The organism is Pseudomonas sp. Cab53 (genome assembly GCF_018325965.1).
In the GTDB taxonomy this organism is placed as follows: Bacteria; Pseudomonadota; Gammaproteobacteria; order Pseudomonadales; family Pseudomonadaceae; genus Aquipseudomonas; species Aquipseudomonas chlororaphis_E.
Genome location: NZ_AP021902.1, coordinates 4,333,135 through 4,390,606, shown reverse-complemented (window position 1 = coordinate 4,390,606; position 57,472 = coordinate 4,333,135). Strand labels below are relative to the sequence as shown.

Sequence of the window (57,472 nt, the reverse complement as noted above, 5' to 3'; positions counted from 1 at the left end):
GATGTTCGGCAAGATCAACAGCAGCGTCGTGGCAAAGAGAATGAGCCCGGCTTGACGAACTTTCGAATGTTTGAACATGGCTGACCCGCCTTTATTGTTATTTCCTGAGGCCAGCCTGCATCTCCATGACGGCTGGCGTTGCACTTCCTGTTTGACAAGTGCCTCGGCAAAACCCGACGACTTTCTTGTACAAGGATTACATTAGGGGCCGCAGCCGGCTTGGCTTAGATCCAATTCGTATCAATGGCTGTATTTTCTCTATTAAAACGGCATGAGGCCTATTGCCACCTTCTTGAAGGCCCTTTGGCTAGACAGCTCGCTCTCCTGAAACGGTTAACCCGATAGCTCGCTACCGTTCGTCTGAGCGTGGCCGTCAACGTCATTGAGCGCTGCGGTCATTGAATCCGACGCCGTTGGGCTTATGGTGAAGACCTCGCATTACGCCCCGAGGACGTCATGACCCAAGCTTTGATTTTCGATGCCGTGCGCACGCCCCGTGGCAAGGGCAAGGCCGACGGTGCCTTGCACAGCGTCAAGCCGGTGAACCTGATGGGCGGCTTGCTCGGCGCCTTGCAGCAACGCATGGACCTGGACACCAGCCAGGTCGACGACATCGTGCTCGGATGCGTGACGCCGGTGGGCGAACAGGGCGCCGACATCGCCAAGACCGCCGCGCTGGTGGCCGACTGGGATGTCAGCGTTGCGGGTGTACAGCTCAACCGGTTCTGCGCCTCCGGCCTGGAAGCGGTGAACCTGGCGGCCATGAAGGTGCGCTCCGGGTTCGAGGACCTGGTGGTGGCGGGCGGCGTCGAATCGATGTCCCGGGTGCCCATGGGCAGCGATGGCGGCGCGTGGGCATTGGACCCGCAATCCAACCTGCACGGTCATTTCATTCCCCAGGGGATTGGCGCCGACCTGATCGCCACGCTCGAAGGTTTCAGCCGCGAGGCAGTCGATGCCTATGCGCTGCATTCCCAGCAAAAGGCGGCGCGAGCCCGGGCTGAGGGAGCGTTCGATAAGTCCCTGGTGGCGGTACGGGACCAGAATGGCATTGTGCTGCTGGACCATGATGAATTCATTCGTGCCGACTCCACGCTCGAAGGCCTGGGCCAGCTCAAGCCGAGTTTCGAAGCCATGGGCCAGATGGGGTTCGACGGCACCGCGCTGCGGGTCTACAGCCATGTCGAGTGCATCCACCATGTGCACACGCCGGGCAACAGTTCCGGCATCGTCGACGGTGCGGCGGCGATGTTGATCGGCTCCGAAGCCAAGGGGCGGGCAATGGGCCTGCAACCGCGGGCGCGCATCGTCGCCACGGCCGTCACCAGCACCGACCCGACCATCATGCTCACCGGCCCGGCCCCGGCCACTCGCAAGGCCTTGGTCAAGGCCGGGTTGCGGGTGGAGGACATCGACCTGTTCGAAGTCAACGAAGCCTTCGCCTCGGTGGTGCTCAAGTTCATCAAGGACATGGCCATTGACCCCGCCAAGGTCAACGTCAATGGCGGCTCCATTGCCTTGGGGCATCCGTTGGGCGCCACCGGGTGCGCGATCCTCGGCACCTTGCTCGATGAATTGGAGGCACGGCGCCTGCGTTATGGCCTGGCGACCCTGTGTGTCGGCGGCGGGATGGGCATTGCCACCGTCATCGAACGCCTCTGAGCCCGACTTCAAGGAACACTTTTCATGACCGAAGCCATCCGTTACGAAACCGGCGCCGACCGGATCGTCGTCCTGACCCTCGACCTGCCGGGCCAGAGCGCCAACACCATGAATGCGGCGTACCGGGAGGCCATGGCGGCCTGCCTGTCCCGTCTGATCGCCGAGAAGGCGTCAATTGCCGGCGTGATCATCACCTCGGCCAAGAAAACCTTTTTTGCTGGCGGCGACCTCAACGAGCTGGTCAAGGTCGGCAAGCCCGAGGCCCAGGCGTTCTACGCCGGCGTCCTGGATCTCAAGGCGCAATTGCGCACCCTGGAAACCCTCGGCAAACCGGTAGTGGCGGCGATCAACGGCGCGGCGCTGGGGGGTGGTTGGGAGATCTGCCTAGCTTGCCATCATCGGGTGGTGCTGGATCATCCGTCGGTGCAGATCGGCCTGCCGGAAGTCACCCTCGGCCTGTTGCCGGGCGGCGGCGGGGTGGTGCGCATGGTCCGCCTGCTCGGCCTGGAGCAGGCGTTGCCGTATCTGCTGGAAGGTAAGAAGGTTCGTCCGCAACAGGCGTTGCAGGCAGGATTGATCGACGCCCTGGCGGCAGACCGTGACGAGCTGTTGGCCAAGGCCCGGGCCTGGATCCTGGCCAACCCCGGCGTGGCCCAGCCATGGGACGTGAAGGGCTACCGGATCCCAGGTGGCACGCCGACCGAGCCAAAAATGGCGCAGATGCTGGCGATCATGCCTTCGATCCTGCGCAACAAGACCCAAGGCTGCCTGCCCGCGCCGGAGAAGATCCTCTGCGCGGCTGTGGAGGGGGCCCAGGTGGATTTCAACACCGCTCACCTGATCGAAACCCGCTATTTCACTGAATTGGTCACCGGCCAGGTGGCCAAGAACCTGATTGGGACCTTCTGGTTCCAGCTCAACGAGATCAAGGCTGGCGGCTCTCGCCCACACGGTTTTGCGCAGTCTCTGACGAAGAAAGTTGGCGTCCTGGGGGCCGGCATGATGGGCGCCGGCATTGCCTACGTCAGCGCCGTGGCCGGTATCGACGTGGTGCTCAAGGATGTCGACCTGGCCGCAGCGCAAAAGGGCAAGGCCCGTTCGGCGGCGCTGCTGGACAAGAAGATCGCCCGCGGCCAGCTCACTGTCGAGCAGCGCGACGCTACGCTGGCGCGGATCCACGCCACCGGCAGCGACGCGGACCTGGCCGGTTGCGACCTGATCATCGAGGCGGTGTTCGAGGACCGCGCCTTGAAGGCTCAGGTGTCGGCGGCCGCCCAGGCCGTGGCGGGGCCTGAGGCGGTGATCGCTTCCAACACCTCGACCTTGCCCATCACCGGCCTGGCCACGGCGGTGCCTGACCCGAGCCGGTTCATCGGCCTGCATTTCTTCAGCCCGGTGGAGAAAATGCCCTTGGTGGAGATCATCAAGGGGGCACGCACCGGCGATGAAACCTTGGCGCAGGCCTTCGACTTTGTCCTGCAGATCAACAAGACGCCGATCGTGGTCAACGACAGCCGCGGCTTCTTTACCTCCCGGGTGTTCGGCACCTATACCAGCGAGGGCATCGCCATGCTCGGCGAAGGTGTGAGCGCGCCGATGATCGAGACCGAGGCGCGCAAGGCCGGGATGCCGGTCGGTCCCCTGGCGGTCTCTGACGAAGTGTCCCTCAGCCTGATGAGCCATATCCGCGTGCAAACCGCCAAGGACCTGCAGGCCGAAGGGACAGCACCGAGCGAACACCCGGCCTTCGCCGTGATCGACGTGCTGCTCAACGAATACAAGCGACCGGGCAAGGCCGCGGGCGGTGGTTTCTATGATTACCCGACCACCGGGTCGAAGCATCTCTGGCCGGGTCTCAAGAGCCGCTTCGAGCAAGCCGACGGGCAGATTTCACCGCAGGATGTCCGCGATCGCCTGCTGTTTATCCAAGCCTTGGAAACCGTGCGTTGCGTGGAGGAAGGTGTGCTCACGTCGACCGCCGATGCCAACGTCGGCTCGATCTTCGGCATCGGCTTTGCGGCCTGGACCGGTGGCGCCTTGCAGTTCATCAATCAGTACGGCTTGCCGGATTTCGTCGCTCGCGCCCAATACCTCGCCGAGCAGTACGGTGAACGCTTCTCGCCGCCGGCCCTGCTGTTGGAAAAAGTCGCTCGCCAGGAACTGTTCTGAGACGCCGTGAGGGGCTTGCCTTGGGACCGTGTTTCAGGGCAGGCTCTGGGGTGTGCAATATTCCCATCACGTGTCAGGTATTTTTTATGTCGTTACGCATCTGCATTCTGGAAACCGATATCCTGCGTCCGGAACTTGTCGACCAATATCAGGGGTACGGGCAGATGTTCCAGCGGCTGTTTTCACAGCAGCCCATCGCGGCGCAATTTATCGTGTACAACGTGATGGAGGGGCATTACCCCGACGATAGCGAACAGTTCGACGCTTATTTGGTGACCGGCAGCAAGGCCGACTCCTTTGGCACCGACCCTTGGATTCAAACCCTCAAGACCTACCTGCTGGACCGCTACCAGCGGGGCGACAAGCTGCTCGGCGTGTGCTTTGGTCATCAATTGCTGGCCTTGCTGCTGGGCGGCAAGACCGAGCGCGCCACCCAGGGCTGGGGTGTCGGCACCCATCGCTACAAACTCGCCGCCAAGGCGCCGTGGATGAGCCCGGTGAAAGAAGAACTGACGCTGCTGATCAGCCACCAGGACCAGGTCACCGAATTGCCCGAAAACGCCACGGTGATCGCTTCGAGCGATTTCTGCCCGTACGCCGCCTACCACATCAACGACCAGGTGCTGTGCTTCCAGGGGCATCCGGAATTCATCCACGATTACTCCCGCGCCTTGCTGGAGCTTCGGCAGCAGCACCTGGGCGAGCAGGTCTACAGCCAGGGCGTGGCCAGCCTCGACCAGGAGCACCATGGCACGACCGTGGCGGAGTGGATGATGCGCTTCGTTGCCCACAAGCCCGAGGCCGCGACCCAGGGTTGATGCCATTGGGCTGACCCAAGTGCCACAGTGACCCCCAGTCACTGTGGCAGTGAGCCTGCTCGCGAAGAGGTCGGCCCAATCCCCGCGCCGCGGGCTGAACCGCTACAGCCAACCCGAGCGCTTGAAGCTGGCCCACAATGCCGTGCACCCAATGGTAATCACCCCCAGCACCGTGAAGTAGCCGTAGTGCCAGCTCAACTCCGGCATGTCCTGGAAATTCATCCCGTAGATCCCGGCCACCGCCGTCGGAAACGCCAGGATCGCCGCCCACGCCGCGAACTTGCGCTGGACCACGCTCTGGCGTGAGGCCTCGAGCAGTACACCGACTTCGATGGTCTGGCTGGCGATGTCCGCCAGGGTCGTCAGGTCCTCCATCTGCCGCGTGACGTGAATCTGCACGTCGCGGAAGTATGGGCGCATGTTCTTGTCGATGAACGGGAAGTTGAGCTTCTGCAACTCTTCGCTGATCTCCACCATCGGCGCCGCATAACGACGCAGGCGCAACACGTCACGGCGCAGGCTGTGCAGATTCTGGATGTCCCGCTCGTTCAAGGCGCTGCACAGCACGTGGTGCTCCAGTTCATCGATCTCGGCATGAATGGCTTCGCCCATCGGCTGGTAGTTTTCAATCACGAAATCGAGGATGGCGTAGAGCACGAAATCTTCCCCGTGCTCCAGCAGAAGTGGACGCGCCTCACAGCGTTGTCGGACGTGGGCGTAGGATGCCGAGTGGCCGTTGCGGGCGGTGATGATGTAGCCCTTGCCGGCAAAGATATGCGTCTCGATGAACTGCAACTTGCCGTCCTTGCGAATCGGCGAATAGGTCACGATGAACAGGGCATCGCCGAAGGTTTCCAGCTTGGGGCGGCTGTGCTTTTCCATCGCATCTTCAATGGCCAGTTCGTGCAGGTTGAACTGGCGTTGCAAGTTGTTCAGCTCCTGGGCGCTGGGTTCTTCCAGACCGATCCAGACAAAATGGCCAGGTTTCGCAGCCCAGGCGCTGCCTTCGTCGAGGGTGATATTGGTGACTTTCTTACCGGCGCTGTATACCGCAGCAGCAACGACTCTACCCATGGTGATGGTTCACTTCTTGGAAAATGGCAGTGGCACGCAACGTCCAGCTTAGCGTGCGCTGTCATTTGAGAGTCAGCAAAATCTGCCGAGTTTCCGCGGGCAAAAGAAAACCCGCCATCAGGCGGGTTTGCACTCAAGCGGTTTGCGCTTGCCGGTCCAGCGAGGCGATGCACTCGCGCATCTGTTCACGGCACTGGGCGATGAGCTGAGGCATGTCATCCATGCTCAGCCCGGCTGTAGGAATTGCCGGTAATGAGCGTATGAAGATATCACCGCTGCGCCACCGATTGAGGTGCATGTGCTTGACGTAGTTGCTCACGCACACCGGGATAATCGGCACCCCGGCCGCGATGGCCATCTGAAAGGCGCCTTTCTTGAACGGCAGCAGGTCGGCCCCGAGGTTGCGTGTGCCTTCCGGGAACACCCAGATCGAGGTGTCCTCATGTTGCAGCGTATGGGTGGTGGTCAGCATCGCCCGGCGTGCCCTGATGGCATTGCCACGGTCGATCAACACGTTGCCGGCCAACCAGAACAACTGCCCGAACAGCGGCACCCACTTCAGGCTCTTCTTGCCAATGCACACGGTACGGTACGGCACCACGTTGCCGAACACGAACAGGTCATAGTTGGATTGATGATTGGCTATGATCACGCAGCTCGGGGGTTTATCCATCAACGAGGTGACGTCGGCCCTGACCCGCAGGCGCAGGATCCACATCGCCGGCAGCGCGTACAGCCGGGCGCACAGACGGCTGTTGTCCGGGTTGAACGGCCGGCAGATACCAAGGATCAACCCCAGCACACCTGCCAGGACAAAATGCAGTCCCATCAACAACATACGCAGTAAAAACAGCATCTACAGGCCCTGTTGGGACAAAAGTGGGCGCAGTGTACGGTTGTGCACTGTTTTCGGCAATTGTCCCTATAGAGGTAGGAGATGGACGACGTTCACGGGGAACGCTCCCCGAAGGCATGGCGGAAACAGGCTAAGCCGGTCGCTGATTTTTAAACAGGGCAGGTGGGAAAAGTCGACAGAGGACCGTGGCGAAGGCGCATGATCCTTCGCCAAGGGGTTGATCCAGCCATGTTGGCTGGTGGAAGGGGTTAACCCAAGTGTTCCTGATCCTGCAGGATCGCACTGTCCAGTGTCTCCAACAGCGCCTTGCGCACCTTCAACTTGGTGTTCTTGTGGGCGGTCATGTTGAGTTTCTTCAACTGACGCGCCGCCTCCAGCGCGGCTTCTTGCAGTTCCTGCGCCGACACCACCTTGTCGAGGAAGCCCGCACCCACCGCGTCCTGCGGGTTGAACATCTCGGCGTTGATCACCGAGCGGTGAAAGGCCGACTTGCGCAAGCGGTCACGGGCCAGCTCGATACCGGCGTGGTGCATGGTCATGCCGATCTGCACTTCATTCAGGCCGATGCTGAACGGTCCGTCCACGCCAATGCGGTAGTCCGCCGACAACAGCAGGAACGCGCCCTTGGCCACGGCATGCCCCGGGCACGCGACGACGACAGGGAAGGGGTGCGACAACAGGCGACGGGCCAGCGTCGAGCCGGCCGTGACCAGGCTCACCGCTTGCTGGGGGCCGGCCGTCATGACCTTCAGGTCATAGCCACCGGACAGGATCCCCGGTTGCCCGGTGATGATCACCACCGCCCGATCCGCCGTCGCCTGGTCCAGCGCAGCGTTGAGCGCGACAATCACATCGGGCGAGATGGCATTCACCTTGCCGTTGTTCAAGGTCAGGGTCGCGATACCGTCTTCGAGATGGTAGCCAATCAGGTCGCTCATCACGCTATTCCTTGTAAGAGAAGTGAGGCAGACGTTACCCACCGCCGCAGGCCAGGTAAAGCGCCGTGACTGACTCACCGGTCAGCCCTGGCATCGACAAACTCTCTGGCTTGCCCATCCGGCCTTACCTTCATCCCTGGTCTCATCCCCACGCACACCCGGAGATTGGCCGGTTTGCCATGTTCCGACGCGTTTGAAATGCCCGAACACCTTAACCGCATGAAAATTCTGAAAAAAACCTTTGCCATCGGAAAGCCTTTCGACTACATTAGCGCGCCTCGACAGACTGAACAGTTTGCCGAGACACGGTGAAGTGTCCGAGTGGCTTAAGGAGCACGCCTGGAAAGTGTGTATACAGGAAACTGTATCGAGAGTTCGAATCTCTCCTTCACCGCCAAATTCTACAAACACAAACCCCCGATTTTCCTAGAGAAAGTCGGGGGTTTGTGGTTTTTGGCGTCTGGAAAAGGGCGATATGGGGAAATATGAGGGTGTTTTCGTCCCTAGGAGTGCCGAAGCGTGTGCGCTAGCTTCACTTTTTGGAGAGATAGTCCGATCTGGATGAGGGCGTTTGACTTTGGGGAGAAGCGGTAGACCTCGGCCAACAAGTGCAATCGACTCTCATGCGGTCGTGTCAGCACCCGCAGGCGTTTCGTCGAGGCTTTGGTGATTATTAGCAAATAAAGGGTCCCACCTATACTCAGGGTGAGGCCTTTCCTATTTCTGACAAGCCGCCTCGATTGCTGGGCCAAATGGGCTTCGTATTGCGGTAAGACCACATGCGGCAGCCTACGACAACAAAACGCTGGGAGTAGAAAAAAGACGCGGTAGGCGTCTTTTTTCGTTTTCGGAAAGCAGGTTCGGGCACCGCTCGCGAATCGCCTTGCGCGGTTACGGTTTTCGCCGCAGGGAAGCGCTCAACCTCATCTGGTCAGTCTCTTCGATAGGGTCGATGTCGGAAAAATTTTCACGTTCGTCGACTGATCCCCTCGAGTCCGCCTAGAAATTAGGCCATGAGATAAACGATCTCAAGCTGGGTTGTATATTCGGCATTAGTCTAATTTTTATTGTTCGGGTTTGTTTTTGTCCTCGATTTCCTTGGAGAGTTCCTCGGCTTTCGCCTTAATGGCGTCGTTAACAATAGCGAGAGCTTTATCTGTAGGAACCTTGTCAGGTCCTTCGATTACTGTAACGCTCACGACGTTAACAGTCGCGCTTTTGCTGCCTTCAACCAATGAAAACCGAGATGCAAAATCGCTCCCTTTATACATAAACCCGGCAGGAAATCCATCTAGGGGAGAAATGGATTTAACATCTGCAAACGCTACTTCTACGCTGAGATCGCGTTTGGCCCGTTGAAATACCCCTTTGTGCAATGAGTGTGGGTACCACAAAAAGGTAGGAGTAACTTTATACAAGTATTTGGAGGAGGAAGGATCAGATCCCGTCACTACGTAGGCTTTCATTTCTACCATAAATACCGGATTGCCTATTAGGCTGTCGACAGGGTTTTCTGAGTTTACTCCGGCCATCTCATACTCTTTGAGGTCTTCTATAAAAACGTTGTCTCGTTCATCAATTTTATTTTGGATTTGGATTTTTTTAAAGGTCTGTATTGTCTTGTTTTTGTCATCTGATGTAGGGGTCGTTTTGAATGTTCCATATATTGCAAGCATGCATAATTTTGGCGAAGGAGTCGGTGCTGGCGCAGGGGTCATATTTGCGTTGCTTAAAAGCGATTTTCCGGATATTTTGACGTCGCCTTGTAGGTATTTTATCGCGATATCAACTTGCTCTTTTCCGTAAGCCGCAATTTGTTTTATGGCTGAACCAAGGACTACCGCCCCCAAGGGAAGGACTGTCTCTTTGCCTAGGGTTTCTGTAGCGCATTTTTCCCCGATCTTGGTAAAAACCCTAAGTTCTTCTATTGATTCATTACGATGTATATCGGAGATATCGTAACTTTTAGTGCTCACGGTTTTAGGGCCCCAGCTGCAGGAAGCCAGCAGAGCTGAGGAAAGTATCAGTAAGCCATTTTTCATTTTAGCATCCCCGCGAAAATGTCAGTAGTTACTGCTAGGTTTACGGTATGGTTGGTACAACTACCACCAAGCTCGACGCCAGAGTGCACGCCAACAAGCTTGGGATAATCCGCGCTTATGGAGTAAACAGGTGATCCAGAAAAGCCAGTCAGCGTGCTGCATGTGTAGGCTATGCATCCATGTTTTACTTCATAGGGAATGCAAGCGTTTTTAATTTTGCTCCACATCACAACCTGTGACACTCCTTGAAGGTTGTTGCCCGGAATTTTTGTTCCTATTTCTATGCCCGGTATGAATAAAGGTGTTTCTTCTGATACTGAGCTTAAATCACCAATGATGGGGGCAGGAGGGGTTTCAGAAAGTTTGCTCCCAATCGCTTCTACTGTTGCTATGTCACAATTAAGTGGGCCGCAGTTGGTGACTTTGATGGAGTAGGCTTTGTCTAGAAGGATTTTGTAGTTTTCATAGGGCTCTGTTTTGCCGGAAAAACAATGTCCTGCAGTAACCCATTTTCCATTTCCAGCATAGGAGGCCATGCAGAAATGGCTGTTGTCAAAGGTGATTGATGTAATCCCATCTTTGAGTTTGTTGTATATTATTGTTGTTTTTTTATCCTCGCCATTATTTTTTTGAAAACAGCTTAGCACTGCGTGTGGCTTGTTCGTTTGCGTTGAAAGTCCATCTCCTCCTCTGCATCCCAATTGTGTAGCCTCTGCAATTATCTGAGTGTATTTTTGAGGGTCGAATTTGGTGGAGGCTGAAGGGTTGTATTCGTTGGTGAATGTATGGCCGAACAAAACCGGCAGGTTGTTTTTTCCCATTGTTTTATAAGGTACATAAGCGATTTTCATAATCGCTAGTGTTGATCCAGTAAAGGCAAGCAAGAGGCAGGCTGTATAAACCGATTGTTTTCTCATTTAACACCTCTCTGGTTGAGATTGATTAAAGCTGGAATCAGAGAAGTGTCAAATTATTGATGGGAAATAATGTAATGTTTTTTATTTTATGTAAGTTATTGAAATTTATGAAAAATTAAAATTTGACTGCCGTGGTCTGACTAAAAGTCCGCTACGCATCTGCTGCAGACCAAATATTTTTGATACGTCAATTCCTCATCAGCTCCCGCCCAACCCACTCCGCAACCTGCGTAAAACGGCGTTTCCGGCACTGAAAACCTCTTCAAGGTTGGCCGCATCCAGTCCGATGCAAACCCCATCATTTCAGACGCTCGTTGCCGCTCAACTATCTGATCCCACCCGTTCGGGTGAGCGACGAAAGTGGTACAGCCCTAAGCGATTTGGTATCCGGCCTTGTTTGCCAATAGAGTATTGGCAGCCCAGGCGTCCGCGGGGCATGGCCATCGTCTCGAGCGAGACGCTGGAGGTATTGCGTCCACTGGCGCGGCGTCAGCTAGGAACTCGAAGAAGGCATGCGTCGATAACCGGCGACCAGGAATATTCGACGACGTTGCAGGGGGACTCCGAAATATTGAGCATTAAGCACTCGGCAAAATCCCACATGCCCCAGTCCGCAAGGGCCCGAATGACTGTCTCAAAGTCTTCGCTATCGTCGACAGCGAGCAAGTTAACGACGTTTTCAAGGACCACCCAGCCAGGTTGTATCTCTTTGAGGATTCCCAAAACAGGCCGCTGCGTAGCCCTCGGGTGGCCTGATTGCTTCCCTTCATCCGGCGATGCTGATGTGCTGGCAGGAGAAACCGGCGGTGAGGATATCCACCGGGGTGAGGTTATGGGTGCCGCATTGACGCATGTCTTCGAACTGGCGTGCATGGGTAAATCGATCGGCAAGCACAGCCCGGGCTGTGACCACCTTCAACTACTCGCCCGAGGTTAAAACCCGCTTGGTGTTGAAGGCCTACGAGGTGATCCATAAGGGAAGGCTGGAGTTCGATGCCGGCTGGAACGACATGGCCCAGTCGCTCATGGCAATCCGCAAGACCATTACCCAGGCGGCCGCCAGTTCACCTACTTCCACGCATTGCAGAACGAACCGCTCGAAGGGCAGACCGCTGCCAATACCGTTGAGACTTAAACGGTTATTTCTGCTCTCAAGGCTTTCTGGATGTTCATAAAAACACGAGTGAGTTACTAAAGTTACCCACTGCCGACGCTGCTCCCCAAAAACGCAATAGTCTGCTTACGCGACCGTGCCCCTTGGTGCCGAACAGATTCCATGGGACTGCCATGGGAATACTTGCGCGCAAACTATCGCCCTGAAACCCTTATAAATCGGGGGGCGACATCGCGAAAATCCCAATCGGGTGCTTTCAACTCTCTCCTTCACCGCCAAATTCTATAAACACAACCCCCGATTTTCCTAGAGAAAGTCGGGGGTTTGTGGTTTTTGGCGTCTGAAAAAAGCGATCCGGAACCGAGCGACCCTGTTCGCGCCAAGCCGAGGCGGTCCATATCCGTGCTTTCCCCTCGGAACTAAAGGCGCCAGCGGGCCTTACACAATGTCTCCATCATCCTGGGCGGCGGGGCGTGTGGGCGCTGAGGACGTTGCTGGGGTCTGCGCAGCGGTGAGCGGCTGCAGGAGTATGTTCTGACCTTGAACGGCTGGGCCTTGGGAGGAGGCCACCGTGCGTTGCCTCAGCGCTCCAATGCTTTTGTCCCAAGCCGATTGGGAGGTGGAGCCAATGACGCCAGCGGCGCTGATGACTCCATCCCCTGCCGCTTGAACTGCACTTTTGGTGTGGCTGGCCCCTGAAACAGCGACCTCTTTGGCAAACTTGGCGCCGCTGAGCGATGTCTTGAGTGCAAGCTCACCGCCTTTGACGGCCACTCTGCCCACGGCATCTGCGCTCCCTTCTACTGCTTTGGGTACATGGGCATCGACAGCCTCGGTGGCTTTTTTCGGTAATGAGCCACCTAGCGAGGCGCCGGCTGCCCACAGCCCGAAAGCCAGAGTACCCAATACGTTTTTTACCCCCTCCGAGGCAGCGGTAGCGGCCATTGCTCCCAGTTGCCTGGACTTGGCCAAGTTGGCCGTGGCGGTTGTAGCCGCGCCCATCGCAGAAAATCCCCCAGTCAGGAGGCCATTTCCCAGGACACTGACCGGGTCCAGGATCTCTTTCAGGGCATCGCCGCTGATGATCGCATTCAGAGCTGTAGCCGAGCCTTCACCAAGCCGCGCGGAGACCATCTTGACCAGGGCAGTGGCATCGAGATCCTTTAAAGTCTCGAAGTCATCCAGCCATTCGGTCTCTTGATCAAGAGGCTTATGAGGCTGCCCCTGCGGTACAGCATCTCGCCGACCATAAAGCATTGCTGGCTCGGCCAAGTGGTTCGTGCGATCGCGGCTCACAGCGTAATGCTCAATTGCGATGCCCACGAGGATAGCCGTGACGGGGCGTAGGGCGGGCTGCAGGATGGCATCCAGCTCCTCTCGGCCGGCAGCCGTCATGGCCAGCGTCGATGCGTACATCGCAGTATTACGGACGGCAAACCCGACAAGCCACTTATTGGCTTCGTCGAAGGCGTTGCGCAATGGGCCTTTGTCCAAGGCCAGCAGCTTTTGCGCCACTGACGCTTGAAGCGCCGGGTGCAGTGCTTGGCTATCGGGCTTAAGGTAGTAACCCGGCTTGAGGCCTGCAATCATCTTGTTGCCGGCAGCATCAGCCATACCGGCATACAAGCATGACATAGCGTTCTCTATCGCCGCTTGGCGTACGGTATTGGCATGCTGGCCCCCTACCTGAAGGATGGACGGACTGAAATTACCTGCCTCGGTAAGCGCTGCAAAGGGCGTCCCCCCCATCCCCGACTTTATTGATGCAAACAGTCTGTCGGCTCTGGCCGCGTTTTTTTCCACCTTCTCCATGTCATGGACGTTATAGCCCTTCGCCTCTAACCGTTGGGCACGGTCATCGCGAATCGCGTTCAGCTCCCTGTTGTGGGGGCTTGCGGTCGCGGCAAGGGGGTGGCCGGAGTCGGCATCTCTCTCCAGGTGAGCCTCGAAATGGTCTTGAAGCCGGCTGCTCATCGCCAGCCCGGTAGGGCCGAGGTTGGGAGAGTGGGAGACCTGTGGCGCTGCATCGGGCTGTAGCTCATCAGGTACACGCGTCATCTCGCGGTTTGCACTCACATTAATCGTATCCATGGCATTACCCTCTGGTGATCGGCAGATAGAAGCATGCAAATGAATTCGGTGGCCTACGCGCCCACCCGCCATCATTTCCCCCGCCCCGACACATCTCGATCTGGACGCTATGAGCGGCGATATCCTTGCCCTGAGTGGCGATGACGGAAGAAACGTTCCAAAGGAGAGCGGTTTTATTCCACTTGAACGGTTTGGCTGAGAAACCCCTTGCGGGCTTGGATGAATCGGCGATAGCTGGCTTTAGGTCGGCAACGTTGTGTCCGGTTTCCAATCGCGCCAGCACTCCTCTCCAGGCAGCATCAGGCAAATACGCAACAGTATCGAGCTACAGGGGCCCGGCGCATGCCGTTAAGGTTTTCCTGCGACTTCCTATCAACGGCATTGTTGGGAGAACAACATGACCACTCGGATGAGTTCGGCTTTGCGCCCTCTAGCTATCGCACTATCGCTGGCTCTTTCAATGAGCTCAGCCTGGGCGTCGGAAAACGCCAATGCAGATCGACTGCGCCAGGCATTCACGAACTGGCAGCAAGGCAAAGGCACCGTGTTCGATCTATTGGCGCCCAATGCCACATGGACGGTCGCCGGATCCAGTCCTGTGTCGGGCGTGTACAAGAGCAAGGCCGATTTAATGGAACAAGCCGTACGGCCGATCAGTGCTCGGTTGGCGACGCCTATTTCGCCCACCGTTCAAAGCATTGTTGCCGAAGACGACGTTGTGGTCGTGCTGTGGAGCGGCCAGGCAACCGCACTGGATCGTAAACCCTATAACAACACGTACCTATGGCACATGACATTCACGCAGGGGCAGATCACCGAGGTAAAGGCTTTTCTCGACACGTATGCGCTGAACGATCTTATGCGTCGCGTGGAACCTGCACAGCAATAAGCCAGTGTCAGGTGTCCGGCACTCCAGGCACGTCCATGTTGATCTTGCGCCAGGCGGCTTCGGAAAAGCTGTAGACCGAAAAAGCGATCAAGCCCAAGGCCATCACCATCAGGGCTACACCGCCGGCCGGCAGGTTCTGAAGCGCATTGAGGGCCTCTTTCATCCCCGGTGGGTCCATGGCCTTGTAGGCCGAGCCGCTGACCATCAACAACAGGGCGATCTCGATGAAGACCACGCCACGCGCGACCAGGCCGAAGCGCGACACGGGGCGCACATAACGCATGACGTCTTCGTCAACTTCAAAGTACTTTTCGAACGATGCTTTCCAGCCCTTGATGATGTGCGCGATGCCTACACCCAGCGGCACCAGGGCGATCAGGTAAATCAGCAGGTTCGAGTGGTCCCAGGACAGCAGGCGGGCGAGCAGGTCGGGGGTGTGATCACCGCCGGAGCCGCTCGACCGCCTGAGGCCGCTGATGAGCAGGCTCAATGCGAAGAATGCCAGCGCACCGTTGACCAGGCCTCCTGCGAACAAGCCTGCACGAATGACCCAGCCCTTGAGATCGTGGCCGTGGTGGTCGACATCGCGGGTGGCTTGCAACACGCGCCAGCCGGCGAAAGCGAGCAACCCTGCCACCACCAGTCCCACCAGCGCGTGGCCGAAAGGTTGGCTCAGCAACGCTTCCAGGCTCTTGTGACTGTCTTTCGGGTTGCTTGAGTCTTTGGCGGCGAGCAGGGCGAACAGGCCGATGATCAGGTAGATGACGCCACGAGCGGCATAGCCACCGCGGGCCAGCAAAACCAGGCTCTGGTGTGGGGACATGGGTTGCGATTCCGTAGACGTGATACAGGAGCAGACCCATGGTGTTGCGAGGGGTTCGATTGGCGTTGCGGGCGAAACCCCAGCGCCGCTCACCCGGGTCGATGGCGCCCGCTCCCGCAGGGTTGCCCTGGGCTCCAGCGCCGGGTGCCTCAGGCGCTACCCGGCGCTGTTTTCCCCGACGTTCGGCCTGGCCTCACAGATGATCGGCATCGATCACGGCCTTGGCGAAGGCCTGCGGGTCTTCCTGCGGCAGGTTGTGGCCGATGCCGCCGTTGATCAACCGGAACTCGTATTTGCCGGTGAAGCGCTTGGCATAGTCCTCGGGCGCCGGGTGCGGTGCGCCGTTGGCATCGCCCTCCAGGGTGATGGTCGGCACGCTAATGGCCGGCGCCGTGGCCAGTTTCTGCTCCAGTGCCTCGTAGCGGGCTTCACCCTTGACCAGCCCGAGGCGCCAGCGGTAGTTGAAGACGGTGATGTCGACATGGTCGGGGTTTTCCAAGGCCTTGGCGCTGCGGTCGAACGTGGCGTCGTCGAACGTCCACTTCGGCGAAGCGGTTTGCCAGATCAACTTGGCGAAATCGTGGGTGTTCTTCGCATACCCGGCGCGGCCGCGATCGGTGGCGAAATAGAACTGATACCACCATTGCAACTCGGCCTTGGGCGGCAGCGGGTTCTGGCCGGCCGCCTGGTTGCCGATCAGGTAGCCGCTGACCGACACCAGGGCCTTGACCCGTTCCGGCCACAGCGCCGAAACGATGTCCGCCGAGCGTGCGCCCCAATCGTAGCCGCCCAGCACGGCGTGCGGGATCTTCAGTGCATCCATGAAATCGATGACGTCGCTGGCCAGCGCGGCCGGCTGGCCGTTGCGCAGCGTGGTGGCGGACAGGAAATGTGTATCGCCATAGCCTCGGGCATACGGCATCAACACCCGATAGCCCTTGGCGGCCAGCAGGGGAGCGACCTGGTCATAACTGTGGATATCGTAGGGCCAGCCGTGCAGGAGGATCACCACCGGCCCATCCGCCGGACCTGTCTCGGCATACGCCACGTTCAGCAAGCCGGCCTTTAAATGCTTCAGCGGGCCGAAGGGCGAGGGCGTTGCCTGGGGAGCGCTCGCTTCGGTCGAGGCGGGCTGCGCCGCGGTTACCGATTGCGCGTTGGCTGCGCCGAAAGCGCCGAACAGGGCGAGCGCCAGAATCGATGAGCCGAGCAGGTGACGCTGGGGTGTGCTGTGCTGCAATGCCTTGTTCATGGTGATGCCTCCGTCGCGTGTCGTGGCCAGGGGTGCTGGTCGAACCCCTTCAAACCGTGGAGACATTTGAACGCGACGAGGTATCCGGGCTGTGTCGGGCCAGGGGGCTGGGTGAAAGGTTATGTACCGGGAAGCCTGCCTGATACAAAGCGATACATGCACGCAGCCCGCTCGCCGCGTATCAGGTGTTCAACGGCAACTGAGGCGTGTCCGGATTCAACTGCTGTTTCCTGAACTGTCCCGGCGGCTGCCCGTGGATCTGGCGAAAGCGCCGGGAGAAATAGGCCTCATCGGCAAACCCGCACAGGCGCGCCACCTCGCCCACCGGGCGCGTTCCGTTGAGCAGGTAATTGCGGGCGGCGTGCATCCGTCGCTCAAGCACCAGCTCAGTGAACGTCTTGCCGATTTCCTTGCGCAGCCAGTGGGTCAGGTACGTGGGGGACAGGTAGGTCGCGGCGGCCACCTTGATCAGGTTGAGGTCCGGATCGGCGATGTTCTTGCGCAGGTATTCGGACATGCGGCCCAACGCATCGCGGCGGCTGACTTCAGCGGCATTTTCCTCGGCCAAGCGCTTGAGCGGTTCGGCGTACAGCGCACAGACGCTGCCGATCAGTTGCAACAGCAAACCCTTGAGCATTTCGCGGGTGCCGAACTGGCGGTGTTCATCGAGCACGCGCATCTGCTCGATCAGGCCGCAGACCCGGGCGAAATCCTCGTCGGCCAGGATGAAGTCCAAGTGCTCCTGAAAGCGGAACGGCGACAGCTCCGGTGCCAGGAGGATCGAGACTTCCTCCAGGTCCATCGGGTCGCACTGCAGGTGCGGCAACAGGAAGGTCTGGGAAAAATTGATCACCATGAAGTTGCTGTTGGCCGGATGCGGGATCACATGCACGCGGTGGGGCAGGATGAAGGCCAGGGTGTTGCGCGGGAACGGACGCTCGACGTTGCCGATGTGCTGCACCGTATCGCCGCCCAGGTTGATCTGGATCTGGAAATACTCGTGCCGATGGGGGCTTGTTTCAGCGCGCCGGCCTTTCTTGTCACGTATGTAGAAGTCCGTCAGTTCGCTGCGTTGCTGCATGACATAAGTGGGGACTCGGCTCGGTGCTGGCATCTCCTGGGAATCCTCTGCGGGGCATGGCGATGACGGTGATTGTGACGGTGCATCTGGCGAGTTTTCAAGAAGTTATACGATGAGATGCGCAGGGCGGTGATTTTCTGCCCTGCTTGGACGCAAGGCGAGTGTCCAAAACCAGAAAGGCCAGTCTCTTAATATTTTTCTTTATAAAACAGTTGGTTAACTTTGATCGTAAAAGATCATGGAAAAACCGGCGGTTTTGCATTTTCTTGGACAGGGCCCATCGTCAGGGCTTTCTTCGAAAAAAACGATCTAACGCCTCGGTTGATTTTGCAAGGTTGTACGACCACTGTAGGTGCCACGCAACCCGACCTTTATCCAAAAACAATCCAGAGGTGCGCTCATCATGACGTGGTTCCCATCGTTGGCAGATTCTCCTGCCGTTTCCCCCGGCAACCCCTGGCGCCAGGCATCTTCGCCCGCCTGACACAGGCTGTTCGCATTTCCTTATTCCAGTAGCGATTGTGCTGCCCCGACATCGAGGGCAATGGCTTCGGCTGCTCGTAGATATTTCGACGCTTCTAACAATAACGAGGTCCACCCATGTCGAATTCCCACACCTCCCAGACCGCCTCGGCGCCGGTGATCGCCGCCGCCCGGGACGCCGCAGTGCCTGGGCGACTGCCGTCACGGCGACGCTGGTTCATGTTGTCGTTGCTGTTGATCGCGACCATTATCAACTACATCGACCGGGTCAACATCTCGATTGCCGCGCCTTTCCTGGCCAAGGACCTGGGCCTGGACAAGATCGAGATGGGCCTGATTTTTTCCGCCTTCGCCTGGACCTATGCGCTCGCCCTGGTTCCCGCCGGGTTCATTGCCGATCGCTTCGGCTCACGGTTCACCTACGGGGTGTCGTTGATCAGTTGGTCGACGGTCACCGTGTGCCAGGGCTTTGCCACCGGGTTCGCCTCGTTGTTCGGCTTGCGCCTGGCGGTCGGTGCGATGGAGGCGCCAGCGTTTCCAGCCAACAGCCGGGCCGTCACGGTGTGGTTCCCGGCGCGGGAGCGGGGCATGGCCAGCAGCATCTATGTCTGTGGCCAATACCTGGGCACGGCGTTGTTCACCGGTGCGCTGCTGTGGCTGGCCACCACCTACGACTGGCGGCATGTGTTCTACAGCACCGGCGCCCTCGGTATCGTCTTCGGGGTGGCCTGGTTGTACCTCTATCGCGACCCGATGAACTGCAAGAAAGTCAGCCCGCAGGAACTCAAGTACATCGAAGCCGGCGGTGGGCTGGTCAAGAGCAGCCAGGAACGCACCCGTTTCAACTGGCGGCAGATTGCCGAGCTGTTCAGCTATCGGCAGGTCTGGGCAATTTGCATTGGCAAGTTCGCCAGCACCTCGGCGCTGTACTTCTTCCTTACCTGGTTCCCGACGTACCTGATCGAAGAACGCCAACTGACCATGATCAAGGCCGGAATCTTCGCCGTGCTGCCGTTCGTGGGCGCGACCGTCGGCATCCTGCTGGCCGGGATCATCTCCGACCTGTTGATCCGTCGCGGCTATTCGCTGTCCTTTGCACGCAAGTTGCCGCTGGTGGTCGGGTCGATGCTGGGCATGTCCATCGTGCTGGTCAATTTCACCGATTCGAACGTGATCTGCATTGCCATCCTGACCGTCGCCTTCTTCGCCCAGGGCATTGCCTCGTCCTCGTGGGCGGCGGTGTCGGAGGTGGCGCCCAAGGAACTGATCGGGCTGACCGGAGGCATCACCAGCCTGGCGGCGAACATCGGCGGCATCGTCACGCCCATCGTGATCGGCGCGATCGTCCACAGCACCGGCTCGTTTGCCCTGGCGTTCTGGTTCATTGGCGGCGTGGCACTGATGGGCACGTTGTCCTATTCGCTGCTGCTCGGCCGCTTGTACCGCATCGAACTGCGGACGCGCTGAGCCAAGAAAACCGTTTTTCTCCAAGACAAGGCGGCATTCCTCCAACTTCGCCACGGATTGCCGCCGTACGCTGACGCAACCAAGAGGACTTTTATCAGGATGAACATGCCCGAGTACGTCTTTACCCCGGACTTGCCAGTGACCTTGCCGGTGGTCGGCACTGCGCAACGCTTTCCCGTCGGCCGGGTGTTTTGTGTCGGTCGCAACTACCCGTGGCCCGACACCCAGGGCCAGAACCGCCAGCCACCGGTGTTCTTCATGAAGCCGGCCAGCAGTGTGGTGGATGCGGTCGGTGAAGTGCCGTACCCGCCGGTGACGGAGGAATTCGTTCACGAAATCGAACTGGTCGTGGCCATCGGCGAAGGTGGCGCGAATATTCCCGAGGACCAGGCGCTGGCCTATGTCTGGGGCTACGCCGTCGGGCTCGACCTGACCCGGCGTGATGTCCAGCGCCGGGCCAAGCGCAACGGCCTGCCCTGGGAAGGCGCCAAGGTATTCGAGGCCGCAGCGCCGATGACCGCCATCGTGCCGGTCTCGCGGGCGGGGCACCCCGAAGGTGAATTGTGGCTCAGCGTGAACGGCCAGGAGCGCCAGCGCGACAGCCTCGACAGCCAGATCTGGTCGGTCAGTGAAGTGATCAGCCGGATCTCGCAGTCGGTGGCGCTGCGGGCCGGCGACCTGATCATGACCGGGAGCCCGGCAGGCGTGGACCTGTTGGAGCCGGGCGATGTCATCAACGCCGGCATCGATGGCCTCGGCCAACTGGAAATGCGCGTCGGCCAGCGGCCTTGAGCCCTGCGCGCGTCAACTGATTCGAGAAAGGAAGGAACACTATGTCCCACCCATTGAAAGTGGCTTTGGTCACCGGTGCCGGTAGCGGAATTGGTCGTGCGGTGGCCCTGGGGCTGTTGGCTGACGGCTACACCCTGGTACTGGCCGGTCGGCGGCCGGAGCCTTTGCAGGCGCTGGTCGAATCGGCGGCGAGCGAGGGGCACCAGGCCCTGGCCGTGCCCACCGACGTGCGTGACCCGGCCAGTGTCGATGCACTGTTCGCCACCATCGCCGAGGTCTACGGACGCCTGGACGTCGTCTTCAACAATGCCGGGGTCAACGCGCCGGCGGTGCCACTGGATGAATTGACGTTCGAGCAATGGCGCAACGTGATCGACACCAACCTCAACGGGGTTTTCCTCTGCGCCCGTGGCGCCTTCGGCCTGATGCGCCGGCAACAGCCCCAGGGCGGGCGGATCATCAACAACGGCTCGATTTCGGCCCACACCCCGCGGCCGTTCAGCAGTGCCTACACCGCCAGCAAGCATGCGGTGCTGGGCTTGACCAAATCCCTGGCGCTGGACGGGCGCGAGTACAACATCGCTTGCAGTCAGATCGACATCGGCAACGCCCTCACCGAGATGTCGGTGCGCATGACCAAGGGCGTGCGCCAGGCCAACGGCACCATCGCGGTCGAGCCGATGGTGGACGTCAAGCACGTGGCCGACGCAGTGCGCTACATCGCCGGCCTGCCGTTGTCGGCCAACGTCCTGAACATGACCGTCATGGCCACGGCCATGCCGTTTGCCGGTCGCGGTTGAGCCGTAACGCTGCTCATGAATGGCATCCAGCACGCCGTACGCGAGCAGCAAGGTGCTCGATCGATTTTTTTATTTAGCGACACGAGGTCCACATGAAGCCAGAAGTCTTGCAGCTCAGCCCGATCCTGATCCCTGAAATCAACACCCGGCTCAGCGAGCTGTTCACGGTGCGGCGCTATTTCGAACAGGCCGATAAACCGGCGTATCTGCAGGCGCATGGCGCCAACATCCGCGGGGTCATCACCGGCGGGCACACCGGCATCAGCCGGGCTGTCATGGAGCAACTGCCCAAGTTGGAAGTGGTGGCCGTCAACGGCGTGGGCACCGACGCGGTAGACCTGGCCTACGCCAGGGATCGCGGCATCCGCGTGACCGCCACCATCGGCGCGTTGACCGAGGACGTCGCCGACCTGGCCATGGGCCTGTTGATCGGCGTGTGCCGTGGCCTGTGCACCGGTGACCGCTACGTGCGCTCGGGTCAATGGCCGCAGAGCCCGACGCCCTTGGCCCCGTTGCCACTGGCGCGCCAGGTCTCCGGCATGCGCATCGGCATCGTCGGCATGGGGCGGGTCGGTCGCGCCGTGGCGAGCCGGGCAGCGGCGTTCGGGTGCCCGATCAGCTACACCGATCTACAGCCGATGAGCGACGTGCCCTATACCTTCGTTGCCGATCTCAAGGCTTTGGCGGCCGACAGCGACGCGTTGATCCTGGCGGCCGCCGCCGACAACGCCCACGCCATCATTGACGCACGCGTGCTGCAAGCGTTGGGCAAGGGCGGCTACCTGATCAACGTGGCCCGGGGCAAACTGGTCAACGAGGCCGACCTGGTGGCGGCGCTGGCTGCCGGTGACATCGCCGGTGCCGGGCTGGATGTGTTCGTCGATGAGCCCAACGTGCCCGAGGCGTTGTTCGCCCATGAAAACGTGGTGCTGCAGCCTCATCGGGCCAGCGCGACGCTGCAAACGCGCACGCGCATGGGCGAAATGGTGGTGGCCAGCCTGGTGGACAGTTTTGCCGGGAAGGTGCCGCAGGGCTGTGTGACGGGCTGAATGTCGGGCGACCTCAGGGAGCACAGGCTTCCCGAGGTCGTCACGCACGCTATTGGAACTGATCCACCAGCCACGCCTTCAAGCGTTTGCACGCCGGATCATCCACCTTGTCTTCGTTGATCATCAGGTACTGGATCGACTCCCTGAGCGCCAGCTCTTGCGGGACGGGTCGGACCAGGCGGCCCTGTTGCACCAGGTGCCGGACCAAATGGTCCCAGCCCAGCGCGACGCCCTGGTCATCCAGGGCCATTTGCACCAGCAGGCTGTAGTCGTTGCTGCTGAACGATTGCGGGCTGTCCGACACCGACAGTTGCAGGTCGTGGGATTGGTAGGCGAACCACACGTTCCAGTCGATCAGCTCCGAGAGTTGCGAACGGCCATGGGGGTTGAGGTCCAGCAACGTGTTGCTGCGCAGGCCGGCAAGTGTTCCCAGTTCCGGGTGGGCCTGGAGATAGCGTGGGGTGCACACCGGATAGACGACTTCGTGCAGCAACGGCACCCGCAGGTAGCCGGGGCAGTGGTCGTTGAACTTGGCGATGAACAGGTCCGGGTTGATGCCCGACTCCATGGCCAGGAAATGTTGGGTGGTGATGACCTTCAGGTCGATGTCGGGGTTGGCGCTGAAAAAGTCCTTCAGCCGGTGGGCCAGCCAAAGCGTCGACAATGCGGGGGTACAGCACAGGGTCAGGACGTGCTTGTCGCTTTTCTCCCGGCGGATCCGTTCCGTGGCCTGGAAGATATTGAGCAGCGATAACTGCGCTGCATCGAAGAGCGCGGCGCCCGACGGCGTCAGCTTGAGTTCTCTGCCGTTGCGGATGAGCAACTCGGTGCCCAGGTAGGTTTCCAGGTCACGGATCTGTCGGCTGATGGCCGCCTGGGTGACGCACAACGCCTCGGCCGCACGGGTGAAGTTGCGGTACCGGGCGGCCGCCACGAAGGATCTCATGGCCTTGAACGAAGGCATTTTCATCAGCGCCTGGTCTGGCGGATCGTTTCTGGCCATAACAAAAACTACCTGCTTTCTCGGAAAAAAAGTTGGTTCTGCCGGTCGGTCCCGCATGCCTACACTCTACCTCACGATGCTCAGGGCAACGCCAGTGGCCTGTGTCCGAACGAACCCCGCACGAGGAAACCAGATGCCGTACCGCAGTGGCGCACACGCCTTCATGCAAGGGGCCCGGGCGCTCCTTCCGTTGACGCCGGGCGTCATTCCGTTCGGGTTGGTGACCGGGGTCATGGCGATCGAAATGGGCCTGTCGCCGGGCATGGCCATGGGCATGACGATACTGTTCTACTCCGGCTCTGCCCAGATGGTCGCGCTGCAGTTGCTGCACAACGGCGTGCTGCCCGTGGCGATCGTGGTCACGGCCCTGATCATCAACCTGCGTTTCATCATGTACAGCGCGTCCCTGGCGCCTCACCTGCACCATTTGCCCCGACGCTGGACGTGGCCGCTGTCCTACCTGCTTTCCGATCAGTCCTACGCCCTCTGTACTTTGAAGCTGTCGTCCGGGGAGCTGGGGCCCTTTGCTCATTATTTCTATGCCGGTACCGCGGTGACCATGTGGCTGGTCTGGCAAGTTTCGGTCCTGGCCGGGGTGTACCTGGGCGCGAGCATTCCCCAGGACTGGTCATTGAGCTTTGCCATACCGCTCTCGTTCCTGGCGTTGCTGATTCCCGGCCTGCAAAGCCGCGCCAGTTGGTGCGCGGCGGCGGTGGGCGGGACGCTTGCCGTGCTGGCGATCAAGCTGCCCTATAACCTTGGCCTGGTCACCGCCTCCCTCGGGGGCGTGCTGGCCGGGCTGGTGGTGGAGCGTCTTCAGGCCTCGTCAAACAGCGCGAGTGTCGAGGGCGCCGAAGGAGAAGCCCAATGAGCGACCTGGCCCTGTGGGGGTTGTGCCTGGCGGCCGGCCTGGGCACCTTCGCCATGCGCTTGTCTTTTGTCGAGCTCTATGGCCGCTGGCGCATCCCGCCGCTGATGCGCCGGGCATTGATGTACGTACCGGCCAGCGTCTTGGCGGCCCTGGTGCTGCCTGCCGTGGTGTACCCGACCGGGCAGGCTGAATGGGTGCTTAACAATCCCCAGGTACCGGCGGCGATGGTTGCTGCGTGGGTGGCCTGGCGCTGGCGCAATACGCTGTTGACCCTGGCGGTGGGGATGGCGGCGTTGTGGGGGTTCAAGTTCCTGGTCGCGTGAATATCACTGCCCGACCGGCTGTGTGTAGCGCTGCTTGATACGCGCCAGCTCACCAGATTGGCGCAACTGTTCCAAGGCGGCGGCCCAGGCAGCGACGACCTTGTCCTCGGAGTCGGGGCTGAAGGCGATGTACAGCGATGAGCGGTAGATCTCGACGGGGATCTGTCGCAGCAGGCCGGGAGCGATGGCCAACTGGCGGCTGTAGTAGGCCACCCCGGCATCGGTGTCGCCGACGATGATGGTCGTGCGTCCGGCGAGCAGCATGCGGTAGAGCTGCAGGCTCGACGTCGCACTTTTGTCGAGGTTGCCGAAGCCCATCGATTGCAGCCTGGCGGGCACCGAGCCGGCGTGCCGCGTGGTGATCTGCGGGACGTGCCGCAGTTGTTCGAGGCTGTTCACCGGCGGCGTGCTGCTCAACTGGTAGGGGTGGATGGACTCTTCCACGATCGGCCCGACCCACTTGTACAACGCCTCGCGTTCCGGGGTGCGGAACAGCGAGTACATGATGGTCTTGTCCCGGGTGTTCAGCGCCTGGGTGGCGCGCATGCTGGGCACCATCGACACCTCGAAAGCGTCTCCGGTGCGCGCCATGATGGCCCGGACAATTTCCGTGGTCATGCCGGTAAGCTGGTCGTTTTCCCGATAGTTGTAGGGTGCCCACTCTTCGGTCACGACCTGGTACTGCTCGGCCCGGGCCTGCGTGCCGAGCAACAGACAAAGCAGCACTGCAGTCGGTGCCGAATGTTTCACGTATTCACCTGGGGGCCTTTCGCCGTTGAGGGCGGTTTTGAGAAGGGGGCCAAGATAAGCATAGACGCAAAAAACCGTTCAATGCCGGTTGGCACTGAGTGGGGTAGTCCGTCCTAGGCTATGTACGAAATAGCCTAAGCCACCGCCTTCAACTTCGAATACACCCACGCCGCCGTCGCCGCCACTGCCAGCACGGCCAGGACGCCTTCGCGCTTGAGCAGGTGCCAGGGCAACCGTCCGATTTTCAACTTGATGGCTCGCGTTGCCCGATCCCAGATCGAGACCCGACCGCCGCTCAGGGCCAATTGGGTGAAATACAACGTGCCGAAGAACACCACCGCCGGGCTGACCCAGCGTAGCCACGGCGCACCGTCGGACCAGGCGCAGGCCAGGGCCGCGGGCACCGCAGCAGGGACAACGTGACGCAACACCAGCAGGCCGGCGCCTTGCCGGTACCAGCGGCGGGGGACCAGCCTTTGGCTCAGCCACACATCGAACTGTGCGGCGGCCACGGCCACGTAGGTCCAGACGTGGTAGAGCTTGACGCCCAGCCACAGCAATATCGGCATCAGGAACGGCATCAGCAGCACCGCCAGCGGTTCATCCCGGTTGACCGGCACGGTGAACAACGTTGCCACGAGTAACGCGGACAACGCGAACCAGAGAAACAGGCTGACCCCTCGATAGCTGGTGGCCGGCAGCCAGTCCCGCCAGTTGTCCAAGGGTTGCAGTTCCAGGCGTTCGGGAACCTCGGGGTACTGGTACTCGATGGTTTCAGCGAGCTGGGTGAAGCGTTGCCAGTCGAGGCCGGTAAAGTGGTCGGCCATTGCACGACGGCGGGCGTCGCTCATGGGTTTGAGCAGCAGGGCGGCGGCCTGTCCATGGAGTTTATCGGCGTCGAAACGGTCGAGGTCACTGCGCAGGGTTTCCTCGAAGGCTTGTACTTCGCAGTGCCGGATCAGTCGATCCCAACGCCAGTAGGCGCAGGGCAGGTTGCCCTGGTCTTCGTTCCAGCCCATGGCCTGGCACACGCCCTCGAAGAAGGCCGGCGACCAACTCGGGGCGGACTCGAACCAGTCCAGCACGCATTGCTCGAACTGCTGGCGGTGCTCGAACGGCACCAGCCACTCACTGCTCAGCCAGTGACGCAGGGCCTCCATGAGCTGGCGCTCCTTGCCTTCGACCAACCATTGCGCCATCTGCCCCAATGATGGCTCCGGAGGGCTGACAACCGTGGGGATTTCGATCCGCTCCACGTGCATGTCCCGCACGGGTATCTCCACTTCCTCGGGGGCGGGCGGCAGGGGCTCGGCCAACGGTGTCTCAAGGGTTTCTTCATCGGCCTGCGCGCGCCAGCGGGCCTCGGCCAGCGACGTTTCATAGGCTTCACGCAGGCGCTGGAATGCGTCGGGGTTTTCGTCCGGGCGGTGGACCTTGAGCAGCCGCGCATAAGCGCGCTTGATGCTGCGCTCGTCCGCGTCCGGGGTCAGGCTAAGCAGCTGCCAGTGGCTCATGGCTCAAATCTCCCGCTCGAAGTGCACAAGGCGCTGGGTAATGTCGCTGCGGGCTTCGCGTATCTGGTGTTCATCCTGGGTGTCGAGCATTTGCTGGAAATGGTTCGCCAGGCTGGCGATGTACTCGCGGCCCTCCCCGAGGCTTTCCTGGTACAGCCGGTCGAGCCGGGCGAGCAGCAGGGTGTTGATCTGCTGGTCGCGTGGGTGCACTTTCAGCGCTTCGAGGGCGGCCAGCCGCTGGGCGATTTCTTCGGGGGCCAGCACCCCGGGTTGTTCTCGATCACCAGTCGCCGGGTTTCGCCATTGATCGGCAGGTGGACCTGGGCTTCGAGCAAGCCGTTGTTGTCGTAGGTGAAGCGCACATCCAGGGTCACTTCACCGGCCTTGCGCGGCGGTACGGGGATCTCCAGCTCACCCAGGAAAATGTTGTTGCTCACCAGGCGGCTTTCGCCCTGGTAGATGCCCAGCCGCACCACTTTCTGGTTATCGCTGAGGGTGGACACGTTGCGGGAACGGCTTACCGGCACCACGGTGTTGCGCTCGATGATCGGCAGGTAATGGCCGCTCTGGAAACCGCCGCCCACCTGCATGGACGTCTCGATGCCCAGGGTGTAGGGGCAGACGTCGGTCAGGACGACCTCCTCCAGGGACGCATGCCGTGCCTGCAGCGCCGCCTGGATGGCCGCCCCTTGGGCAACCACTTCGTCCGGGTTGAGCTGCATGGCCGGGATCCGCCCGAACAGCGTGGCGACCAGCTTGCGCACCAGTGGCATGCGCGTTGTACCGCCTACCAGGAGGATTTCATCCAGGTCCGCGACCTTGATCCGGGCATCGCGCAGCGCCCGTTCGATCGGCGCGCGCAAGCGGTCCAGCAAGGGTTGGACGACCGTCGTGAGATCGCCCTGGGTCAGTTCCAGGTGCCATTCACGGGACTGTTCGCGAAGGGTGAAGCGCGCAGCCTGGGCCTGGCCCAAGGCATGGCGGACCCGCTGCGCTTCGCGCCGCAAACGCTGGGTGATGGCCGGCTGGTTGAGGTCGGGCAGGTCGGCGGCGCCGATCTTGGCGATGAAGTGCTCCACCAGCAAGTCATCGAAATCCTCGCCGCCCAGGAAGTTGTCGCCGGCGCTGGCGCGAACCTCCATCACGCCTTCGAACAGTTCCAGGATCGACACGTCAAACGTGCCGCCGCCCAGGTCGAACACCAGGAACGTGGCTTCGTCCCGCTGTTCGAGGCCGTAGGCCAAGGCGGCAGCGGTGGGTTCGTTGATCAGCTTCTCGATCTTCAGCCCCGCCAGCTCGCCGGCGATACGCGTCGCCTTGCGCTGGGCATCGCTGAAATACGCCGGCACGCTGATCACCGCTTCGTGCACCGGCTCGCCCAAGGCGCGCTCGGCATCGGCCTTGAGGCTGCGCAGCAGCATCGCCGAGAGTTCTTCAGCGCGATAGACGCGGGCGCCGAGTCGCGTTTCACGGGCGCTGCCCATGTAGCGCTTGAACAGGGACGCGGTGAGGTGGGGGTGGGTGTGCAACCGCTCGCGGGCGATGTCCCCGACGACCAACTGGCCCTCATCGTCGAGGCCCACGACGCTCGGCGTCAGGAAGTTGCCCAAGGCGTTGGGGAGGATCCGGGCATGTTCGCCATCCCACGCCGCCACGAGGCTGTTGGTGGTGCCCAGGTCGATACCAATGATCACAGTCACTTTTCCTTAAATGACGCGCCGGGCCATGCAGCGCCCTGGTCGCGGGTCAGTCATTACAGTTACGCCGGAGGGCGCAGCACCCTGGCTGGGGTTATCGGCAGCGCCGGCCAGGCGCTTTAATTCACCCACCGCTTCACACCGATTTGGTCCGCGCGCCATTATCCAGAGGTTGGAGAACAAGCTCCAGTCGTTCGTCGTGGCGAGGGGCGGCGGTGGCATGGTCAACCGAGCCCCATCAGGTGGGCGCGAGGACCTGCGTCGCTGCGAAACGGTCTGCCCAGCGGTTGTCCTGGCGAAACTGCCCGATGGTGGTGCGGTCACTGGGGCAGGCAAGTGCCTGGAGGGCGGTTTGACGCAAGTCGGTGCCTTCATCCACCAACCAGACCCCCGGCGCTTCGCCGCGCAGGGCCATCTCACCGAATCGGGTGGATATCACGGGCAGGCCGAGGGCCCGGTACTCATAGTATTTGATCGGGTCCACCGAGGCGGTCAGCTGGTTGAGCTTGAAGGGAATCAGCCCTACCGAGAACGTCGCCATGGCGGCAATGGCCTCGGCATGGGCGCGCTCGGGAATCAGCTCGATGTTGGCCGGCAACGCGCCGGGCGGCGGGGTGAACACGGGGCCGATCAGGCGAACCGGGTTGGCCGGGTTGGCGCGGGCCAGTGCAATGACCAGGTCCCAGTCGAACCAGTGCCCCATCGTGCCGACATAACCGAGCACCTGTTGTTTGGGACCCAGGTCCAGTTGCTCCACCGGTGCCAGATGCTGCAGGTCGCAAGCGTTGAGGGCCAGTTCGACGTGCTTTGCCACAGCCTGGTGCCGGTCGCGCAGGGCCGTGGAGGACACCAGCAGGTGAGGCACCCGTCGAATCAACTGCGCCTGGCGCCGTGCCATCGACCGTCGGGACAGGCCTTGGTAGAAGGCCGGGAAATCATCCATGGCGTCATACACCGCCGGGCTGTCCGGCAGGCGCGCGAGCAACTGCAGCGCCAGTTCCGAAGGCTTCGCGACACAGATCATGCTCGGCCCTTCGGCGCAGAACTGTGCGACGCGCCTGAACGTCTTGCGCCATAACGGCTTGAGGACCAGCGCCGCGCCGGGGATAGGTTCGATGGGCAGCGCCGGGGGCTGGCAAAGGCGCAACCAGGGCGGTACGGCGATGTGTTGTGGGCCGGCTGATGGAGGCTTGCGCCTGAAGTCGTTCAGCGAGGGCAGGCGGGTCGGATACGGGTCGATCCACAGCACCGGTTCTCCGGTCTGCTCGTGATACCAGTGGACGAAATGATGCGGGCGCTGGCTGAAGCTGGCCCATGGCACCGGCGACAGATAGATCAGGCGCATGGCGACAGGTGCTGCCTCAGCACATCGACGATCCGCCCGGCGGCCTGGCCATCGCCGTAGGGGGAAATCCCCCGGGCCATGCTCCGGTACGCCTGAGGGTCATCGAGCAAGCGTTGGGCCTGTTCGAGGATCGCCCGTGGGTTGGCGCCCACCAGCTTGACCACCCCCAGGTCCACCGCTTCCGGGCGCTCGGTTTCCTCACGCAGCACCAGGACCGGCTTGCCCAGCGCCGGTGCTTCTTCCTGGACGCCACCGGAGTCGCTGATGATCAGGTAGGCGCGTTTCATGGCCGCGATGAACGGGGCGTAGTCCAGGGGCGCGCACAGCAGGATGTTGGGGACCTGGCCGAGCACCTGGTGGGCCACTGCCTTGACGTTGGGGTTGGGGTGTACGGGGTACAGGATCTGAATGTCTGGGTTGCGTTCGGCCAGGCAGCGGAGCGCCTGGCAGATATGCAGGAAAGGGGCGCCGAAGTTTTCCCGCCGATGGGCCGTGACCAGCACCAGGCGCTTGCTGGCGTCCAGTTCGATATCCAGGGGCACGGGGTGTGCCGCGGTCATCAACAAAGCATCGATCACGGTGTTGCCTGTCAGGATGACATCGGCGGGGGCGACGCCTTCACGCAGCAGATTGTCCACCGCGCCCTGGGTCGGCGCGAAATGCCAGCGGGTCAGCTTGCCGGCGATCACCCTATTGGCTTCTTCAGGGAATGGGTTGTGGATATCCCCGGTACGCAGGCCAGCCTCGACATGGCCGAAGGGAATCTGCAAGTAGAAGCATGCCAGGGCCGCGCTCATCACGGTGGTCGTGTCGCCCTGGGCCAGGACGACATCCGGTTTTTCGGCCTTCAGCACATCGTCGAGTGCCAGCAGCAATCGTGCGGTCAACGTCGCCAGCGACTGGTCGGGCTGCATGAGGTCCAGGTCCAGGTCCGGGGTGATTGCGAAAAACGCCAGCACCTGGTCGAGCATGCCTCGGTGTTGGGCGGTGGCCAGCACCCGGCAGTCGATGCCGTCCTGTGCCTGGAGTGCCTTGATCACCGGGGCCATCTTGATGGCTTCCGGGCGGGTGCCGACGATGCAAAGTACCTTGCGGGTCATGCCTGTTGATGTCCTATCGTTGTGTTGCAAGGGCGCGTCCGATCCGGTCCGCGTTGGCCATGAGGGTCAGGGTGTGGGATTTCTCGGAGAGACCAGGCAGGCAAGCACCGTCGACAACGTGCACGCCGGGCAGCCCGGCGACCTCTCCCAGGCTGTCGGTCTCTCCGACGTCGGGCCGTGCCCGCATGGGCAGGGTGCCCGCGTAATGGATGTCCGCCCCCGGCTGGGCCAGGGTGAAACTCATCGGCATCAGCAGCGCACCCATTTTCCAGTAGATCCGACGCAGCCTGGCCTCGGCGTTCTTCATGAGCCCTGGCGCCTCGGGTTGCAGGCCGCCGGTAACGCTCAACGAGCCATCGGGGCGTAACCTCGCCGTGTTGTTGGACAGATGGCCAGGCAGGAAGATATTGCCGACCAGGCAGGCACTGAGCAGGTTGTTCGACAGCTCGATGGCCAAGCGTTTGCTCATCGGGATCCGGCTGACGAATTCGCTCATCGGCAAGCCCGTGGTGCTGAACGTCGAGCCGAAGGCACAGGTGCCGGCCGCCAGCTCCAGGGCGAACGATAGCTGACCCAGGCCAAATGTCGAAACCCTCGGCGTGCCGAGCATGCTCGGCAGCCAGAGCAGGAAGGCGGCCGTGAGCGAGGACAGCAGTCGCACCGCCGCGGTGTGGTTCAACTGTTTGAGCACGAGCCGGGTAGTGGCCAGCGTGCCAGCCGCCAGCAGCAGGCGCCGTGCGCCCACGCGTCGGGAGGCATGACGGTCGCTGATCACCCACGAGCCGTCCGGTTGACGCGAAAGATCATCCACCAGCACACCCTGGATGTGCTGGAAGCCTGGGTACTGCTTGAGCGTTGCCAGTTCCTGCGATGCGCTGTACAGCGCCTGGTTCTGGCACCCCCACAGGCAATTGCCGGACAGATCGCACGCCTTGCGTTCCCCCAGCGGTTGGCTCAACGCCGCCACCCGCGAACGGCCCAGGCGAAACCCCAGGGCGGGAAAACTCGGTTGACGGCGTGTGTAGCGATCAAGCAGCCGTTGATGCAAAGGGTCCATCGGCAAGGGCGGTTGGGACCACTCATCGAGGCCGAAGTAGCTGGAAAGATCATCGTCGGCTTGGCCGCTGATCCCGATTCGCCGCGACACCGCTGCATAGGATCGTTCCAGTTCGGCGTAATCGAAGGGCAGCGCGGGCAAGTCGCTGGTGTCCAGGCGCGCCACGCCACAGCCCCAGGCATTCGACAGCCCGCCGGTGGCCAATGAGCCGACCCCGATGAAGTGTCGGGTGTCGATGCGGTTGCCTTCGTTGAACCCGCGAAACACATGCGCGTGGGTGGGCGTCTTCAGCTTGGGGGAGACCGCTTCCTGTTGGTTCAGGCCGTGGAAGTCTTCGCCAATCAACCATTTCCACTGGGCTTCGTCCCGGGTGCGGCTCGTGAGGTACGGGGCCAGCGGCGCCGCTGAGGTGCCGCCGTCGACCTGGGCATCGACCATGAGCACGGTCAGGCCTGCCTTGACCAAGGGGTAGGCGGCCGAGGTGCCGGCAGGGCCACTGCCGACGATGATCACATCGAATTCAGGCGTCACGCGGGGCTCCAGCGTCAAGGATCAAGCGGCGCGCCAGTGGACGACACAGCGGGGTCACGGCCCGCCATGCGAGGGCCTTGGCCGCGATCCATACCAGTGCCATCGACGTCAGGACGAAGCCACGGGGCTGATGCGTGCCGAGAAACCGCCTGGCGCCGACGGGGCTGGCTTCGGCCAGGGCGAGCGCGGCCTGCAGGCGCCAGGAAAGGTCCTGGCCACCGGTCGCCGCGAGGACGCCGGGGTTGTCCAGCAGGCTCACCAGGACCGGCCAGCGTTTCAACAAGGGCGAGCGAATGGCCGGTCGGGTTTTGCCAGCCTGTTCCAGGGCCTTGACGTAGCGGCTGACCAAACTGCTCGGCGGTGTGCTGCCGAGCAGGTAGCCCAACAGCACTTTGCCTTCTTCGAGGCACTGCCGACGTTGTCCCCGGCCGGAGCGGTGCAGGCCGTCCGCCAGGGGCCGCAACACGATGCCGAGTTTTTGCAGGCTGTGGGCGGTGTCCAGGGTGGGCAGGTGGATCAGCGAAAAGATCCGCTCCAGCCCCAGCTTCGTGCCCAGCGATTGGCCGAGGCACCGGCGCAGCAGGGCGAGCAGTGCTACCGGCACGGGAACGGGCAGGCGCATCGTGTGGACCCTGTGTGTCGCGATCGCCATGAGAAAGCGGCCAAAGGAAATCGGCTGCACCGCACCCAGGCTCAGCACCTCGGCGCGAATGTCCTCACGCTCGACCACGGCCAGGATCGAGGCGGCCAGGTCATCGACATGAATCGGCTGTACGCAAGGCGCCGGCACCAGCATCGGGATGACCGGGAAGCGGCGCACCAGCCTGCACAACAGGCCAAAGAGCCCACGCTCGGGACCGCCATACACCTGGCCCGGGCGAATCACCACGCCTCCGGCCGCCAGCACCGCTTGTTCGATCCGCCATTTGACCTGGCCGTAGACCGTTGGCGCGCTGGCCTGGGCCGTCTGGCTGGACATGAAAATGAACCTGGCCGAGGCTTGTCGGGCGCACTGGATCAGCGCCTCGGCGGCCTGGACCTCGGCGTCCGCGCCCATGCCGGACTCGGGCGCGGTATTGGCCGCCAGGTGGATAAACGCCTGGACACCGGCCGGGCATTGCGGGGCGGGGTCCCGCAGGTCGTAGGGGAGCCAGGCATGGGCGCGAGCGCACGGCGTGCGCGTGGCGCAGATCACCTCATGGCCGTCCGCTGCCGCGCGGTCGGCCAGTGGTAGGCCGATGTAACCCGTTGCACCGGTAATCAGCAGCTTCATGATCAGGCGCCTTCCACGCGGTCGGGCCGCTCGGACGCAGGCGTCTTGGCGGTGAACACGAACCACTTGCTGATCCAGTACGTCACGAAGACGCAGGCCACGTCGGCAACGAATTTCACCGTGCTGGGATGGTCGACGACATACAGGCCGGCGCTGAGCAGGGCCGAGGCGAGCGGAATGTTGACCGCCAGCAACGCGAAGTAGCTCAGTGCCTGGGCCTTGCCGTTGCCCTGGTTCGACTTGAACGTGAAGTGGCGATGCAGGAAGAACGCGAACAGCCCGGCGACGACCTTGCCGGCGATATTGGCCAGCACCGGCTCATCCCGGAAAAAAACCAGGAGCAGCAGGAACGTGCCCATGTCCAGGGCATAGGCCAGCAGTTGGATGGCGCCATACCGAACGAAGGTCAAGGCTTGCTCCTGATGACGACAATGTGATGCAGGCCCAGCACCCGTCGCAGGGGATAAAGCAGTTTTTCAACGACTTTCATCAAGGGGATCAGCGCGTCGGGCAGCAACTGACGGAAATTCAAGCCGCCCGAGATCAGGTACCGAGGATAGTTGCCGCAGATTTCCTGGTGGAGGATTTCCAGGCCAGGGTACTTGCGTTCGAAGGCTTCGCGGTCCCGCACGAAAACGATGTAGCTGAGCGCCTGGTTGGCACCGTTCATGGGGCCGGTAGAGGGTGTTTCCCACGATGGGAAGTGCCTGTCGAAGCCCTCGGACTTGAACAGGCGCTTGTACAGGAACGCGGCAAGCGGGCCGTGAAAGGGCTCGATCAGGATGGCCCCGCCACCGGGCACGAGGGTGCGTTCAAGCTCGCTGAAAAACCTGTCAGGGTGAGGAAAATGGTGGAAGCAGTTCTGGCCGTAGAACGCCCTGACCGAGTGATCGCCCAGGCTCATCGATTCTGCATTCAGGGCCATGTCCAGGTGCTCGGTGGCGACGATGTCGGTGGCCAACACGCCAGGGTAGGTGTCGCGCATTGGCGCGATCCCGGCGCCGATTTCCACTTGCAGGCCTTCGACCTCGAAGTGACGCTCGGCCAGGCGATGAAAGGCATGGTGGAACTCGACGAACACGTCCTTGAGCATCCGCTTGCGTTCGAGAATTCGCTTATGCAGCTCAAGGCGCTCGACGCCGTCGACATCCAATGTCTTGAGCGAAGGGTCGGCCAGAAAATCCCTGAGCGCCTTCACGGCTGCTTTTTCCGCAACGAGGTGGCATGGCGGCGTCTCGAATGCCTTGGCCGGTTGGGCACCGAGGCGATGTCGTAGCCGAGGAAGGCCATGACCAGTTGCAGCCCCAGCAGCAGCGGCAGCGCACTGAGCATCACTGTCCCGGCGGGGGTCTGGACGCCATTTTGCGCCGATTCGTACCAGTGGTAGCTGCCGAACACGGTGCCGAACAGGAGCATGAGTAGCCCGATGGGCAATTCGATCGAGGCCAGGGACATGTCCCGCAGGTAGTAGTTATAGAACACACGCTTGCTGAAATTGCGCAGGTGCTTGAACAGGAACTCGCCAATGATTTTCGAGACCGCCAGGTGACTGGTTTCGTCGCCATAGCGCGCCTCCATCGGAATATCGACCACCACGGCGCGCACGGTATTGAGGCGGAACAGGATGTCGGTCTCGAAGAAGTAGCGTTCGCTGACCTTGTCCAGGGGTAGGAGCCGGGCGACGTCACGATGGATCGCGGTGTACCCGTTGGTGGGGTCGAACAGGTCCCAGTAACCCGTCGACAGCTTGGCCATCAGTGACAACACGGCGTTGCCGAACAGCCGGACCCGTGGCATCGACTGGACTTGCTCCAGGTTGAAAAAGCGATTGCCCTTGGTGTAGTCGGCCTCGCCGGCCAGGATCGGCTCGATGAACAGCGGGATCAGGGCCGGGTCCATCTGACCATCGCCATCGATCTTGACGATGATGCTTGCGTTGTCCGCGATGGCTTCCCGGTACCCGGTCATCACGGCCCCTCCGACACCTTTGTTGACGGCATGGGGCAGGACCCTGACCCTGGGGTCGGTGCAGGCCTGCAGCACATGCTGGCCGGAGCCGTCCGGGCAGGCATCGTCGATCACGTAGATGCGCCACACCTGCGGGCCGATGGCCTCGATGACATCGATGATGTGCGCCGTCACCCGGTAGCAGGGGATGACGACCGCGACTCGAGGTTCTTCCGTGAAAAGCTCTGTTTTTGAGTTCATCGATATCGCTGGCTATTGTCTGAATGAAAGGGACTTGAACGCCACGGGCGTATCGGTATGCCCGGAGGCATAGACGATCGCGACGACGGCTTCCTCAGGTGCCACCACGGTCATTTCATGGGTCGCCCATTGCGGCGTGCAATCGAACGTTTCGATGCTGGCGGAAATGAACCGGCCTTGGGCATCCATCCAGTTGGTCTGGATTCTTCCGGACGTGGGCTGCGTCGCACAGCGTGCCGACACTGCGCTGGTGAAGCTCTGCCCTGGCGCCACCTCGACACGTTGGGTGGCCGGCGTGTTGACCGTGACCGTAAGGGTTTTGCGCGATGCGTCATAGGACGAGGGCTCGGTCAGGTGCCAGCCTTCGAGGTCGGACAGGTCGGGGTTGAGCAACCGTTCGAGAGGGACCTGATGGACTTTGCGCAGCTCCAGCCCGCCCATTTTTGCATACGGCTCGGACACGGCCAGCAGACGCTCGCGTTGCGCGGTGGGTGTGCTGGCATGGTCGATGATCAACCAGTCCACCTGGCGCTGTCGCAACCGCTGCAGCAGGGCCGGCGGCGTGGTTGCCTGGTCGACTTCACGGGTCCATTTCACGTTGTACCAGGAGGCGTATAACGCATCGCTTTTCAGGCCCGCCATCGAAGGTGGCGCAAAGACTGCCACGGGCCGATTGGCCACGTTCAGCGCGTTGACGACGTCGACCATTTTGCGGATCGGCAGGTTCTGCGCCAGGTAGGCATCCCGCCCGGCCGCACTGAACAGTGCGGCCGGCTTGATCTGGCCATAGTAGGTGGCCGCCTGGATGAACAGCACATTGGCCAGCACCAGCACGGCGCCCACGATCATCCCCAGTGTCCTCGGGAAGTGCCTGTGGTCGGAAAAGGGCAGGGCGAGGACTACGGCAAACAGGGCAAAGGAAGGGAATATGTAGCGCAGGTAGGCTGTCGAGTGGAACGACAGGACAATCGCACCGGCGCCGAGCAGGAGGATGCACCAGGCCTTGCGGTTGGCCCCCAGCAGCAGGGCGACGGCCGCGGTGGGCACCAGCAGCCATTGGAAGCCGGCGGCACCGTCCTTCCCCTCGATGAACCGGGGGGCCTTGAAGACCATGCGATAGAGGGTGTCCCACGTGACCCCCTTGTCGAAAATGGCCGGCGCCTCGAAGTTGACGCTTGGCCAGAGTGGCGATTGAAAAATCGCGTTGAAAAACGGGAACACGGGATTGCCGGTCAGGAACCACGCCGAGAGGTACGGTGTGAGCCCCGCCACCAGCAGGCCGAGGCTGCCCAACAGCAGCGCCCGGATGACGCCGGGGCGGATCCAGGCCCGGTACTGCACCAGCAGGAGCACCAGCAGGACCGGCAGAATGCTCAGGGTCACCGCTTTGGTCGCCAGGGCAAACCCCAGCAGCAGCCCGGCCAGGATCAACTGTGAATGACGCTGCGCAACTTGCGAGGTGAACCGTGAGGTGTTCAGGATGGCCAATGACCCGGCCAGGACGAACGCGGTCCACGCTGACTCGATAAACAGGCTGCTGCTTTCGGCGAAGGCCAGGGGCGTGGACAGGAAGAACAGGCTCGCCCATCGGGCACTGATGGCCGTACCGCCGGCCCAGATCGTCAGGTTTCGGACCTGCCACGCCACCAGCAGCGTGAACGCGCAGTTGGTCAGGCGCGAAGCGGTTTCGCCGGCCAGCATGTAGACGATGCTGTAGACCCAGTCGGCCAGCATGGGCATGACCGCCCACACGTAGGTGCTGGCGTCGAAACCCCATTGGTGCCGCTGGGCCAGTTGAGACGGGACGAACAGGTGCATCGCCAGGGCGTCGTAGCCGACCTCCGGCATGAAGGCGACCGCTGCGTGCAGGCAGGCGATGGCGACCAACAGGCTATCCAGCAGGGTCGCCAGCGGTGCCTGCGGCGCGCGTTCGGTGCGGACCTGCGCCAGGATTCGGCGAACACTCGCCGCGGCGTCGGCATGTCCGAACACGAGGGGCAGCGACAGCAGCGCGGCATACAGCCCGGGGTAATTGATCGGGAAGTAGGCGGCCAGGCCCGTCAGCGTACCGAACGTGCCCATCCCGACCAGCAACGGGACCGTCCAGTCGGTGGGGGTTCGCTGGCCCAGTATCCATTTGCCGAGGGTGTGGGCGGACAGCGCCAGCACGGCGACCACGATCATCGGCCAGGCCTGGCCACCGGCGATGGACAAGCCCGCGATCAGGCCCAGGCCGAGCACAAACGGCGGTTTGCGGGTGAGGGCGGTGAGCGCGCCAATCGCCAGTGAGGCCAACAGGATTGTCCGGGTGGCGCTGTTCATCGACGGCCATGGCAGCGTCGAGAAACCGTACAGGCTGACCACCGTGCTGGCCAACAGCACCAACACCACCGTCGCGTACTTCAAGCTGTCTGTGTGCAAGGTATCGTCTCTGCGGTTCAACACGTCAGTGGCTTGGGAAGGACCATGGGCGGCCTATACGTCCCGGTACACATGCGGGACCCAGGGCCCCCATTTGCTTTCGTAGAGGGCTTTGTTCTTCTCGAAAAGCACGCGTTTCTTCTGCGCGCCCAACTGGTTGAACGAGGCGGACAAATGATGGTGGACGAACACGTCCTCGGCACAGAAGGCGCGCAGGCCAAGCTGCTGGACGCGGCGACAGTAGTCATCATCTTCGAAAAAGCCCAGGCCATACTCTTCGCAAAGGCCGCCGATCCGTGCGTAGGTGGTGCGCGGGAACATCACGCAGAAAAAAGCCAGGGTGTTGATCTCGAAGCTCTCGCCCATGCGCCCATAGGTCAGCTCTGCCGACTCGACGTGCATGTCCTCGATCAGGTTGTAGCGGGTGCTGACCTTGGCTTCATTGCCGATGTTGTTGGTGATCGGGCCGATGATCCCGATGTTCTGGTTGTCCCGCAGGTGCCGGAGCAGGCCCTTGACCCAGCCGGCCGTGACCACGGTGTCGTTGTTGAGGATCACCAGGTAGTCGCCGCTGGCTGCGGCGAGGCCCACGTTGTTGCCCGCCGCGAACCCCTTGTTGTCGGGGTTGAGGATGACGATCCGGTCTGGGTGTCCCTTCGCCCAGTCGGTGAGGAAGGCAGGGGTTTCGTCGCTGGAGTGGTTGTCGACGACGATGATCTCCAGGTTCGGGTAGTGACTGTGGGTCACCAGGCTGTCGAGGCAGGCCTGGGTGAGCGCGAGGTTGTTATAGGTCAGCACCACGACGCTGACCTTGGGTTGAGGCAAGGTGTCGATGGCCTGGCGCAGGCTCGCGGCGCGATGTCGCCAGGTCTGCTGCTGGGCGAACGAGCGACGCGCCTGCAGCGTGGATTGCGCCTCTGGCAGGGCCTGCAGAACCTCGCGTATGGCCGCGACGAAGTCCGTCGGGTTTTCGGCCGCCCGCACCCGATCGCCGAACTTGCTCAGTTCCGGCAGTTTCACCGAGACCACCGGTTTGCCCGCGCTCAGGTATTCATAGACCTTGACCGGATTGGTGGCGAGGGTCAGCGGAATGACCTTGAACGGCAGCAGGCACACGTCCATCGCATGCAGGTAGTAAGGCAGCGAGGCGTAGGGGACCTCGCCTTCGAAGACCACGTTCGGACAGGCCTTGAGGGCTTTTTTCGCCTGGGTCGTGTCATTGCCGATCAGCAGTATCAGGTGCTGTGAAAAAGTCTGGGCGACGTGCTGAATCAGGTCCAGGTCGAACCATTCGGCGATAGCGCCGTAATAACCAATGATCTTGCGGCCTTTGGCGTCCTGGTAAATCTGCTCGGGACGCTGGCTGAAGAAAGAGTATTCACTGGCATTGCGGATCACCGCGACGTTGGCGTTTTCGCGCCGGGCGTGTTGTTCGATCCAATCGGAGGTGGCGACCAGCAGGTCTGCCCGGCGCATCAGGGCGATTTCCAGGTCGAGCAGTTCCTGCGCCACGTTGCCAAAGCCTTCGTGGTGGTCCATGCAGTCATAGATCAGCGTGGAGTTGGGGATACGCCTGGCCAACGGAAACCAGTAGGCATGCTGGACAATGCAGTCCACCGCGCCGACTTTCGCCCAGCGCAGCAGCATGGCGATGCTCTGGCACAACTGGCCGATTGCGGCGGCCGAAGGCGGGGCGTGATAAATGGCCGGCGCGCCGCAGACTTTGAGGCGAATCTGGAACAACCGCCTGGAGGCATCCAGCGCCTCGACCTCGAAGCCGGGCGCCTGATCGTCGATAAAATTGTTCGAGATGTAGAAGGTCGTCTGGCCGGCCTTGGCCAGTTCCTTGGCCAGGTTCTGCGGACGCTGGATGCGGAAGTGCCAATCGATGACGCCGAACATCACCACGCAGGGTTGCGTAGTGAGAGGCGGCGGAGGGAGGTTCACCAACAGGGCTGGCAGCGGCTGGGACGCCTGCTCCGGTGATGCCGCTGACTGGCCGGGCACGGGTTGGCGTCGCTTGAGCCAGCGTCGAAGTTGGCTCGCCAGCCGGCTTTTGCGTTGGGCATCGAGCGGCAGCAAGGCGAAGACCCGCCGGGACCATCCATACAGGAATTTGCGGATCGAATAGCGCAGCGGAGCGCGCTCGATGGCGTGGCTCCAGTCCGACAGCTTGAGGAGTTCGGCATGCTTGCCGGCCAGGCGATCCTGCAGGTCCGTGGCCTGGTCGGCGAGAGCGGCCGCTTCATCGATTTTTGCCTGTAGCGACGTCGTTGCCGCAGCCAACTGCTGTTGCTGTTCGCGCAACTGCGCGTGCAGCCGCCCGGTCTCGCGCTCCTGGGATGCCGTACGGGCAGTGACCTCTTTCAGTTCCCGACGCAACTGAGCGATAAGCTGGTCGCGGTTCTCTATTTCCTTGACCAGTTGGACGGCTTCCACGGACCGGGTTTCTGTCGAGCGCCTCAGTTGGTCGATGCAATCAGCCAGGCGGTTGAGCTGTTCCATGCGGTTTAAAATCCCTTGGTTAATGCTGTTGGCTCAGTGTTGGCGGGCGACATTTTCATATGACATCGGCAAAGCCTTTGCGTGTCCTCTGGAACCAGGTAAATCCGGCCCATGCGATCAGTACAGACGCCGCCGCGTAAATTGCCAAGCTGCTCCATTGCGGCATCCTGCCCCAGAACAGCAGGTCGCGGACGACTTCCACCGGCAGGGTCAGCGGGTTCGCCTGCAAGGCCGCCTGGTAGTTTTGCGGGAGCGTTGAGCGTGGGTAGAAAATCGGTGAGAGGAACAGCATGGCCGTGGTGACGATGCCAGTGAACTGGCCCACGTCCCGCAGGTAGACGCTGATGGCGGCGAGAAACCAGGAAACACCGAGTGTCAGCAACACCAGGGGCAGTACCACCACGGGCAGCAGGAATAGGGTCGCGGGCGGCATGCCAAACAGCAGGACGTAGAAGATCAGCCACGCCAGCAGGCTGACCGCTGCATGGAACAGCGCCGCGCCCAGTGACACCAGGGGGAGGATCTCCAGGGGAAAGACAATTTTCTTGACGTAGTTGGTGTTCGCCAGCACCAGCCCCGGCGCACGGTTCACGCATTCGGAAAACAGGTTGAACACCAGCAGGCCCGCGAACAGGATCAGGGCGAACTCGCTCTTGGATTCGCCGCCACCGGCCCAGCGGGCCTTGAACACGACGCTAAAGACGAAGGTGTAGACCACCAGCATGAGCGCGGGCGTGAAGAACGACCAGAATATGCCCAGCACCGAGCCCTTGTAGCGACCGCTGACTTCTCTGCCAATCAAGGTCCTGATCAGGTTTCGATGGGTGAACGCACTCTTGATCATGGCGATGGGCGAAGCGTTGAACGGCTGCATCAGTGGCGGGGTCCTTAAGACAATATCGATCACAGGCGCCCTGACGAACATCGTCATGCACAGGTGAATCGACGGATCGAATCACCTCAAAGGCAGGGGGCCGGCGTTCCTGTCCAGACGGCGGGTTCTAGTGGTTATTCGTGGCCCCAAGGCCACTGTCGTACAGCCTGCAAGAGGGCTACACCTTACGTCCGTTGGGGCCTGTCGACAATAAAAACTCCCGGTTGCAGACGTCTTTCTGGATAGGAGGCGCGTGAGCGCAATGGGCGCGGGCAGGGCGGTTAATTGACGCCAGATCCTTGTGCCGGATCGACCTAGACGAGCCCGCCGCGGCGAACGTGAATTAATTGTCGGCGCCACGCACGCAAGGCTTTTTTTTCGTGGCGTCTGTGCTTAACTGCCCGCAACGTCCTGTTACAGCGCATGTTCCTGCACGCCGGTACAAACGGCAGTGATTCACGGATGGGTCTTTTTGCCGATGTCGAATGAAGTGGCGATCAACGCCGAAAACCTGAGCAAGTGCTACCAGATCTACGATGCACCCAAGGACCGCCTGTTGCAGATGGTGATGCGTGGCAAGAAGCGCTTCTATCGCGAGTTCTGGGCGCTCAACGATGTCTCCCTGAGCGTCGCCAGGGGAGAGACCGTCGGCATCATCGGCCGCAACGGCAGTGGCAAGTCGACGTTGCTCCAACTGATCTGCGGGACACTGATGCCGACCCACGGCAGTGTCCGGGGCAACGGCCGGATCGCGGCATTGCTGGAGCTGGGAGCCGGTTTCAATCCGGAGTTCACCGGGCGCGACAACGTCTACATGAACGCCGCCGTGCTGGGTTTGAGCCGCGCGGAAATTGACGCGCGCTTCGAGGACATCCTGGCCTTCGCCAACATCGGCGACTTTATCGACCAGCCGACCAAGATCTATTCCAGCGGCATGCTGGTGCGCCTGGCCTTCGCCGTTTCCGTCGGCGTGGAGCCCGATATCCTGATCGTCGACGAGGCCCTGGCCGTCGGTGATGCGTCCTTCCAGTTCAAGTGCCTGAGCCGCCTGGAAGAGCTGACCGCCAAGGGCACCACGTTGCTGTTCGTCTCCCATGACATGAGCATGGTGAAGCGGTTCTGCCACCGGGTCATCTACCTGCGCGAAGGCCAGGTGGTCGCCAGCGGCGCGCCGGACGAAATGGCCGAGCTGTACCTGCTCGACATGCGTGACGAGCAGCGTCGCTGGGCCAGCGGCGGGGTCATACCGGTGACCCGCAAGCCCTTCATGGGCGGCCTGGACGGCATCGCGTTCGGCACCGAGGAAGGGCGCATCACGACGGCCTGCTTCACCGATACCCAGGAGCTTACCTCCAGCTACTTGTATGGGAACGACATCGAGATTCGCGTGGAGGCAGTGCTGCATGAGTCGATTCGCCAGCCCAACATCAGCTTCACCATCCAGGAGGCGCGGTTGCTGGTCATCGGTGGGGCGAACTTTGCCTTGCCGATGGGCCCCGTCGAAAATGGCTGGCGACGGGCGGCGATCAACGTGCGCTTCCCGGCCAATCTCGCCGCGGGGCGCTACCATGTGACCCTGAAGCTGTTGCACGGGGTGACCGAAGACACCTCGCAATTGATCGAAAAACAGGTCGCGCCGCTGGCGTTCGACGTGTTGCCCAGCGCCCGCCATTTCCTCGGCATGGTCGACCTGGGCCTGCACAGCGTTGGCCCCGGTGCGCAAGCGTGCCTGGCCGAGGACAAACTCAAGGAGCGTGACGCGTTGACCGAGCCCACCCGCAAGCCCGACTGGCAGGTCGCGATATTCGGCACCTTCGATGTCGAGAATTACGGTGACCTGCTGTTCCCCATCCTCGCCGAGGCCGAGTTGGCACGGCGCTTGGGCAACGTCCACCTGCATCGGTTTTCCTATCACGCCAAGACCCCGGCCGAGTGGCCCTATGCGGTGACCTCGCTGACCGAACTGCCCCGTGTCGCCGAGGACCTGGACGGCGTGCTGATCGGCGGCGGGTTCCTGATCCGCTTTGACAAGGTCGTCGCCCCGGGCTATGGCCCGACGACCCCGGACATCCATCACCCCACGGGGTACTGGCTCACGCCGGCGCTGGTCGGGTTGCAGCATGGGATCCCGGTCCTGTGGAATGCCCCAGGGATGCATTGCAATCATGTTCCCGACTGGGCCAGGCCGCTGTTGACCATGGCCCTGGAGCAAAGTCGGTACGTGCGCGTGCGCGATGTACCGACCCGCGATGCCCTGGCCGCCTTGACCTCGCGGGCCGAGATCGACGTGCTGCCGGACACCGCCTTCGGCCTGCCGCGCCTGATCGATGAGCAGCAGCCTTCCCCAGCGTTCGTGCAACTGCGCGAACAGGCAGGGCTGGACCGGCCGTACATCGTGATCCACGCCATTCATGTGGTCGAGTCGTTCGTCCGGTTGTTCGAAGAGCATCCCCAGGCATTCGAGGCTTATCGCTTCCTGGTCGTCCCCATCGGCCCGGTGCTGGGCGACGACCCGTCGGTCATTGCCGCACGCCTGCCGGGGGCCGTCACCTTGCCGTTCTGGCCGCAACCGCTGTTGATGGCCGAGATACTCAGCCAGGCGCAAGCGGTGATCGGGCACAGTTATCACCTGGCGATCAGCGCGTTGGCGTTCGGGGTCCCGGTGTTTTGCTCGGCGGACCTGACCACGGGCAAGTACACGGCCCTGGCTGAGTTCGACTCGCTCCATGCGTTGCCCGACGTGGCGACGATCGATCCCCAGTGGTTTCTCTCGCGCGTTGGCAAAACGGCCCCGTCGCCGGCGGCGCGCGCAGCGGCGGACACCCTGGTGGCGCATTGGGACCGGGTGGCCGACATCATTCGCCAGGGCCGCACGGCGTCCAGGCCGGCGCTGGGCGCGTTTTTGCAGCACCTGCCCAATCTGCTCGAAGGAGCCGCCGAGCGCGGCGCTGCCCCGCATGCCCAGTGCGCGCCGGAGCCGATCACGCCTCGGGTCGTCGCTCCAGTCCCCGGCCCGTCGGCCCAGGAAGTTGCCCAGCAGGCGCTTATTTCCCAGCTCAGCCAGCAACTGGCGTCGAGTAATGCTAGGGTTCTGCAACTAGAAGGTTCCAGTTCGTTCCGAATGACCGCACCACTGCGCTCCATTGGCCGTGGTATCCGAAAACTGACAGCGACCCAGAATAAATAATGCTAGAACTTTTTCGCCTCGAATCGACTGCACTGAAGTCCTATCCATTCTCCTGGGCTGAAATCGCGAATCTGTATTCGGCCAAGGACGCCGCGGCGTTGGCCGAGACCTTTCCCCATGATCACTTCAAGACCGTGAGTGGCTATGGCGGCGAGAAAAACTATGACTACGAGGCGCGGGCATTGGTGGAGATGGGCACCCAGACCATCGCCTTTGCCGAGTCACTGAGCGATGTCTGGCTGAAACTGGCCCGGGACCTGGGTTCGGCGCCTTATCGCGAAGCCATGTCGCGATTGACCGGGATCGACCTGCGCAGCGTACCGATGGAGGTCAATGTCTTTCACTATGGCCTGGGTGCCAGCCTCGGGGCGCACCCGGATCTTCCGGACAAACTGGTGACCCATATCCTCTATTTCAACGAGTCCTGGAACCGTGACGACGGCGGTTGCCTGCAAATCCTGAGCAGCAACGACCCCACCGCCGTGGTGGCCGAGATCGAGCCCCTGGTGGGCAACTCGGCGGTCCTGGTGCGCTCGGCCAACTCCTGGCATGCGGTGTCGCAGGTGGTGGGCAACTGCAACGCCTCGCGCCGTAGCCTGACCGCAACGTTCTACCGTCCTGGCTCCGTCAGTTCCATGTGGCCGCAAGGTGAGACGCCGGCGTTGCATGGCTACCCACGTGCATAAGCCCGACAGCAAGTTGGCCGAGCGCGAGGGTGTCGTGGCCCAACGGGATGCCGCCCTTCATGAACGCGATATCGCCCTGGCGAAAGTCGACTTCCTGCAGAAGACCAGTTCCTGGCGTTTTACCCAACCGCTGCGCACGCTTGCCCAATTGCTGCGCTATGGCTTTGCCGCCCGGCGAGACCCGCCCAAGCTGATGGAGGCCATCGTGCGCCCGGCCGGGCAGGAACTGTGGCCGATACCCGAGGTTGAACCGGACTTCGAGGCCTCGGGGCGCCTGGACATCCTCTGTTTCGCCAACATCGCCTGGGCGGCGCGATTCCAGCGGCCGCAGCAGTTGATGAGCCAGTTCGCGCAGCAGGGCTACCGGGTGTTCTATGTCGTGCCGTCCAGCGTGCCCGAACAGGGCCAGCCCTATCTGCTGACCGCCGTCGCGCCGAATATCTATGAGGTCGCGCTGCAACGCGACACCCAGGACAAGTACTACGAAACCACGCTCTCGCCCCAGGGCGTCGAGCTTTATCGGCAGGCCCTGGCCGCGCTGGCGGCCGATTGGCAGATAAAGACGGCGCTCTCGGTGATCCACCTGCCTTACTGGAGCCCGTTGGCACTGGCATTGCGCGCCGAGCGTGGCTGGCGGATCCAGTACGACTGCATGGACGACTGGGACGGTTTTCCGAACATCGGCGAGCCGCTGCTCAGAGAAGAGCAGACCCTGGTGGCCGAGGCCGACCTGGTGACGGTGTCTTCCGCCTTGCTGCACGAAAAATGGTGCGCCAGTACCGCCCAATGCGTCTTGGTCAGGAACGCCGTGGATTTCAACTTTTTCCATCAGCATTGTTTCGCCAATGACGTGCTGGAAGGGCTCGTCGGCCCTGTCATTGGCTACTATGGCGCCTTGGCGCAGTGGCTAGATTTTCCCCTGCTGGCGGCCTTGGCGGACCGGCGACCGGAGTGGAATTTCGTGTTTCTGGGCGATGTGTTCGTCGACGACATGGCAGGTCTGGAGCACAAGCCCAACGTGCATCTGCTGGGCATCAGGCCCTACACCCAAATGCCTTTGTACCTGCATCATTTCGATGCCTGCCTGATCCCTTTCCGGCTCTATAACGTGACGCATGCGGTAGATCCGGTGAAGTTCTACGAGTACATCAGTGCCGGCAAACCGGTGGTTTCCACGCCGCTCAAGGAAATGAGCCTCTATGAGGGCGTTTTGTATTTCGCCACCGGTGTCGATGAGTTCGTCGCCCAGCTCGAGCGGGCGCTGGCCGAGCGCGATCTGGCCACCTACAAGAAACGCCTCGAGCTGGCCCGGGCCAATGATTGGAAGGATCGATTCGCCGCCACGCAACAGGCGATGGTGGCGCTGCACGAAAAAGTCTCCATCGTGGTGGTCACCTACCACAACCTCGCGCTGACGGTTCAATGCATCAACAGCCTCTTGCGCAACACCACCTGGCCCCACTACGAACTGGTGGTGGTCGATAACGGTTCTGACGATGGCACCCGTGACTACCTGGAGCGCCTGCACCAGCACGTGCCGTGGGTGAAGATCATCCTCAACGACGAGAACCGCGGCTTTGCGGCGGCCAACAATCAGGGTTTGAGGCAAGCCGACGGCGACATTCTCGTGCTGCTCAACAATGACACCGTGGTTCCCAAGGGATGGCTGGACCCGCTGGTCGGTCATTTACGCGATCCCGCTGTCGGCCTGGTCGGCCCTGTCACGAATGCCGTGGGCAACGAAGCGAAGGTCCCGGTGAGCTATACCGACATGGCGCGGATGCAGCGTTTCGCCGATGAGTACACGGCCGCCCATGCGGGGCAGTGTTTCGACATCGCGATGCTTGCCATGTTTTGCGTCGCCTTGCGCAGGGACGTCCTCGAGGCCGTGGGGTGGCTGGACGAAGCTTTCGGCATCGGCATGTTCGAGGACGATGACTACAGTCGCCGTGTCCAGGAAAAGGGCTACCGCACCGTCTGCGCCGAAGATGCGTTCATCCATCATTACGGGCAGGCTTCGTTTCGAAAACTGATCGCCAGTGGCGAGTACCAGGCCCTCTGGGATAAGAATCAGGCGTACTTCGAAAGCAAATGGGGACGCTGGCAGGCCCACGTGCAGCGCTGAAATGGCGTCAGCGCCCGGGCAGGTCCTTGTGGGTCAAGTGGAACGGCCTGGGTGAAAAGCCCAGTCGATCGCGGGCGAGCGAGTGGTCAAACACCAGGTCCTGGTTCATGCGCTGCACCAGCGCGCTTGAAAGGTGCCGGTAACGCGGCAGGCAGCGCATCAGCGAAACCGCCATGCCCAACGCCGGGGCGGGCAGGGGCAGGGTGCGTTCCGGGCGCTCCAGGGCCTGGAAGATCCGGCTGACCATGGCGTGGTAGGGCAGCGTTTCGCCTCCCGAGAGGTTGTAGCCGCCACTGGGCAGGTCGTCGATACTCATCGCGGCCAGGCACGCCTGGACCACGTCGTCGCCGTGCACCGGCTGGCGCAACCCGACACTGCCACCGACGAGCGGGAAGCAGCCGAAGCGCTGGATGAACCGCGCCACTTGCGCAACGCTCTTGTCACGGCCCAGCCCATAGACCAGCGTCGGTCGTAGAACGACCCACTCGATCCCTCGTGCCGTTGCCCATCGTTCAAGGTGCGTTTCGGCATCGACCAGACGTTGCGCTATGTCCCTTTCCCTGGGATCCGGTGACATCGCCTTGGCGAAGCGGCTCGTGGAGGACAAGACAACGATGCGCTTGAGCTGGGTGTCGGCCAGGCGCTGCAGATAATCCGGTAGAACCCAGAGGGGCGCAAAGGACAGGCATGCATCCAGCACCAGCCCTTGCCAGTCATCGGTGTGTCGCCAGCCGGCGCCAGGCAGCGGTGTGTTGGGCAGCGCTCGGGTAAAGGGGGTCACGGCATGACCCGCGTGGCCCAGCAGCGCCATGGCACGCTCACCCCATACGCTGGAAGCTCCCAACAGGCCGACGCGCAACTTCAGGCGCCTGCCAGTCGCTTCAAAGCCTTAACCAGTCGGCCGACAGCGTGACGGCAGACCATCAGGCCGAATCGGAACCAGACGCCAACGACCACGCTGACCCACAGAAACGCCGAGTACTTCTGGCGAAAAAACTTGCCATAGAACCGCAGGATGCCCTGGTGCTTGTGCCACTCGACGAAATACGGACGATGCCGGCTGCAGCCGCCGAACACATGCATGACCCGGGCATCCGGTACGAACAGGACGTTCCAGCCGGCCTGGCGAAAACGCATGCACCAGTCCAGGTCCTCGCAATGCAGGAAGTACTGCTCATCCCATGGCCCGACGCTCTCGATGGCCTCGCGCCTGACCAGCATGCACGCGCCGGAGATGGCTTCGACGACGACGGGGGCGGCCGGTAGCGGCTCTTTATGGAGCAGGAAGTCGGAACAGGCCGAGGGAAAGATTGTGGCCATACGTGAGAGCCCGAAGGCCCGCATGAACGCCCGTCGTGGGGTGGGGAATACCCGACGGCCACCGGGTTGTTCACTGCCGTCCGGATTACACAGAAAGCCGCCAACCATCCCGATCCCCGGTGAGCTGTGCAGCGCCAGCAGCAGGCGGTCTATGGCGTCGACGGCCAGCACCGTGTCCGGGTTCAGGAAAAACACATTGGGTGCCGTCGTCAGGCGTGCACCCTGGTTGCACGCGACGGCGAAGCCGAGGTTGGCGGTGTTCTTCACGATCTGGAGCGAGCGGCCGCTGCCGTGGGCGCTTTGCAGCCTGGCCAGGCTGTCGTCGCGGGAGTCGTTGTCCACCACGATGACCCGGGCTGCACCCGCGGCTAATACGGAACCGACACACTCAACCAACAGTTTTCCCGCGTTGTAATTGACGATGACCACATCACACTCATCGCGTCGAGGTGTCTTGTGCCGCTCATCCGTGGCGGCCAGTTGCACTGCTTCCAACTTCATCACTCCGTTTGCCGGGCTGCGGCACTGATAGGGAAGCTACGTCCAGGTAGCGCGCAGGAACAGGGGCCAATAGGGGTTGGATCTCCGGGATCTGCGAAAGGTGCCATCGTATCAACACCTGTCTTTTTCTGTTGCGAAATAAGACGTTGCACGGACGGCTGATGGGACGGCAGGTTTGCTCCCTGGGTTCATTGGGCAGAATGTTTCCACTGAACGTGTAGGACTTGGCTGTAGGTTTGTGCGCCGTTTCACCCAGGAATCGCGAAGGGTGGCGCGTTGTATTCCACAATACAATCGCGCATTCGAACCCGGCACGGGATAATACGGGCCGGTATGGAGTCTCAAGCGCTCCCTGATGGCAATTGCAGTACGCAAGGATCGAACGCAATGACAGATTGGCTGCAGAGCTACGGAGAGATGGCCGAACGGGTGCGCCGCCATGATTGGGACAACACGTCGCTCGGACCACCGAAACAGTGGCCCGATGTGTTGAAGACGACCGTTGCGCTGAGCCTTGCCTCGCATTTTCCCCAGGCCATTATCTGGGGCCCAGACCTGATCACGCTGTACAACGATGCCTTCCTGCCCATCCTGGGAAACAAGCCCGAGGCCTTGGGGCGGGGGTTCGATGAGGTGTGGCGGGAAGTCTGGAGCGATATCAGCCCCATTGTGCGGGCCGCCTTCGAGGGGCAGGCCACCTACATCGAGAACTTTCCCCTGGTCATCGAGCGCGGGGGCGGCCCGGAACAGGCCTACTTCACCTTCTGCTACAGCCCTATTCGCGACCAGTTCGGCAAGGTCGTGGGCATGGTCGACACCGTCACCGAGACCACCTCCACGGTGTTCATGACCCAGCGCCTGGCCGTGCTGGATGCCATTGGTAACGCGGTGGCCAATGCCACCGACCCGCAGGTCATCATGGCCACCACCACGCGCATCCTGGCGGCGCACCTGAACCTGTCCAACTGCGCCTATGCCGACGTGGACGAGGACGAGGACGGTTTCACGATCCGCGGTGACTGGGCCCGTGCGGGATCGCCGCATATTCTGGGACATTATCGCCTGGCCGATTTCGGTCGGCTGGCGGTCGGCAACCTGCGCGCCGGCAAGCCGTTGGTGATCAACGACAACCAGGTGGAGCTGGCACCGGAAGAAGCGGCGACCTTCCAGGCGATTGGCATTGCCGCGACCATCTGCGTCCCGTTGATCAAGAACGGGCGTTTGACGGCGCTCATGGCGATCCACGATAACAACCCGCGCGTCTGGTCCTCCAACGACCTGGCGCTGTTGATGGAAGTCACCGAGCGATCCTGGGCCCACATCGAGCGCTCTCGGGCGGACGCCGCGGTGCGTGAAGGCCTGGCCGCACTGGCTGAGCTCAATGCAACGCTGGAACAGCGGGTCGAAGAGCGCACCACACGGCTGAAACAGACCGAGGCGGCGCTGCGCCAGTCCCAGAAGCTCGAGGCCATTGGTCAGCTCACCGGCGGCGTGGCCCACGACTTCAACAACCTGCTGACGATCATTCGCTCTTCGGTCGATTTCCTGCGCATGCCCAACCTGTCCGAAGAGCGTCGGCAACGGTACATGACCGCGGTCTCCGAGACGGTGGAGCGCGCCGCGAAACTGACCAGCCAGTTGCTCGCGTTTGCCCGGCGCCAGCCGCTGAAGCCGGAAGTCTTCGAGGTGGGCAAGCAGGTGCAGAGCCTGGGTGACATGCTGGAAACCGTCACCGGCGCGCGAATTCAGGTCAAGGTCGAGCTGTGCGGGCGTCCTTGCTACATTCGCGCCGACCTGAGCCAGTTCGAAACGGCCCTGATCAACATGGCGCTCAATGCCCGGGACGCCATGGACGGGCAGGGCACGCTGTGCCTCAGGCTTCATTGCGGCAACGGCATGCCCCCCATCCGCGGTCACGCCGGGGCCCGGCAAGCGTTTGCCGCCATCGCCCTGGCGGACACCGGCACCGGCATCGCGACGCACGTGCTCGAACACATCTTCGAGCCGTTCTTCACCACCAAGGAAGTGGGCAAGGGCACCGGGTTGGGGTTGTCCCAGGTGTTCGGTTTCGCCAAGCAGTCCGGTGGTAACGTCGATGTCTCCACCGTCGTCGGCGGCGGCACGGTGTTTACCTTGTACCTGCCGGAAGTGGAGGCCGAGGACGTTCAAGAGCCTGGCCGGGAAGAGGTCACCCAGTTGGTGCTGGAAAAAGGCACTCGGCGCGTGCTGGTCGTGGAAGACAACCTCGAAGTGGGGCGTTTTGCCAACCAGATCCTCCAGGACCTGGGTTATGAAACGGCGTGGGCCACCAACGCCGAGCAGGCGCTGGAAATGGTGGGGCCGGATGCGATGGCCTTCGATGCGATCTTTTCGGATGTGGTCATGCCGGGCATCAGCGGGATCACCTTGGCCAAGGAGCTGCGCGCGCGCCGTCCGGACTTGCCGGTGGTCCTGACGTCCGGCTACAGCGAAGAGCTGGCGCTGAAGGGGCATGAAGGCTTCGAGTTCTTGCCCAAACCCTACTCGGCCGATCAGGTTTCGCGGATTTTACATCGGACCCTGCTGGGCTCCGAATGACCGTTTCCTTTCTGAAACAGTGAGTTCCATTCGTCGGTGAAGGGCGTTATCGGACTGTCAGTCTGTTGCTGACCGACTAGTCTGAAGCGCGTAGGGCCGATATTTTCCAGGCAATGGTTGTTGCCGGTATGGGCCTCGATGAAAGGGGAATGGCAATGGGAGCAGCGTACAGCGAGGACAATGCAGCCGTGTATCCGATCAACGAAGGGCTGCAGTGTGGTCAGTCGGCCTATCGGTCGGACTTTGGCGATGAACCGATCAAGTCCATCAGAACCAAGGTGTCGAAGGTGCAGCGAGGCGAAAAAGCCAAGTTCCTGCCCAGGATTCCGGTCAAGAAGTAATCGCGCAGCCCCGTTATCGAACGGTAATGCTGTTCACTTGAGGTTTATCACTTGTCGTGGCGAGGGAGCTTGCTCCCGCTGCGAGCGCGCAGCGGTCCCAAGCTTTTGGGGCTGCTGCGCAGCGCAGCGGGAGCAAGCTCCCTCGCCACGGGCCGGTGACGTCCTTACCTTAAGTGAAGGGTATTACGTTATCGAACGGGGCTTTTTGTTGAGTTTGCCGAAAAATATTTTTCATCTTTTTTCAACAGGCCGTTTCTTTCACGTTTCTTTCACAAGCAGGTCCGTAGGCTGAACTCATCCGTTAGAAAGCAGTACCTGCCCGTTTCCCCAGCGGGCTTTTTTTTGCCTGTCATAAAATAAAATGCCGATTCGCTGTCCAACCGTCATGGCTGACGCTGTTTGGCGTAGACTCGCGCCCGCGCGCACCGGCCATCCCCCTGATGCGGCATTTTCGAGGTTTTATCATGCGTTTGACTTTGTCCTCCTTGGTGCTTGGGCTCGTGGTAGCCCAGGGCGCAATGGCTGCCGGCGACGGGACTGCTGCGGTTGGCGGTGGCCTGGGTGGTGTGTTGGGTAATGTGGTCGGCCAACAGATGGGCGGCAGTACCGGCGCCGCGATCGGCGCGGGTGTCGGCGGCGCAGCCGGCAGTGCGGTAGGGGCTCGCAAGGGCAGCCGCACGGAAGCGGCCATCGGTGGCGGCCTGGGATCGGCCGGCGGCTCGATTGTCGGTAATCGTTTGGGCGGCTCCACGGGCTCCACCGTCGGCGCGGGCATTGGCGGCGCGGCGGGTGGTGCATTGGGCAGCAACCTGTCCGATGACCGCGACAGCCATTCCGGTGGCAAGAAGCACAAGCACAAGAGAAAACACCGCTAGGTTACAAGGCCCGTGGGAGCCTGGCTCGCTCTCACAGGTCTGTATCTGGACGTGCTTGAGGTATTTATCCGGAACGTTTACCGCGGCTTCGCCTCAAATTGTTACATCCATCAACCATTGCGAGGTGTGCCATGACCCCGGAAACCGAAGGCAAGGAAGAAAAAGGCCCGTCGGGCCTTCCTTTCGTCAATGACCCGGGCAATGAAGACCCCGGTTCGCTGATGGACGACGCCCAGGTCCCGCTGATCGACGACGAAGACGCCGAGCTTGAGGATGAGTCCTACGATTGAGGCGGGTTCGATCCGCCTCTGGAGGCTGTCATGACTGCCGATTCGCCCGCGCCCGATGACGAAACCCCGGAATACCCGCTGCCATCACCCACCAATCCGCTGAGTCGCGACCAGCTTCCGCCCGATGATGACGCGGCGGCAGAACAGACGCCTCCCGAGGACGATGATGACGGCGAGGCCGGGCCGGGCTGATCAGCCCGGTCCACCGCCTGTCGATCCGGCGGCACCATCGGCGTGCTGCCCTTGCCACACATCAGGTAAGTACCTCGAAAAGGAGACTCACCATGATGAAGTCCAATCTCACCGCGCTGACACTCGCCGGGATTCTTTCGGCCAGCTCCCTGAGCGTTTTCGCCCAGTCCTCAAGCGACAACCCGCCCGTGGACAAGGGTGGCATGCCACCTTCCACCCAGATGAATGCCGACGCCAACGGCAATGCCTTGCCACCGGGCTCCGTGAGCGGCGGCAATGGCGGCGACGCCAGTGGCAGCAGCACCAGCCCTGGCACCGGCGGCGGTTCGACCAGCGGCAGCAGCACCATGGGCGGTGATTCGGCCGGCGCCAGCACCAGTGGCGGCACGGGCACCAGCGACAGCGGGGGCAGCGGTGGCGGCTCGGGCGGTGGCTCGGGCGGTTCCGGCCAGTAACCGTTAACACCCTTCAACTGCGAGACCGCCCGTAGGAGCCAGCTCCCAGGGGCGGTATCGTCGATTACCCGTTGCCTGCTCCAAGCCCCCCTCGTTATGCTGCTGAATCCTTTAAGGCGAATACCTTCCCTGGCCGCACCTGAGCCATCCCTGGAATGTTGTGTTGATAACGGATCAGATGCGATGAATGCACCGCTGAAAGAGTTTGGCCCGATCAAGGCTGTGATTTTCGACATGGACGGGTTGTTGCTGGACACCGAGGGTATCTACACCGAGGTCACGTCCATCATCGCCGAGCGCTACGGGCGTACGTTCGACTGGAGCGTCAAGCAGAACATCATCGGCCGCGGCGCCGGCGACCTGGCCCGCTATGTGGTCCAGGCCCTGGAGTTGCCGATCACCCCCGAAGAGTTCCTGGTGATTCGCGAGCCGCTGATGCGCGAGCGTTTCCCCCATGCCCTGGCAATGCCGGGGGCCGAGGAACTGGTGCGGCATCTGAAGGCCAGCGGCGTGCCCATCGCGGTGGGCACCAGCTCCTCGCGGCACACCTTCGCCTTGAAAACCACCCTGCACCGGGACTGGTTCGCGTTGTTCGACTTCATTGTCACGGCGGACGACCCGGAAGTGGGCGCCGCGAAACCGGCCCCCGATATTTTCCTCGTCGCGGCCCGTCGCCTGGGCGTCGCCCCGGCGGATTGCCTGGTGTTCGAGGATTCTCCATTTGGCGTGACGGCTGCGAAGGCGGCCGGCATGACCGCCATCGCGATCCCGGACCCGGCCATGGCGGATGAAAAATACGCCCATGCCGACGGGATCATTCGCTCGTTGAAGATGTTCCAGCCAGGCCTTTGCGGTTTGCCCGAGCTGGAATGGGCCTGACGGGACAGCGCGAGACAGCAGAACGCCGGTCAGGGTCGAGAACCCTGGCCGGCGTTTTTGCGTGCCTCGATCAAGCCCCGAAGCCGCCGTCGATGGTCAGGCTGGCCCCGGTGATATAGGCCGCTTCCGGGCCCGCCAGATAGGCCACGAAGCTGGCGATTTCATCCACGTTGCCGTAGCGCCCGATCGCCATCAGCGACAGCAGGCTGGAGGCGAAGTCGCTGTCGGCCGGGTTCATGTCGGTGTCCACCGGGCCGGGCTGCACGTTGTTGACCGTGATACCACGAGGCCCGAGGTCGCGTGCCAGGCCTTTGGTCAGGCCCACCAGGGCGGATTTGCTCATGGCGTAGGCGGCGCCGCCGGCAAAGGGCATGCGATCGGCGTTGGTGCTGCCGATGTTGATCACCCGGCCACCCTCGCTCATGTGGCGGGCGGCCGCTTGCGTGGCGACGAACACGCTGCGCACGTTGATGGCCAGGGTCCGGTCGAAATCCTCGAGGTTGAATTCTTCCACCGGTCCCATGGCCAGGACGCCGGCGTTATTGACCAGGATGTCCAGCCCGCCGAAGGCCTCGGCGGTGGCCGCGACGGCATTGCGGATGGCCTCGGCGTCGGCGCTGTCGGCCTTGATGGCCAGGGCCTTGCCGCCCGCTGCGGTGATGCTGTGCTGCAGCTCTTCAGCCTTGGCGGCCGAGCTGACGTAGGTGAACGCCACGGCGGCGCCCTCGGCGGCCAGGCGTTTGACGATGGCGGCGCCGATGCCGCGGGAACCGCCCTGGACCAGGGCCACTTTACCGTTCAGTGCTTGCGTGTTCATGGTGTTCTCCAAAAGGTGCCGGGGCGAGATGCCGCGGTGATGGGAGGAGTATCGACATCGCGTCGTGGGTTGTGTAGACCGCCCTTGCTATAGTCTGTGTAAACCAAAAGTTTGGAATGGCGCCCATGGAAACATTTAGTAGTATCGAATGCTTCGTCCGCAGCGCCGAGGTCGGCAGCTTCGCCGAAGCAGCCCGCCGCTTGAGCCTGACCCCGGCGGCGGTGGGCAAGAGCGTGGCCAAGCTTGAAGCGCGGCTGGGCGTGCGGCTGTTCCAGCGTAGCACTCGTCGACTGACCCTGACGGAAGCCGGCCAGTTGTTCCTGAGCGAAGTGAGCGGCAGCCTGCACACCATCCAGAACGCCGTCGCCAACCTCGCCAGTGCGGGCGGACAACCGGCGGGTACGCTGAAGGTGAGCATGGGTACGGCGTTCGGCCGTTTGTACGTGTTGCCGTTGCTGGGCAGTTTTCTACGGCGCTACCCGGCGATCAATCCCGATTGGCATTTCGATAATCGGCAAGTGGACTTGATCGGCCAGGGCTTCGATGCGGCCATCGGCGGTGGTTTCGAGCTGCCCCAAGGGGTGGTGGCGCGCAAGCTGGCGGTGGCGCATCGAGTGCTGGTGGCTTCCAGGGATTATCTGCAGGACCATGCCGCGGTGATCGAGCCGGACGATCTGGCGCACCATCAGGGCATCCTGATCCGTTCACCGCAGACCGGGCGCGTCCGTTCCTGGCAACTGACCCATCGCAGCGGACAGCACAGCCCGCTCGAGCTCAAGGCGCGCATGACCATGAGCGACTCGGAGGCCGACTGCGCCGCCGCGGCCCAAGGGTTGGGCATTGGTCTGGTGAGCATGCCGGTTGCAGTGCCTTACCTTGATTCCGGTGCGTTGCTGCGGGTGCTGCCGGACTGGTACGTCGACGATGGCAACATTTCCATTTACTACGCCGAGCACAAGTTGCTGCCGGGCAAGACCCGGGCGTTCGTGGACTTCATCATCGAACAGTTCGCGCAGCAGGGGTTGGCGGCGCGGTTCAGCGCGGTTTGAGCCTGGCTTCAGGCCGACGTGCGCCTATCGCGAGCAAGCTCGCTCCCACAGGGTTATGGTGTTTGGAAAAATCTTCTAATCACCCAAAACAACTGTGGGAGCGGGCTTGCTCGCGAAGAGCTCAACTCGGTTCAAGGCTGGGGCTCACCGCCCAAACCGCCCCGGCCAGCCAATGATGGTCTTGGGCCGGGGTGTTGCATAGGTGCGTACTTTCGACGTCGACAGCCCCAGTCGTACCAGGGACTCGGCGATGGTCACGGCGGCGGTGACGCCATCGACCACCGGCACCCCGGTGCGCTGGCGGATCTGTTCGTCGAGCCCGGCCATGCCACCGCAACCCAGGCAGATGACCTCGGCCTTGTCCTGGCTGACGGCCAGTTCCGCCTGCT

General features: G+C 61.9%; 48 protein-coding genes, 1 tRNA gene and 3 pseudogenes (1 of these 52 cut by a window edge). 24 read left to right on the top strand and 28 right to left on the bottom strand.

The window, feature by feature from the left end; translation table 11 throughout:
• Positions 1-456 precede the first annotated feature (456 nt).
• From KI241_RS19000 to KI241_RS18990, 3 genes are all read left to right on the top strand, one after another.
• Complete coding sequence (locus tag KI241_RS19000) at positions 457-1,662, top strand: acetyl-CoA C-acetyltransferase (RefSeq protein WP_212802877.1); 1,206 nt, start codon at positions 457-459, stop codon at positions 1,660-1,662.
• Between the two features lie 24 nt (positions 1,663-1,686).
• Positions 1,687-3,831: a 3-hydroxyacyl-CoA dehydrogenase NAD-binding domain-containing protein gene (locus tag KI241_RS18995; protein ID WP_212802876.1), complete on the top strand. Its 2,145-nt coding sequence runs from the start codon at positions 1,687-1,689 to the stop codon at positions 3,829-3,831.
• Positions 3,832-3,917: 86 nt separating this feature from the next.
• Positions 3,918-4,649 carry an amidotransferase gene (locus tag KI241_RS18990; RefSeq protein ID WP_042730332.1) on the top strand — a complete coding sequence of 244 codons (732 nt, stop codon included), beginning with the start codon at positions 3,918-3,920 and terminating at the stop codon, positions 4,647-4,649.
• A 102-nt stretch (positions 4,650-4,751) separates the two neighbouring features.
• Here KI241_RS18990 and KI241_RS18985 read toward each other — a convergent pair whose 3' ends face one another.
• The 3 genes from KI241_RS18985 to KI241_RS18975 all read right to left on the bottom strand — a co-directional run bounded on the left by KI241_RS18985 (position 4,752) and on the right by KI241_RS18975 (position 7,517).
• Positions 4,752-5,723 (bottom strand): magnesium and cobalt transport protein CorA, encoded by a 972-nt coding sequence (locus KI241_RS18985; RefSeq protein ID WP_042730333.1) that lies wholly within the window; start codon positions 5,721-5,723, stop codon positions 4,752-4,754.
• Between the two features lie 133 nt (positions 5,724-5,856).
• A complete protein-coding gene (locus KI241_RS18980) occupies positions 5,857-6,579 on the bottom strand; it encodes a 1-acylglycerol-3-phosphate O-acyltransferase (protein WP_042730334.1) in 723 nt (240 codons plus the stop codon).
• Between the two features lie 248 nt (positions 6,580-6,827).
• A complete protein-coding gene (locus tag KI241_RS18975) occupies positions 6,828-7,517 on the bottom strand; it encodes a crotonase/enoyl-CoA hydratase family protein (RefSeq protein WP_042730335.1) in 690 nt (229 codons plus the stop codon).
• A 307-nt stretch (positions 7,518-7,824) separates the two neighbouring features.
• Between KI241_RS18975 and KI241_RS18970 the strand changes: the two genes are divergently transcribed.
• Positions 7,825-7,914, top strand: a tRNA-Ser gene (locus KI241_RS18970).
• A 667-nt stretch (positions 7,915-8,581) separates the two neighbouring features.
• Here the strand turns inward: KI241_RS18970 and KI241_RS18965 are convergent.
• From KI241_RS18965 to KI241_RS27865, 3 genes are all read right to left on the bottom strand, one after another.
• A complete protein-coding gene (locus tag KI241_RS18965; protein ID WP_152622924.1) occupies positions 8,582-9,559 on the bottom strand; it encodes a hypothetical protein in 978 nt (325 codons plus the stop codon).
• Positions 9,556-10,476: a trypsin-like serine protease gene (locus tag KI241_RS18960; RefSeq protein WP_152622925.1), complete on the bottom strand. Its 921-nt coding sequence runs from the start codon at positions 10,474-10,476 to the stop codon at positions 9,556-9,558. The genes KI241_RS18965 and KI241_RS18960 overlap by 4 nt, the downstream gene beginning before the upstream one ends.
• Before the next feature lie 766 nt (positions 10,477-11,242).
• Positions 11,243-11,395, bottom strand: a complete 153-nt coding sequence (locus KI241_RS27865) for a DNA cytosine methyltransferase (RefSeq protein ID WP_123578488.1) — start codon at positions 11,393-11,395, stop codon at positions 11,243-11,245.
• On the opposite strand from KI241_RS27865, the pseudogene KI241_RS18950 reads away from it, so the two are divergent.
• Positions 11,382-11,611, top strand: a pseudogene (locus KI241_RS18950) (terminase); the annotation flags it as partial. The gene KI241_RS27865 and the pseudogene KI241_RS18950 sit on opposite strands and share 14 nt — an antisense overlap.
• Positions 11,612-12,028: 417 nt before the next feature.
• Here the strand turns inward: KI241_RS18950 and KI241_RS18945 are convergent.
• Positions 12,029-13,681 (bottom strand): hypothetical protein, encoded by a 1,653-nt coding sequence (locus KI241_RS18945; protein ID WP_042730338.1) that lies wholly within the window; start codon positions 13,679-13,681, stop codon positions 12,029-12,031.
• Positions 13,682-14,090: 409 nt separating this feature from the next.
• Between KI241_RS18945 and KI241_RS18940 the strand changes: the two genes are divergently transcribed.
• The gene (locus KI241_RS18940) at positions 14,091-14,570 is read left to right on the top strand and encodes a nuclear transport factor 2 family protein (RefSeq protein WP_042730339.1); all 480 of its coding nucleotides are present in this window, start codon (positions 14,091-14,093) and stop codon (positions 14,568-14,570) included.
• 7 nt (positions 14,571-14,577) lie between these two features.
• Here the strand turns inward: KI241_RS18940 and KI241_RS18935 are convergent, their stop codons facing one another.
• The 3 genes from KI241_RS18935 to KI241_RS18925 form a co-directional block, all read right to left on the bottom strand.
• The gene (locus tag KI241_RS18935; RefSeq protein WP_042730340.1) at positions 14,578-15,393 is read right to left on the bottom strand and encodes a DUF1206 domain-containing protein; all 816 of its coding nucleotides are present in this window, start codon (positions 15,391-15,393) and stop codon (positions 14,578-14,580) included.
• Between the two features lie 193 nt (positions 15,394-15,586).
• On the bottom strand, positions 15,587-16,645 hold the full coding sequence (locus KI241_RS18930) for an alpha/beta hydrolase (protein WP_212802875.1): 1,059 nt from the start codon (positions 16,643-16,645) through the stop codon (positions 15,587-15,589).
• A 181-nt stretch (positions 16,646-16,826) separates the two neighbouring features.
• Positions 16,827-17,759, bottom strand: a complete 933-nt coding sequence (locus KI241_RS18925; RefSeq protein ID WP_042730342.1) for an AraC family transcriptional regulator — start codon at positions 17,757-17,759, stop codon at positions 16,827-16,829.
• Positions 17,760-18,326: 567 nt separating this feature from the next.
• Between KI241_RS18925 and KI241_RS18920 the strand changes: the two genes are divergently transcribed.
• The 4 genes from KI241_RS18920 to KI241_RS18905 all read left to right on the top strand — a co-directional run bounded on the left by KI241_RS18920 (position 18,327) and on the right by KI241_RS18905 (position 22,317).
• Positions 18,327-19,676: an MFS transporter gene (locus KI241_RS18920; RefSeq protein ID WP_042730343.1), complete on the top strand. Its 1,350-nt coding sequence runs from the start codon at positions 18,327-18,329 to the stop codon at positions 19,674-19,676.
• 99 nt (positions 19,677-19,775) lie between these two features.
• Complete coding sequence (locus KI241_RS18915; RefSeq protein ID WP_212802874.1) at positions 19,776-20,468, top strand: fumarylacetoacetate hydrolase family protein; 693 nt, start codon at positions 19,776-19,778, stop codon at positions 20,466-20,468.
• 41 nt (positions 20,469-20,509) lie between these two features.
• On the top strand, positions 20,510-21,268 hold the full coding sequence (locus KI241_RS18910) for an SDR family oxidoreductase (protein WP_042731620.1): 759 nt from the start codon (positions 20,510-20,512) through the stop codon (positions 21,266-21,268).
• Positions 21,269-21,360: 92 nt separating this feature from the next.
• Positions 21,361-22,317, top strand: a complete 957-nt coding sequence (locus KI241_RS18905; protein WP_042731619.1) for a 2-hydroxyacid dehydrogenase — start codon at positions 21,361-21,363, stop codon at positions 22,315-22,317.
• A 49-nt stretch (positions 22,318-22,366) separates the two neighbouring features.
• Here KI241_RS18905 and KI241_RS18900 read toward each other — a convergent pair whose 3' ends face one another.
• Positions 22,367-23,320, bottom strand: coding sequence for a LysR family transcriptional regulator (locus tag KI241_RS18900; protein WP_212802873.1), 954 nt, complete (start codon positions 23,318-23,320; stop codon positions 22,367-22,369).
• A 133-nt stretch (positions 23,321-23,453) separates the two neighbouring features.
• Here KI241_RS18900 and KI241_RS18895 point away from each other — a divergent pair, with 133 nt between their 5' ends.
• Together KI241_RS18895 and KI241_RS18890 are read left to right on the top strand one after the other, a co-directional pair.
• Complete coding sequence (locus tag KI241_RS18895; RefSeq protein ID WP_123578312.1) at positions 23,454-24,191, top strand: AzlC family ABC transporter permease; 738 nt, start codon at positions 23,454-23,456, stop codon at positions 24,189-24,191.
• Entirely contained in the window at positions 24,188-24,514 is a 327-nt protein-coding gene (locus KI241_RS18890; RefSeq protein WP_212802872.1) for an AzlD domain-containing protein, read from the top strand. The genes KI241_RS18895 and KI241_RS18890 overlap by 4 nt, the downstream gene beginning before the upstream one ends.
• Before the next feature lie 3 nt (positions 24,515-24,517).
• On the opposite strand, the gene KI241_RS18885 is transcribed toward KI241_RS18890, so the two are convergent.
• The 13 genes and pseudogenes from KI241_RS18885 to KI241_RS18825 all read right to left on the bottom strand — a co-directional run bounded on the left by KI241_RS18885 (position 24,518) and on the right by KI241_RS18825 (position 41,789).
• Positions 24,518-25,264 carry a transporter substrate-binding domain-containing protein gene (locus KI241_RS18885; protein ID WP_212802871.1) on the bottom strand — a complete coding sequence of 249 codons (747 nt, stop codon included), beginning with the start codon at positions 25,262-25,264 and terminating at the stop codon, positions 24,518-24,520.
• 134 nt (positions 25,265-25,398) lie between these two features.
• Positions 25,399-26,778 carry a J domain-containing protein gene (locus KI241_RS18880; protein ID WP_042731614.1) on the bottom strand — a complete coding sequence of 460 codons (1,380 nt, stop codon included), beginning with the start codon at positions 26,776-26,778 and terminating at the stop codon, positions 25,399-25,401.
• Between the two features lie 3 nt (positions 26,779-26,781).
• Positions 26,782-28,472 (bottom strand): annotated as a pseudogene (locus KI241_RS18875) (molecular chaperone HscC).
• A gap of 241 nt (positions 28,473-28,713) precedes the next feature.
• Entirely contained in the window at positions 28,714-29,820 is a 1,107-nt protein-coding gene (locus KI241_RS18870; protein WP_212802870.1) for a glycosyl transferase, read from the bottom strand.
• Positions 29,811-30,920, bottom strand: coding sequence for a UDP-N-acetylglucosamine 2-epimerase (non-hydrolyzing) (gene wecB / locus KI241_RS18865; RefSeq protein ID WP_212802869.1), 1,110 nt, complete (start codon positions 30,918-30,920; stop codon positions 29,811-29,813). The genes KI241_RS18870 and wecB overlap by 10 nt, the downstream gene beginning before the upstream one ends.
• Positions 30,921-30,933: 13 nt before the next feature.
• Positions 30,934-32,508, bottom strand: a complete 1,575-nt coding sequence (locus KI241_RS18860) for a GMC oxidoreductase (protein WP_244868237.1) — start codon at positions 32,506-32,508, stop codon at positions 30,934-30,936.
• The gene (locus tag KI241_RS18855) at positions 32,498-33,781 is read right to left on the bottom strand and encodes a sugar nucleotide-binding protein (RefSeq protein ID WP_212802868.1); all 1,284 of its coding nucleotides are present in this window, start codon (positions 33,779-33,781) and stop codon (positions 32,498-32,500) included. The genes KI241_RS18860 and KI241_RS18855 overlap by 11 nt, the downstream gene beginning before the upstream one ends.
• Before the next feature lie 2 nt (positions 33,782-33,783).
• Positions 33,784-34,191, bottom strand: a complete 408-nt coding sequence (locus tag KI241_RS18850) for a GtrA family protein (protein ID WP_212802867.1) — start codon at positions 34,189-34,191, stop codon at positions 33,784-33,786.
• A complete protein-coding gene (locus tag KI241_RS18845) occupies positions 34,188-34,979 on the bottom strand; it encodes a methyltransferase domain-containing protein (protein ID WP_244868236.1) in 792 nt (263 codons plus the stop codon). Before KI241_RS18845 ends, KI241_RS18850 begins: the two co-directional genes overlap by 4 nt.
• On the bottom strand, positions 34,976-35,989 hold the full coding sequence (locus KI241_RS18840; protein ID WP_212802866.1) for a glycosyltransferase family 2 protein: 1,014 nt from the start codon (positions 35,987-35,989) through the stop codon (positions 34,976-34,978). Before KI241_RS18840 ends, KI241_RS18845 begins: the two co-directional genes overlap by 4 nt.
• Positions 35,990-36,001: 12 nt before the next feature.
• Complete coding sequence (locus tag KI241_RS18835) at positions 36,002-38,410, bottom strand: glycosyl transferase (protein WP_244868235.1); 2,409 nt, start codon at positions 38,408-38,410, stop codon at positions 36,002-36,004.
• A gap of 54 nt (positions 38,411-38,464) precedes the next feature.
• Positions 38,465-40,915 (bottom strand): glycosyltransferase, encoded by a 2,451-nt coding sequence (locus tag KI241_RS18830; RefSeq protein ID WP_212802864.1) that lies wholly within the window; start codon positions 40,913-40,915, stop codon positions 38,465-38,467.
• Between the two features lie 55 nt (positions 40,916-40,970).
• Complete coding sequence (locus tag KI241_RS18825) at positions 40,971-41,789, bottom strand: ABC transporter permease (RefSeq protein ID WP_212802863.1); 819 nt, start codon at positions 41,787-41,789, stop codon at positions 40,971-40,973.
• A gap of 478 nt (positions 41,790-42,267) precedes the next feature.
• Between KI241_RS18825 and KI241_RS27860 the strand changes: the two are divergent.
• From KI241_RS27860 to KI241_RS18810, 4 genes and pseudogenes are all read left to right on the top strand, one after another.
• Positions 42,268-43,488: pseudogene (locus tag KI241_RS27860) on the top strand (ABC transporter ATP-binding protein); the annotation flags it as partial.
• On the top strand, positions 43,471-44,976 hold the full coding sequence (locus KI241_RS27855) for a polysaccharide pyruvyl transferase family protein (RefSeq protein WP_244868299.1): 1,506 nt from the start codon (positions 43,471-43,473) through the stop codon (positions 44,974-44,976). The pseudogene KI241_RS27860 and the gene KI241_RS27855, both read left to right, overlap by 18 nt.
• Positions 44,976-45,662 carry a 2OG-Fe(II) oxygenase family protein gene (locus KI241_RS18815; protein ID WP_042729292.1) on the top strand — a complete coding sequence of 229 codons (687 nt, stop codon included), beginning with the start codon at positions 44,976-44,978 and terminating at the stop codon, positions 45,660-45,662. Before KI241_RS27855 ends, KI241_RS18815 begins: the two co-directional genes overlap by 1 nt.
• Entirely contained in the window at positions 45,643-47,787 is a 2,145-nt protein-coding gene (locus tag KI241_RS18810; RefSeq protein WP_244868234.1) for a glycosyltransferase, read from the top strand. The genes KI241_RS18815 and KI241_RS18810 overlap by 20 nt, the downstream gene beginning before the upstream one ends.
• A gap of 7 nt (positions 47,788-47,794) precedes the next feature.
• Here KI241_RS18810 and KI241_RS18805 read toward each other — a convergent pair whose 3' ends face one another.
• Entirely contained in the window at positions 47,795-48,598 is an 804-nt protein-coding gene (locus KI241_RS18805) for an NAD(P)-dependent oxidoreductase (RefSeq protein WP_212802861.1), read from the bottom strand.
• A 50-nt stretch (positions 48,599-48,648) separates the two neighbouring features.
• Positions 48,649-49,608: a glycosyltransferase family 2 protein gene (locus tag KI241_RS18800; protein WP_244868233.1), complete on the bottom strand. Its 960-nt coding sequence runs from the start codon at positions 49,606-49,608 to the stop codon at positions 48,649-48,651.
• A gap of 387 nt (positions 49,609-49,995) precedes the next feature.
• On the opposite strand from KI241_RS18800, the gene KI241_RS18795 reads away from it, so the two are divergent.
• The 7 genes from KI241_RS18795 (at position 49,996) to KI241_RS18765 (ending at position 55,217) form a co-directional block, all read left to right on the top strand.
• A complete protein-coding gene (locus KI241_RS18795) occupies positions 49,996-52,185 on the top strand; it encodes a response regulator (RefSeq protein ID WP_212802860.1) in 2,190 nt (729 codons plus the stop codon).
• A 128-nt stretch (positions 52,186-52,313) separates the two neighbouring features.
• Entirely contained in the window at positions 52,314-52,526 is a 213-nt protein-coding gene (locus KI241_RS18790) for a hypothetical protein (RefSeq protein WP_234407979.1), read from the top strand.
• Between the two features lie 464 nt (positions 52,527-52,990).
• Positions 52,991-53,401 carry a glycine zipper domain-containing protein gene (locus tag KI241_RS18785; RefSeq protein ID WP_042729287.1) on the top strand — a complete coding sequence of 137 codons (411 nt, stop codon included), beginning with the start codon at positions 52,991-52,993 and terminating at the stop codon, positions 53,399-53,401.
• Between the two features lie 131 nt (positions 53,402-53,532).
• Positions 53,533-53,691: a hypothetical protein gene (locus tag KI241_RS18780; protein ID WP_172679709.1), complete on the top strand. Its 159-nt coding sequence runs from the start codon at positions 53,533-53,535 to the stop codon at positions 53,689-53,691.
• A 30-nt stretch (positions 53,692-53,721) separates the two neighbouring features.
• Entirely contained in the window at positions 53,722-53,883 is a 162-nt protein-coding gene (locus tag KI241_RS18775; RefSeq protein ID WP_199925086.1) for a hypothetical protein, read from the top strand.
• 92 nt (positions 53,884-53,975) lie between these two features.
• Positions 53,976-54,338 (top strand): hypothetical protein, encoded by a 363-nt coding sequence (locus KI241_RS18770; RefSeq protein ID WP_042729286.1) that lies wholly within the window; start codon positions 53,976-53,978, stop codon positions 54,336-54,338.
• A gap of 183 nt (positions 54,339-54,521) precedes the next feature.
• A complete protein-coding gene (locus KI241_RS18765; RefSeq protein ID WP_042729285.1) occupies positions 54,522-55,217 on the top strand; it encodes an HAD-IA family hydrolase in 696 nt (231 codons plus the stop codon).
• Positions 55,218-55,287: 70 nt separating this feature from the next.
• Here KI241_RS18765 and KI241_RS18760 read toward each other — a convergent pair whose 3' ends face one another.
• The gene (locus tag KI241_RS18760) at positions 55,288-56,034 is read right to left on the bottom strand and encodes a 3-oxoacyl-ACP reductase family protein (RefSeq protein ID WP_042729284.1); all 747 of its coding nucleotides are present in this window, start codon (positions 56,032-56,034) and stop codon (positions 55,288-55,290) included.
• A 125-nt stretch (positions 56,035-56,159) separates the two neighbouring features.
• Between KI241_RS18760 and KI241_RS18755 the strand changes: the two genes are divergently transcribed.
• Complete coding sequence (locus tag KI241_RS18755) at positions 56,160-57,083, top strand: LysR family transcriptional regulator (RefSeq protein ID WP_212802859.1); 924 nt, start codon at positions 56,160-56,162, stop codon at positions 57,081-57,083.
• Between the two features lie 144 nt (positions 57,084-57,227).
• On the opposite strand, the gene KI241_RS18750 is transcribed toward KI241_RS18755, so the two are convergent.
• Positions 57,228-57,472, bottom strand: the 3' portion of a protein-coding gene (locus tag KI241_RS18750) for an aspartate/glutamate racemase family protein (protein ID WP_042732462.1). 484 nt of this gene lie beyond the right edge of the window; only the last 245 of its 729 coding nucleotides appear in the window; its start codon lies off the right edge, out of view — the gene reads right to left on this strand; its stop codon occupies positions 57,228-57,230.

Coding starts and splice junctions, on each gene's coding strand:
- KI241_RS18785 (WP_042729287.1), top strand. CDS start 52,991: ATGCGTTTGACTTTGTCCTCCTTGGTGCTTGGGCTCGTGGTAGCCCAG.
- KI241_RS18770 (WP_042729286.1), top strand. CDS start 53,976: ATGATGAAGTCCAATCTCACCGCGCTGACACTCGCCGGGATTCTTTCG.
- wecB (WP_212802869.1), bottom strand. CDS start 30,920: ATGACCCGCAAGGTACTTTGCATCGTCGGCACCCGCCCGGAAGCCATC.
- KI241_RS18995 (WP_212802876.1), top strand. CDS start 1,687: ATGACCGAAGCCATCCGTTACGAAACCGGCGCCGACCGGATCGTCGTC.
- KI241_RS18940 (WP_042730339.1), top strand. CDS start 14,091: ATGAGTTCGGCTTTGCGCCCTCTAGCTATCGCACTATCGCTGGCTCTT.
- KI241_RS18775 (WP_199925086.1), top strand. CDS start 53,722: ATGACTGCCGATTCGCCCGCGCCCGATGACGAAACCCCGGAATACCCG.
- KI241_RS18800 (WP_244868233.1), bottom strand. CDS start 49,608: ATGAAGTTGGAAGCAGTGCAACTGGCCGCCACGGATGAGCGGCACAAG.
- KI241_RS18920 (WP_042730343.1), top strand. CDS start 18,327: ATGTCGAATTCCCACACCTCCCAGACCGCCTCGGCGCCGGTGATCGCC.
- KI241_RS18985 (WP_042730333.1), bottom strand. CDS start 5,723: ATGGGTAGAGTCGTTGCTGCTGCGGTATACAGCGCCGGTAAGAAAGTC.
- KI241_RS18905 (WP_042731619.1), top strand. CDS start 21,361: ATGAAGCCAGAAGTCTTGCAGCTCAGCCCGATCCTGATCCCTGAAATC.
- KI241_RS18930 (WP_212802875.1), bottom strand. CDS start 16,645: ATGAACAAGGCATTGCAGCACAGCACACCCCAGCGTCACCTGCTCGGC.
- KI241_RS18945 (WP_042730338.1), bottom strand. CDS start 13,681: ATGGATACGATTAATGTGAGTGCAAACCGCGAGATGACGCGTGTACCT.
- KI241_RS18765 (WP_042729285.1), top strand. CDS start 54,522: ATGAATGCACCGCTGAAAGAGTTTGGCCCGATCAAGGCTGTGATTTTC.
- KI241_RS18975 (WP_042730335.1), bottom strand. CDS start 7,517: ATGAGCGACCTGATTGGCTACCATCTCGAAGACGGTATCGCGACCCTG.
- KI241_RS18960 (WP_152622925.1), bottom strand. CDS start 10,476: ATGAGAAAACAATCGGTTTATACAGCCTGCCTCTTGCTTGCCTTTACT.
- KI241_RS18890 (WP_212802872.1), top strand. CDS start 24,188: ATGAGCGACCTGGCCCTGTGGGGGTTGTGCCTGGCGGCCGGCCTGGGC.
- KI241_RS18915 (WP_212802874.1), top strand. CDS start 19,776: ATGAACATGCCCGAGTACGTCTTTACCCCGGACTTGCCAGTGACCTTG.
- KI241_RS18810 (WP_244868234.1), top strand. CDS start 45,643: ATGGCTACCCACGTGCATAAGCCCGACAGCAAGTTGGCCGAGCGCGAG.
- KI241_RS18925 (WP_042730342.1), bottom strand. CDS start 17,759: ATGCCAGCACCGAGCCGAGTCCCCACTTATGTCATGCAGCAACGCAGC.
- KI241_RS18965 (WP_152622924.1), bottom strand. CDS start 9,559: ATGAAAAATGGCTTACTGATACTTTCCTCAGCTCTGCTGGCTTCCTGC.
- KI241_RS18980 (WP_042730334.1), bottom strand. CDS start 6,579: ATGCTGTTTTTACTGCGTATGTTGTTGATGGGACTGCATTTTGTCCTG.
- KI241_RS18755 (WP_212802859.1), top strand. CDS start 56,160: ATGGAAACATTTAGTAGTATCGAATGCTTCGTCCGCAGCGCCGAGGTC.
- KI241_RS18880 (WP_042731614.1), bottom strand. CDS start 26,778: ATGAGCCACTGGCAGCTGCTTAGCCTGACCCCGGACGCGGACGAGCGC.
- KI241_RS18780 (WP_172679709.1), top strand. CDS start 53,533: ATGACCCCGGAAACCGAAGGCAAGGAAGAAAAAGGCCCGTCGGGCCTT.
- KI241_RS18855 (WP_212802868.1), bottom strand. CDS start 33,781: ATGAAGCTGCTGATTACCGGTGCAACGGGTTACATCGGCCTACCACTG.
- KI241_RS19000 (WP_212802877.1), top strand. CDS start 457: ATGACCCAAGCTTTGATTTTCGATGCCGTGCGCACGCCCCGTGGCAAG.
- KI241_RS18760 (WP_042729284.1), bottom strand. CDS start 56,034: ATGAACACGCAAGCACTGAACGGTAAAGTGGCCCTGGTCCAGGGCGGT.
- KI241_RS18895 (WP_123578312.1), top strand. CDS start 23,454: ATGCCGTACCGCAGTGGCGCACACGCCTTCATGCAAGGGGCCCGGGCG.
- KI241_RS18935 (WP_042730340.1), bottom strand. CDS start 15,393: ATGTCCCCACACCAGAGCCTGGTTTTGCTGGCCCGCGGTGGCTATGCC.
- KI241_RS18815 (WP_042729292.1), top strand. CDS start 44,976: ATGCTAGAACTTTTTCGCCTCGAATCGACTGCACTGAAGTCCTATCCA.
- KI241_RS18830 (WP_212802864.1), bottom strand. CDS start 40,915: ATGGAACAGCTCAACCGCCTGGCTGATTGCATCGACCAACTGAGGCGC.
- KI241_RS18910 (WP_042731620.1), top strand. CDS start 20,510: ATGTCCCACCCATTGAAAGTGGCTTTGGTCACCGGTGCCGGTAGCGGA.
- KI241_RS18825 (WP_212802863.1), bottom strand. CDS start 41,789: ATGCAGCCGTTCAACGCTTCGCCCATCGCCATGATCAAGAGTGCGTTC.
- KI241_RS18840 (WP_212802866.1), bottom strand. CDS start 35,989: ATGAACTCAAAAACAGAGCTTTTCACGGAAGAACCTCGAGTCGCGGTC.
- KI241_RS18870 (WP_212802870.1), bottom strand. CDS start 29,820: ATGCGCCTGATCTATCTGTCGCCGGTGCCATGGGCCAGCTTCAGCCAG.
- KI241_RS27855 (WP_244868299.1), top strand. CDS start 43,471: ATGGTCGACCTGGGCCTGCACAGCGTTGGCCCCGGTGCGCAAGCGTGC.
- KI241_RS18790 (WP_234407979.1), top strand. CDS start 52,314: ATGGGCCTCGATGAAAGGGGAATGGCAATGGGAGCAGCGTACAGCGAG.
- KI241_RS18805 (WP_212802861.1), bottom strand. CDS start 48,598: ATGGCGCTGCTGGGCCACGCGGGTCATGCCGTGACCCCCTTTACCCGA.
- KI241_RS18900 (WP_212802873.1), bottom strand. CDS start 23,320: ATGGCCAGAAACGATCCGCCAGACCAGGCGCTGATGAAAATGCCTTCG.
- KI241_RS18990 (WP_042730332.1), top strand. CDS start 3,918: ATGTCGTTACGCATCTGCATTCTGGAAACCGATATCCTGCGTCCGGAA.
- KI241_RS18795 (WP_212802860.1), top strand. CDS start 49,996: ATGACAGATTGGCTGCAGAGCTACGGAGAGATGGCCGAACGGGTGCGC.